54 protein-coding genes and 1 pseudogene are annotated in these 53,138 nt (G+C 57.5%); 27 read left to right on the top strand and 28 right to left on the bottom strand.

The window, feature by feature from the left end:
• Window positions 1-279: 279 nt before the first annotated feature.
• The 12 genes from ACW9UQ_RS09400 to ACW9UQ_RS09345 form a co-directional block, all read right to left on the bottom strand.
• Window positions 280-936 (bottom strand): SDR family NAD(P)-dependent oxidoreductase, encoded by a 657-nt coding sequence (locus ACW9UQ_RS09400; protein ID WP_458930763.1) that lies wholly within the window; start codon window positions 934-936, stop codon window positions 280-282.
• Window positions 937-1,506, bottom strand: a complete 570-nt coding sequence (locus tag ACW9UQ_RS09395) for a DUF2199 domain-containing protein (RefSeq protein ID WP_458930762.1) — start codon at window positions 1,504-1,506, stop codon at window positions 937-939.
• A gap of 224 nt (window positions 1,507-1,730) precedes the next feature.
• Window positions 1,731-3,194: an amidophosphoribosyltransferase gene (gene purF / locus ACW9UQ_RS09390; protein ID WP_458930761.1), complete on the bottom strand. Its 1,464-nt coding sequence runs from the start codon at window positions 3,192-3,194 to the stop codon at window positions 1,731-1,733.
• A gap of 74 nt (window positions 3,195-3,268) precedes the next feature.
• Entirely contained in the window at window positions 3,269-3,898 is a 630-nt protein-coding gene (locus ACW9UQ_RS09385; RefSeq protein WP_458930760.1) for a CvpA family protein, read from the bottom strand.
• Window positions 3,899-3,920: 22 nt separating this feature from the next.
• The gene (radA, locus tag ACW9UQ_RS09380; protein WP_458930759.1) at window positions 3,921-5,294 is read right to left on the bottom strand and encodes a DNA repair protein RadA; all 1,374 of its coding nucleotides are present in this window, start codon (window positions 5,292-5,294) and stop codon (window positions 3,921-3,923) included.
• Window positions 5,295-5,305: 11 nt separating this feature from the next.
• Window positions 5,306-5,614, bottom strand: a complete 309-nt coding sequence (locus tag ACW9UQ_RS09375; protein ID WP_458930758.1) for a hypothetical protein — start codon at window positions 5,612-5,614, stop codon at window positions 5,306-5,308.
• A complete protein-coding gene (locus ACW9UQ_RS09370; protein ID WP_458930764.1) occupies window positions 5,615-6,055 on the bottom strand; it encodes a paraquat-inducible protein A in 441 nt (146 codons plus the stop codon).
• 69 nt (window positions 6,056-6,124) lie between these two features.
• Complete coding sequence (locus ACW9UQ_RS09365; protein WP_458930757.1) at window positions 6,125-6,739, bottom strand: hypothetical protein; 615 nt, start codon at window positions 6,737-6,739, stop codon at window positions 6,125-6,127.
• On the bottom strand, window positions 6,736-7,485 hold the full coding sequence (locus ACW9UQ_RS09360) for an ABC transporter ATP-binding protein (protein WP_458930756.1): 750 nt from the start codon (window positions 7,483-7,485) through the stop codon (window positions 6,736-6,738). Before ACW9UQ_RS09360 ends, ACW9UQ_RS09365 begins: the two co-directional genes overlap by 4 nt.
• Window positions 7,482-8,300, bottom strand: a complete 819-nt coding sequence (locus tag ACW9UQ_RS09355; RefSeq protein WP_458930755.1) for an MlaE family ABC transporter permease — start codon at window positions 8,298-8,300, stop codon at window positions 7,482-7,484. Before ACW9UQ_RS09355 ends, ACW9UQ_RS09360 begins: the two co-directional genes overlap by 4 nt.
• Window positions 8,300-9,337 carry an alanine racemase gene (gene alr, locus ACW9UQ_RS09350; RefSeq protein ID WP_458930754.1) on the bottom strand — a complete coding sequence of 346 codons (1,038 nt, stop codon included), beginning with the start codon at window positions 9,335-9,337 and terminating at the stop codon, window positions 8,300-8,302. Before alr ends, ACW9UQ_RS09355 begins: the two co-directional genes overlap by 1 nt.
• A gap of 63 nt (window positions 9,338-9,400) precedes the next feature.
• Window positions 9,401-10,051, bottom strand: a complete 651-nt coding sequence (locus tag ACW9UQ_RS09345; RefSeq protein ID WP_458930753.1) for an alpha/beta hydrolase — start codon at window positions 10,049-10,051, stop codon at window positions 9,401-9,403.
• 148 nt (window positions 10,052-10,199) lie between these two features.
• Here ACW9UQ_RS09345 and ACW9UQ_RS09340 point away from each other — a divergent pair, with 148 nt between their 5' ends.
• The 14 genes and pseudogenes from ACW9UQ_RS09340 to ACW9UQ_RS09275 all read left to right on the top strand — a co-directional run bounded on the left by ACW9UQ_RS09340 (window position 10,200) and on the right by ACW9UQ_RS09275 (window position 21,197).
• Window positions 10,200-10,658 (top strand): Rrf2 family transcriptional regulator, encoded by a 459-nt coding sequence (locus tag ACW9UQ_RS09340; protein WP_458930752.1) that lies wholly within the window; start codon window positions 10,200-10,202, stop codon window positions 10,656-10,658.
• A gap of 81 nt (window positions 10,659-10,739) precedes the next feature.
• Window positions 10,740-12,032, top strand: coding sequence for a cysteine desulfurase family protein (locus ACW9UQ_RS09335; RefSeq protein ID WP_458930751.1), 1,293 nt, complete (start codon window positions 10,740-10,742; stop codon window positions 12,030-12,032).
• An 8-nt stretch (window positions 12,033-12,040) separates the two neighbouring features.
• Window positions 12,041-13,564 (top strand): Fe-S cluster assembly protein SufB, encoded by a 1,524-nt coding sequence (sufB, locus tag ACW9UQ_RS09330; protein ID WP_458930750.1) that lies wholly within the window; start codon window positions 12,041-12,043, stop codon window positions 13,562-13,564.
• Between the two features lie 26 nt (window positions 13,565-13,590).
• Window positions 13,591-14,013, top strand: a complete 423-nt coding sequence (locus tag ACW9UQ_RS09325; protein ID WP_458930749.1) for a hypothetical protein — start codon at window positions 13,591-13,593, stop codon at window positions 14,011-14,013.
• A gap of 276 nt (window positions 14,014-14,289) precedes the next feature.
• Window positions 14,290-14,475 (top strand): hypothetical protein, encoded by a 186-nt coding sequence (locus ACW9UQ_RS09320; RefSeq protein ID WP_458930748.1) that lies wholly within the window; start codon window positions 14,290-14,292, stop codon window positions 14,473-14,475.
• Window positions 14,472-14,990, top strand: a complete 519-nt coding sequence (locus ACW9UQ_RS09315; protein ID WP_458930747.1) for a hypothetical protein — start codon at window positions 14,472-14,474, stop codon at window positions 14,988-14,990. Before ACW9UQ_RS09320 ends, ACW9UQ_RS09315 begins: the two co-directional genes overlap by 4 nt.
• Window positions 14,987-15,436, top strand: a complete 450-nt coding sequence (locus ACW9UQ_RS09310) for a cupin domain-containing protein (protein ID WP_458930746.1) — start codon at window positions 14,987-14,989, stop codon at window positions 15,434-15,436. Before ACW9UQ_RS09315 ends, ACW9UQ_RS09310 begins: the two co-directional genes overlap by 4 nt.
• A 54-nt stretch (window positions 15,437-15,490) precedes the next feature.
• A pseudogene (locus tag ACW9UQ_RS09305) lies at window positions 15,491-15,810 on the top strand (heavy metal-binding domain-containing protein).
• A gap of 90 nt (window positions 15,811-15,900) precedes the next feature.
• Entirely contained in the window at window positions 15,901-16,656 is a 756-nt protein-coding gene (sufC, locus tag ACW9UQ_RS09300) for a Fe-S cluster assembly ATPase SufC (protein ID WP_458930745.1), read from the top strand.
• Window positions 16,656-17,945 (top strand): Fe-S cluster assembly protein SufD, encoded by a 1,290-nt coding sequence (gene sufD, locus ACW9UQ_RS09295; RefSeq protein ID WP_458930744.1) that lies wholly within the window; start codon window positions 16,656-16,658, stop codon window positions 17,943-17,945. The genes sufC and sufD overlap by 1 nt, the downstream gene beginning before the upstream one ends.
• A gap of 2 nt (window positions 17,946-17,947) precedes the next feature.
• Window positions 17,948-18,445, top strand: coding sequence for a hypothetical protein (locus tag ACW9UQ_RS09290; RefSeq protein WP_458930743.1), 498 nt, complete (start codon window positions 17,948-17,950; stop codon window positions 18,443-18,445).
• A 158-nt stretch (window positions 18,446-18,603) separates the two neighbouring features.
• A complete protein-coding gene (locus ACW9UQ_RS09285; protein ID WP_458930742.1) occupies window positions 18,604-19,395 on the top strand; it encodes a hypothetical protein in 792 nt (263 codons plus the stop codon).
• Complete coding sequence (locus tag ACW9UQ_RS09280) at window positions 19,396-19,977, top strand: YIP1 family protein (protein ID WP_458930741.1); 582 nt, start codon at window positions 19,396-19,398, stop codon at window positions 19,975-19,977. It begins immediately after the preceding gene.
• Window positions 19,974-21,197 carry a cysteine desulfurase gene (locus tag ACW9UQ_RS09275; RefSeq protein ID WP_458930740.1) on the top strand — a complete coding sequence of 408 codons (1,224 nt, stop codon included), beginning with the start codon at window positions 19,974-19,976 and terminating at the stop codon, window positions 21,195-21,197. The genes ACW9UQ_RS09280 and ACW9UQ_RS09275 overlap by 4 nt, the downstream gene beginning before the upstream one ends.
• Before the next feature lie 32 nt (window positions 21,198-21,229).
• On the opposite strand, the gene ACW9UQ_RS09270 is transcribed toward ACW9UQ_RS09275, so the two are convergent.
• Entirely contained in the window at window positions 21,230-23,686 is a 2,457-nt protein-coding gene (locus ACW9UQ_RS09270; RefSeq protein WP_458930739.1) for a penicillin acylase family protein, read from the bottom strand.
• An 80-nt stretch (window positions 23,687-23,766) separates the two neighbouring features.
• On the opposite strand from ACW9UQ_RS09270, the gene ACW9UQ_RS09265 reads away from it, so the two are divergent.
• The 5 genes from ACW9UQ_RS09265 to ACW9UQ_RS09245 all read left to right on the top strand — a co-directional run bounded on the left by ACW9UQ_RS09265 (window position 23,767) and on the right by ACW9UQ_RS09245 (window position 26,901).
• Window positions 23,767-24,636 carry an NAD(P)-dependent oxidoreductase gene (locus ACW9UQ_RS09265; RefSeq protein ID WP_458930738.1) on the top strand — a complete coding sequence of 290 codons (870 nt, stop codon included), beginning with the start codon at window positions 23,767-23,769 and terminating at the stop codon, window positions 24,634-24,636.
• 6 nt (window positions 24,637-24,642) lie between these two features.
• Window positions 24,643-25,080 carry a hypothetical protein gene (locus ACW9UQ_RS09260; RefSeq protein WP_458930737.1) on the top strand — a complete coding sequence of 146 codons (438 nt, stop codon included), beginning with the start codon at window positions 24,643-24,645 and terminating at the stop codon, window positions 25,078-25,080.
• A gap of 130 nt (window positions 25,081-25,210) precedes the next feature.
• Entirely contained in the window at window positions 25,211-25,588 is a 378-nt protein-coding gene (locus ACW9UQ_RS09255) for a hypothetical protein (RefSeq protein ID WP_458930736.1), read from the top strand.
• Window positions 25,589-25,591: 3 nt separating this feature from the next.
• Window positions 25,592-25,921, top strand: a complete 330-nt coding sequence (locus tag ACW9UQ_RS09250) for an OB-fold-containig protein (RefSeq protein ID WP_458930735.1) — start codon at window positions 25,592-25,594, stop codon at window positions 25,919-25,921.
• 29 nt (window positions 25,922-25,950) lie between these two features.
• On the top strand, window positions 25,951-26,901 hold the full coding sequence (locus tag ACW9UQ_RS09245; RefSeq protein ID WP_458930734.1) for a flotillin family protein: 951 nt from the start codon (window positions 25,951-25,953) through the stop codon (window positions 26,899-26,901).
• 385 nt (window positions 26,902-27,286) lie between these two features.
• Here the strand turns inward: ACW9UQ_RS09245 and ACW9UQ_RS09240 are convergent, their stop codons facing one another.
• The 8 genes from ACW9UQ_RS09240 to ACW9UQ_RS09205 form a co-directional block, all read right to left on the bottom strand.
• Window positions 27,287-28,003 (bottom strand): DUF1868 domain-containing protein, encoded by a 717-nt coding sequence (locus ACW9UQ_RS09240; RefSeq protein WP_458930733.1) that lies wholly within the window; start codon window positions 28,001-28,003, stop codon window positions 27,287-27,289.
• A gap of 50 nt (window positions 28,004-28,053) precedes the next feature.
• Complete coding sequence (locus tag ACW9UQ_RS09235) at window positions 28,054-28,923, bottom strand: endonuclease/exonuclease/phosphatase family protein (protein ID WP_458930732.1); 870 nt, start codon at window positions 28,921-28,923, stop codon at window positions 28,054-28,056.
• Window positions 28,923-30,023, bottom strand: coding sequence for an ABC transporter ATP-binding protein (locus ACW9UQ_RS09230; RefSeq protein ID WP_458930731.1), 1,101 nt, complete (start codon window positions 30,021-30,023; stop codon window positions 28,923-28,925). Before ACW9UQ_RS09230 ends, ACW9UQ_RS09235 begins: the two co-directional genes overlap by 1 nt.
• Window positions 30,024-30,036: 13 nt before the next feature.
• Window positions 30,037-30,963, bottom strand: coding sequence for an ABC transporter permease subunit (locus ACW9UQ_RS09225; protein ID WP_458930730.1), 927 nt, complete (start codon window positions 30,961-30,963; stop codon window positions 30,037-30,039).
• 9 nt (window positions 30,964-30,972) lie between these two features.
• The gene (locus tag ACW9UQ_RS09220; RefSeq protein ID WP_458930729.1) at window positions 30,973-31,854 is read right to left on the bottom strand and encodes a carbohydrate ABC transporter permease; all 882 of its coding nucleotides are present in this window, start codon (window positions 31,852-31,854) and stop codon (window positions 30,973-30,975) included.
• Between the two features lie 68 nt (window positions 31,855-31,922).
• Complete coding sequence (locus ACW9UQ_RS09215) at window positions 31,923-33,254, bottom strand: extracellular solute-binding protein (protein WP_458930728.1); 1,332 nt, start codon at window positions 33,252-33,254, stop codon at window positions 31,923-31,925.
• Window positions 33,255-33,550: 296 nt separating this feature from the next.
• Window positions 33,551-34,348, bottom strand: coding sequence for a metallophosphoesterase (locus ACW9UQ_RS09210; protein WP_458930727.1), 798 nt, complete (start codon window positions 34,346-34,348; stop codon window positions 33,551-33,553).
• A gap of 155 nt (window positions 34,349-34,503) precedes the next feature.
• Window positions 34,504-35,637 carry an NAD(P)/FAD-dependent oxidoreductase gene (locus tag ACW9UQ_RS09205; RefSeq protein ID WP_458930726.1) on the bottom strand — a complete coding sequence of 378 codons (1,134 nt, stop codon included), beginning with the start codon at window positions 35,635-35,637 and terminating at the stop codon, window positions 34,504-34,506.
• 424 nt (window positions 35,638-36,061) lie between these two features.
• On the opposite strand from ACW9UQ_RS09205, the gene ACW9UQ_RS09200 reads away from it, so the two are divergent.
• On the top strand, window positions 36,062-36,325 hold the full coding sequence (locus ACW9UQ_RS09200) for a hypothetical protein (protein ID WP_458930725.1): 264 nt from the start codon (window positions 36,062-36,064) through the stop codon (window positions 36,323-36,325).
• 5 nt (window positions 36,326-36,330) lie between these two features.
• Here the strand turns inward: ACW9UQ_RS09200 and ACW9UQ_RS09195 are convergent, their stop codons facing one another.
• From ACW9UQ_RS09195 to ACW9UQ_RS09180, 4 genes are all read right to left on the bottom strand, one after another.
• Window positions 36,331-37,662 carry a sensor histidine kinase gene (locus tag ACW9UQ_RS09195; protein ID WP_458930724.1) on the bottom strand — a complete coding sequence of 444 codons (1,332 nt, stop codon included), beginning with the start codon at window positions 37,660-37,662 and terminating at the stop codon, window positions 36,331-36,333.
• A complete protein-coding gene (locus tag ACW9UQ_RS09190) occupies window positions 37,659-38,318 on the bottom strand; it encodes a response regulator (protein ID WP_458930723.1) in 660 nt (219 codons plus the stop codon). The genes ACW9UQ_RS09195 and ACW9UQ_RS09190 overlap by 4 nt, the downstream gene beginning before the upstream one ends.
• Window positions 38,319-38,416: 98 nt before the next feature.
• Complete coding sequence (locus ACW9UQ_RS09185; RefSeq protein WP_458930722.1) at window positions 38,417-39,019, bottom strand: PepSY domain-containing protein; 603 nt, start codon at window positions 39,017-39,019, stop codon at window positions 38,417-38,419.
• 388 nt (window positions 39,020-39,407) lie between these two features.
• Complete coding sequence (locus ACW9UQ_RS09180) at window positions 39,408-40,925, bottom strand: hypothetical protein (RefSeq protein WP_458930721.1); 1,518 nt, start codon at window positions 40,923-40,925, stop codon at window positions 39,408-39,410.
• Between the two features lie 139 nt (window positions 40,926-41,064).
• Here ACW9UQ_RS09180 and guaB point away from each other — a divergent pair, with 139 nt between their 5' ends.
• From guaB to ACW9UQ_RS09165, 3 genes are all read left to right on the top strand, one after another.
• Window positions 41,065-42,516, top strand: coding sequence for an IMP dehydrogenase (guaB, locus tag ACW9UQ_RS09175; protein WP_458930720.1), 1,452 nt, complete (start codon window positions 41,065-41,067; stop codon window positions 42,514-42,516).
• 61 nt (window positions 42,517-42,577) lie between these two features.
• Window positions 42,578-43,765: an RsmB/NOP family class I SAM-dependent RNA methyltransferase gene (locus ACW9UQ_RS09170; protein WP_458930719.1), complete on the top strand. Its 1,188-nt coding sequence runs from the start codon at window positions 42,578-42,580 to the stop codon at window positions 43,763-43,765.
• A gap of 93 nt (window positions 43,766-43,858) precedes the next feature.
• Window positions 43,859-46,159 carry a hybrid sensor histidine kinase/response regulator gene (locus ACW9UQ_RS09165; RefSeq protein WP_458930718.1) on the top strand — a complete coding sequence of 767 codons (2,301 nt, stop codon included), beginning with the start codon at window positions 43,859-43,861 and terminating at the stop codon, window positions 46,157-46,159.
• Window positions 46,160-46,231: 72 nt separating this feature from the next.
• Here the strand turns inward: ACW9UQ_RS09165 and ACW9UQ_RS09160 are convergent, their stop codons facing one another.
• Complete coding sequence (locus tag ACW9UQ_RS09160) at window positions 46,232-46,843, bottom strand: hypothetical protein (protein WP_458930717.1); 612 nt, start codon at window positions 46,841-46,843, stop codon at window positions 46,232-46,234.
• A gap of 205 nt (window positions 46,844-47,048) precedes the next feature.
• Between ACW9UQ_RS09160 and recA the strand changes: the two genes are divergently transcribed.
• A complete protein-coding gene (gene recA, locus ACW9UQ_RS09155) occupies window positions 47,049-48,116 on the top strand; it encodes a recombinase RecA (RefSeq protein WP_458930716.1) in 1,068 nt (355 codons plus the stop codon).
• Window positions 48,117-48,176: 60 nt separating this feature from the next.
• On the opposite strand, the gene ACW9UQ_RS09150 is transcribed toward recA, so the two are convergent.
• A complete protein-coding gene (locus tag ACW9UQ_RS09150; RefSeq protein WP_458930715.1) occupies window positions 48,177-48,548 on the bottom strand; it encodes a hypothetical protein in 372 nt (123 codons plus the stop codon).
• 161 nt (window positions 48,549-48,709) lie between these two features.
• Here ACW9UQ_RS09150 and alaS point away from each other — a divergent pair, with 161 nt between their 5' ends.
• The 3 genes from alaS to ACW9UQ_RS09135 are packed head-to-tail and all read left to right on the top strand — an operon-like array spanning window position 48,710 to window position 51,948.
• Entirely contained in the window at window positions 48,710-51,364 is a 2,655-nt protein-coding gene (alaS, locus tag ACW9UQ_RS09145; protein WP_458930714.1) for an alanine--tRNA ligase, read from the top strand.
• Window positions 51,365-51,649, top strand: a complete 285-nt coding sequence (locus ACW9UQ_RS09140) for a DUF1330 domain-containing protein (protein WP_458930713.1) — start codon at window positions 51,365-51,367, stop codon at window positions 51,647-51,649.
• Window positions 51,650-51,660: 11 nt separating this feature from the next.
• On the top strand, window positions 51,661-51,948 hold the full coding sequence (locus ACW9UQ_RS09135) for a DUF1330 domain-containing protein (protein ID WP_458930712.1): 288 nt from the start codon (window positions 51,661-51,663) through the stop codon (window positions 51,946-51,948).
• A 37-nt stretch (window positions 51,949-51,985) separates the two neighbouring features.
• Here the strand turns inward: ACW9UQ_RS09135 and ACW9UQ_RS09130 are convergent, their stop codons facing one another.
• Complete coding sequence (locus ACW9UQ_RS09130; RefSeq protein ID WP_458930711.1) at window positions 51,986-52,777, bottom strand: hypothetical protein; 792 nt, start codon at window positions 52,775-52,777, stop codon at window positions 51,986-51,988.
• Window positions 52,778-53,138: the final 361 nt, after the last annotated feature.

Here is a 53,138-nt window from a genome sequence, read left to right as displayed (position 1 = left end):
TTTATCCCGAAACGCTTTAATCACGGTCAGGTTCGAAACCCGCACATTCCCGCGCTGAACCGGTAAGTAGGGGCAGATCAGCGCGTAGTGGCTTTCTGTTATCTCATTCATAACATATACTTTGTACAAAACAGCACTATGCAATAGTGTTAACAGGCCCTAGGCAGCACGACGGCACCAATCGCAGTTCCGAGCATACCCAAAGCGTTGGCTGCTCCCGAAAGGACCGCGAACCGTGAGGGCGCGAACCAGTGGTTTACGACGTATAGCCCGCTGACCTTACAGGTCAATCTCTGCCAACAACCGCTCTGCCTCATCGGCGCAGGGCGTCAGGTTGTCTCGATTCTCGGCGGGGTGAAAGCGGCCCCGCAATGCCGTCGGCATCGGCTGCGGCGTGAAGAACTGCACCTTCGGACCAATATTGGCCCCCTCAACCTGCCAACTGCGCGAAGCGGCCTCTGCCGCGGCTTTGGTCATGCCATAGATGGTGTGAAACGGCCGACCGGCGGTGTCGGGATCGGTCAGCATCACAGCGGTTCCGGTTTCCGAGGCACGCAACAGCGGGTCTGTCATGGCAATCAGACGCTGCGTGGCGCGTGCATTGACGGCCCAGGCGCGGTCCAGCTCTTTCTCAGCCACATGACCGGCGGGCATCAGAGGTTCGGCATGAGCAGCACAATGCACCATCAAATCCAACCGCCCCCAACGGTCATAGATCGCGCGGCACATCCGCGCCAACCCACCATCATCGGTGATATCCAGCGGAACCAATGTGGTTGACCCGCCCGCCGCCTCGACCACGTCAGCCATTTCTTCCAGCCCGCCAGTGGTGCGCGCCAGCCCAATCACATGCCAGCCGCGTGTACCCAATGCCGTTGCAACAGCATAGCCAAGCCCACGCGAGGCCCCGGTGACAAGGGCGATACGGTCAGTCATTCATGGCTCTCCAAGATGGGGGCGGATATCCTTGCCAGCGGCAGCGTAGATATCCAGAAGGGTTTCAAAATCAATGCCATTGTCCTGCGCTGGCGCAATCGGATGGCCGGATTCTTCGTGAACTGTCAGGCTGGGACGCTGCCCCAACGGGCCAGGGATCAGATCGCAGGGCAGGGCGCTCTCTACCTCCCAGCCGGGGATCGGGTTGGCCAGCCAGGCAAAGCAGCCGTCGAAATCCGTATCACCGTCAAAATGCGCCAAATAGGCATCATAGTCGGTCAGTCCCAGCTGTGCCCAGACGCCATAGGCAAATACCTGATCCGTACCCTGTACCGGCAGGCGTAGCGAACACCGGACATAGCGCGCCTCACCAATGGAGCAGAGATTTGCGCCCAGACGATCCTCGCCCACGGCGACGGCATTCTGGGTCTTTCGTGCGTCATGCGGCCAAGTGGCGGGATGATTGAACGAAATGTCGATCAAGCCCGAGAAATTGGTACCGCAGCACTCACACTGATAATCTGGATCCATCAGCCGTTGCCAGCGCTGGTCGTCCTGAATGTCGGTCATACTGTGTCTCTGGGCTATTCTCTGTGCAGGTTCCGGTACATAAGCCCTCAGCGCTCAGATGTCAGCACCCACTGTCGCGCCTTCGCGGATTTCACTGACCTTTCATCAGCCGCAACAAAAAGGCTATGTGGTCTTTATTTTGTGGTGATACAGCTTCTGGACAGGTTCAGGCAGAAAGTGGCGTGATAGCGCAGCAATCAACGGGCATGACCACCAGATAAGGATCAAGCAGACTTCCTTACGCGAAATCCCCGGTCGACCATATCCTTGGGTTCGATCGGATAATCGCCGGTGAATACGGCGTCATAATAGGCCGGGTTGTCAGGGTCTCGGCCCTCAGGGATGCCGACTGCACGGTAAAGCCCGTCGATGGAAACAAATTTCAGCGATGCAACACCAAGAAAGGCGCGCATCTCTTCTTCTGTCATTTTTGCAGCCAGCAATTCGTCGCGGGTTGGCATATCCACGCCAAAGAAACAGGGCCAAAGGGTCGGGGGGCTGGCGACGCGGAAGTGGACTTCCTTCGCGCCGGCCTCCAGCACCATATCCTTGATCTTGCGCGCCGTGGTGCCACGCACGACGCTGTCGTCGATCAGGATAACGCGTTTGCCGCGCATCAGGGCGCGATTGACGTTCAGCTTCAGCCGCACGCCCATATTGCGGATCTGCTCGGTCGGTTCGATGAAGGTACGGCCAACATACTGGTTGCGCACAATCCCCATTTCAAACGGGATGCCGGAGGCTTGTGAATAGCCAATGGCCGCGGGTGTCCCGGAATCGGGGACAGGGCAGACCATATCTGCCTCGACCGGGGCTTCTTTGGCGAGTTCGGCACCGATTTGACGGCGCACTTCATAGACCGACTTGCCACCGATCACCGAATCCGGGCGGCTGAAATAGACATATTCGAAGATACAGGGCTGCGGGCGTTTGGGTTCGAACGGGCGGAAACTTGCGATCCCGTCCTCGTTTATGACCACCATTTCGCCGGGTTCGATCTCACGCACGAAATCAGCACCGATGATATCCAGCGCGCAGGTTTCCGAGGACAGAACATGTGCATCGCCCAGTTTACCCAGGACAAGCGGCCGAATGCCCAGTGGATCGCGCACGCCGATCAACTTGGAGCGGGTCATGGCGACGATGGAAAACGCGCCCTCAACCTGGCGCAAAGCCTCTTTCATCCGATCTGGGATCGTCCGCCCCATAGAGCGGGCCATCAGATGGACAATGCACTCGCTGTCAGAATTTGACTGAAAGATCGCGCCACGTTCAATCAGTTCGCGCCGCAACATCAGCGCGTTTGTCAGATTGCCATTATGCGCAATGGCCGCGCCGCCCATGGCGAATTCGCCAAAGAAAGGCTGCACATCACGGATAGCCGTATGCCCCTTTGACCCGGAGGTAGAATAGCGCACATGCCCAATGGACAATGCACCGGGCAGGGTTTTCATCAATGATTGCGAGGTGAAGTTGTCGCGCACATAGCCAAAGCGGCGGGCAGATTGAAATCCGGCCTCTTGATCATAAGAGACGATGCCACCGGCCTCTTGCCCGCGATGCTGCAGGGCATGCAGACCCAGCGCGACGAAATTGGCAGCATCTGATGCGCCGATCACACCAAATACGCCGCATTCCTCCCGTAGTTTATCATCGTCGAACGGAGGGCAAAGGGCGGGTTCTGTCATGGGGCGACTCGCATATACGACACAGGCCCCTGTTATAGGGGCCTGTGCGGGATGTGTCACGTGTATGTGACGGATTAGTTGTCGGTACTGCTGGTCGGATCAGTCGCAGGTACGTCGGGTGTCTCAGCTTCTGCCGCTGCACCTTCGCATTGGCCGATCAGACGCTCGTAGCGCTCCGAGATCCAGCCAGAGGCATCCTCGGGCAGTTTCTCCGAAATCCGCTGCTTGGCATCATTGAACACCGCAACGGTTTTGCTGTCTTCGACCATCGGAATGCCCTGGCCACCGGCGATCAGCCGGTCATAGACGATCAGGGCGACAATGATCAGCAGCGCACCGCGCGCCAGACCAAACAGAAAGCCCAGACCCTGATCCAGCGGCCCAAGTGCCGAGTTCTGGATCGCGCCCGAGATCAAAGGTGTAAAGATCGACACCACAATCAATGCGCCGACAAAGACAAGGCCGAAAGCGGCAATCATCGACAGGTCGCACGCATCGCCAACAAGATCAGCGACAAACGGTATCTCGCGGATCAGTGGTTCGACGTCCGGCGCAAAAATAAAGGCTGCAATAGCGGCAGCAACCCAGCCGATAATCGAAAGCACCTCGCGTATGAAGCCGCGCGAATACGCAAGCAGCGCCGAGACCGCCAGTATAAACAGCGATCCGCCGTCGATGATCGTAAATCCTTCGAACCCTTCCATGGAAGCTCCCCTATCCGCGTTTTCAGGTCTCTATCGCACCAAATGCGTCGTGAATAAAGCCATTTAAGTCGGTCGCTGTGACCATCTGCATCGGGATTTCCCCTAATGTTTTCATAGCCTGTGGCGCGAAGGCCGCAGAAAACCCTAATTTATGGGCTTCGCGCAGGCGTGTTTCGGCCTGACTGACCGGGCGCAGCGCGCCGGAAAGCGAGATTTCGCCGAAAACCACGGTGTCGGCAGCCAGCGGATGATCCTGCCGGGACGAGATCAGGGCGGCTGCAACCGCCAGATCGGCCGCCGGTTCGCTGACTTTCAGGCCACCCGCGACATTCAGGTAAACATCACAACCCGAGAATGAGACGCCGCACCGCGCCTCAAGCACCGCCAGCACCATGGCCAGACGCGCCCCATCCCAGCCCACAACCGTGCGCCGCGGCGTGGCCAGTGGGGATTGCGCGACCAGTGCCTGAAACTCCGTCAGCAGGGGGCGGGTGCCCTCGATCCCTGCAAAAACGACAGAGCCGGGGGCTGGGTTTTCGCGATCTGACAGGAACAAAGCTGAGGGGTTGGCGACCTCCTGTAAACCAGCGCCGGTCATTTCGAATACGCCGATCTCATCGGCAGGACCAAAGCGGTTTTTGACGGCGCGCAGAATACGGAACTGGTGGCCGCGCTCGCCCTCAAAATACAGCACGGTGTCGACCATATGTTCTACAACGCGGGGGCCTGCGATCTGACCTTCCTTGGTGACATGACCAACCAGAATGACCGAAACGCCGCGCTTTTTGGCAAAGCTGACCAGTTCATGTGCGCAGGCCCGGACCTGCGACACTGATCCTGGTGCGCTGTCGACCTTGTCCGACCACATGGTCTGGATGGAATCGATGATGGCCAGCGCCGGGCGTTCTTTTTCCAGCGTGGTCAGGATGTTGCGCAGGTTGGTTTCAGCGGCCAGCAGCAACGGCGATTGACGCAAGTCCAGCCGGTCGGCGCGCATGCGGACCTGACTGGCCGCTTCTTCGCCCGTGATATAGATCGCCGGTGCGCCCCGTCCGGCATAGGCCGCGGCGGCCTGTAACAGCAATGTCGACTTGCCGATCCCCGGATCACCGCCCACCAGAATTGCGGATGCAGGGACCAGACCACCGCCCAGCACACGGTCCAGCTCTGCCATCCCGCTATCGGTACGAACCAGCGGCGCATCGTCCTGATCCAGCGAGCTAAGCGCCATGGGCGTGCCCTTGGCTGCGCCCAAGGCGGATTTGCCCGGCCCGGTGCTAAGGGCGGCCTCTTCCTCAATGGTGTTCCATTCGCCGCACTGATCGCAGCGGCCCGCCCATTTCCGGTAAACCGCACCGCAGGCGTTGCAGACATATTGCTGGGTTGCTTTAGCCATAGGATGCAGGCCTACCCGGCAAAAGGCACGCCTGCAACCAGAGCGCCCCCGAATATGATTTGAAAGACGGGCAGAATGCGGTTCCAGCCATCCTCCAGCGCCATCACCGCCAGTCCTGCGATGATCAGCGCCACGCCAACCACCATCGCGGCACCCGGCGACACCGCGCTGAGCGTTGCCATACCAAGCACCGTTAGCGCCAGAGCGACAAGATGCGCCCAGCGTAGCCGTCCCTTTTGCAGATAGACCTGCGCGCCAGAAAACAGCGTCGCGGCAAAAACCGACGCGCCAACCATGATGCCCAGCAGAAGCCCCGGCATTTATTTGCGGGTGAAGTGGGTGATCAGAACAGAGCTGACCACGCAAGCCGTGAAGAAATAAAGCCCCCAGGCGGTTTCCACCCGGCCCACGCCGACGCCTTTGACGATCACGATATAAAGCGCGATCAAAAAGACATCGGCCATGGCGATCTTGGACAGGAAATTCAGCACCGGAATTGCGCGCGGTTTAAGCATGTTGAATTGCAGGCCAGCCAGCCAAAGGGTTTTCATGATTGGGGCCACCATCGCAAAAAACGCAACCAGCATGGCCAGCATGAAATCGGTTTCCCACAGCGTCTGAACGCCGGTGATGATCGAGATTTCGTCCTTCAGGTCGAAATAGGGCAGCAGTCCGGATTTCGCCAACGGCATGAACCACGACATCGGAAACAGCATCAAAAGCAACAAATTGGCGATTTTCAGAAACAAAGGCACGACCATTCGTGTTGAAAGCAGGCGATTGGCTATGTAGTGGCCCGCTTTGCCGGATGCAACAACCCGCAAAAGGGATCAGCAGTCATCCAATTTGGATTTTGCCCAGCCCCAGGACCGCTTGATCCAGCCCTGATCGGTATCGGTATCTGGGGGCGGGCAGTCTGATACAGTCTGGACCACTAGTGTCTCTGCCGGTAGGCTGGCCTGCTCGAAACTAAGCAGTAGTGCGGTGATCACAGTCAGAAAGATCACCGCCAGCACCGCATAAGCATGCCACTTTGGCACGCTTCGGTTCTGCACGCGCTCAGTTGTGGTTCGCCGTGCAGAGGCTTCCATAACCACCTGCGGCAGAGCAAAAAGAACAATGCCGATGACGCCCATGGCCAGTGCAAGATACCACGGCATTCCAACAAGAAACGGCAGCATACCCGGGGCAAACACCACCTCAACGAACGTGCCCGCAAGCAGAACAAGGGCAACCGCCCCCAGAAAGTAAAAGATCGGTCCGGCGAGAGTATCCGCGATGGCCTGAAACGGTGCAAAGATCAGCGCCACAATCGGAATCAGGATTTCCACCAGACCTGTCAAAAGGCCAACGATCAGGCCCGCCAACATCTCAAAAATTGGCGCAAATATTGCCGCAAGCAGCGCACCGATTGCCTCAAAGATGCCATCCAGAAGGACATTCATCGGACCGCCTTGATCGGTCCGTCGGCTGAACCTGCGATGAATTGTTGCAGATAAGGATCGCCGGAACTGTCCATCTGGCCAACCGGCCCGGTCCATTGCACAACACCCTGGTGGATCATCGCCACCTTGTCAGCGATGGCACGGACCGAGGTCATATCATGGGTGATGGTCATGGCCGTGGCACCAAGTTCGACGACAATTTCGCGGATCAGCTCATTGATCACGCCGGACATGATCGGGTCGAGGCCTGTGGTCGGCTCGTCGAAAAAGATAATATCGGGTTCGGCGGCAATGGCGCGGGCCAGACCGACACGCTTTTGCATGCCGCCTGACAGCTCAGCCGGGTAAAGGTCGGCGGTTTCAGGTTGCAGGCCAACACGGCGCAGCTTTTCGATGGCGATGTCGCGTGCTTCTGCCTTGGGGCGTTTGCGTTTGCCGCGCAGCAGGCGAAAGGCAACATTTTGCCAGACGCTCAGGCTGTCGAACAGCGCGCCGCCCTGAAACAACATGCCGAAATGCTCCAGAAACTCGTCGCGGTTATTGCCTTCAGTGCCCGCAACCGTGATCGATCCGCTATCTGGTTGGATTAGTCCCAGAACGCATTTCAGCAAGACGGATTTGCCGGTGCCAGAGCCACCTATAATCACCATGCTTTCGCCCTTGGCGATATCCAGGCTGACGCCCTGCAGGACCTTTTTCGGACCAAACGCCTTGGCGACCGTTTCGATATTGATCTTGCTGCTCATCGGGAGAAAAACACCTCCGTCAGCAGGTAGTTGAAGGCCAGGATCAGCACCGACGCGGTGACGACGGCATTGGTTGTGGCCCGCCCGACGCCCTGTGCGCCGCGACCGGAGTTATAGCCGTGATAGCATCCCATCATCGCCACGATAAAGCCGAACACCGCAGCTTTGGTCAGACCAGAGGCAACGTCGATCAGCTTCAGAAAATCCCAGGTGTTGTGCAGATAGGCCGCCGCATCCAGGCTTAGGCGTTGGGTGCCAACCAGAAAGCCGCCCATGATGCCGATGATATCACCGATCAGCACCAGCAGTGGCAGACAGATTGTGGCCGCCAGCAGGCGCGGCACCACCAGGAACTTCATCGGGTTGGTCGACAGTGTTGTCAGCGCGTCAATCTGCTCCGTCACTCGCATTGTACCAAGTTCCGCCGCGATCGAGGCCGACACACGTCCCGCCACCATCAGCCCGCCCAGCACCGGCCCCAATTCGCGCACCATGCCGATGGCGACAATGGATGGAACCACCGAAATGGCGTTAAAGCGCGAGCCGCCTTCGTAGATTTGCAATGCAAGGGCCGCGCCGGTGAACAAGGTCGTCAGGCCGACGACGGGCAGCGAATAATAGCCGATACGCAGCATCTGTTGCAGCAGTTCTGCGGGGTAAAAGGGCGGGCGCAGCATGTGGGACACTGCGGCACCAACAAAAATCGCCAGCCGCCCGATGGCCGCGCACAACTCCATCGTGCTGCGACCAATCGCAGCCAGAAAGTTCAGAACCAGTGTCAGAGGCACCATACTGCTCGTCTTATCTGTGGTCATCAGCCGCCCTTGTAGACCCGTTCGTAGCGCGCGCCAAGGCTGGTCAGAATTTCATACCCAATGGTGCCGGCTTTCGTCGCAAGATCGTCGATGGCTTGATGTGGACCAAGCAGGGTCAGCGCATCCGGAGTGCCGGGCAGGTGGGTGATGTCGACCGTGATCAGATCCATCGAAATACGCCCGACCACGGGGCAGGGGGTATCATCAGCATAAAGCACGGTTCCATTGCCGAGGGCGCGTAAGATACCATCGGCATAGCCTGCAGCCACCGTCGCGATCCGCGCCGGGGTTCTTGCGACCCAATCCGCGCCATATCCAACGGTCTCGCCCACAGCGACGCGGCGGCTTTGGATCACCGGCAGGTCAAGGGTCACCACGGGGCGCGCGTCCTTAAACGGAAGGCCGCCATAAAGACCGATCCCGGGGCGGGTGAGATTTTGGTGATAGTCCGGGCCAAGCAGGATACCGCCAGTTGCAGCCAGGGATAGCGGGACATCAGCGAAATCAGATGTCATAGCGGCAAAATTGGCGTGTTGTGCTGCGTTTTGCGGATGACCCGGCATGTCGGCGCAGGCCAAATGGCTGATGATCAACTCAGGCTGGGCGGTCATCTGCGCGCAGAGTTGGGGGAAATCCTGAGGCTCTATGCCAAGCCGGTTCATGCCGGTATCAAGCTGCAAGCCAAAGGGCGTCTCGGGGCATTCGGAGCGATGGCGCAGGCACTGCTCTGGACTGTTTAGCAGTGGGATCAGTTTTGCGTCGCGGCAAAGTGCTGTATCCCAGGCCATAAGGCCTGAGAAGACAAATATCCTGGCGTCGGTCAGGATTTTGCGTAAAGCCGCACCTTCTTCCGCAATGGCCACGAAGAAACTACGCGCACCAGCTGACCAGAGAGCCTCAGCAACTTTCTCAAGTCCGAGCCCGTAGGCATTTGCTTTGAAAACAGCGGCGGTTTCCACGTCACCTGCGCTTATGGTATCAAGCGCCGCCCAATTGGCCGCGATTGCATCAAGGTCAATGGTAAGGACTGCACGCATGTCTAAGTCGCGAAGGTCACGGCCGTCAGGTAGGGTGGGTTGAAACCCACCCTACACGCGATCTCAGCGCGATGGATCGGCAAGTCGACCACGGACGTAGTTTTCGACATTGCCGATCATTTCATCCATTCCGGGATCAAAGAAATGACCTGCACCTTCGATCAACTGGTGCGTGATTGTAATGCCCTTTTGTTGCTTAAGCTTGTCCGCAAGATTGGCAATCTCGGTGGGCGGAACTACGCGATCACCTGTCCCGTTAATGATCAGACCAGATGACGGGCAAGGTGCCAAAAAGGTGAAATCATACATATTGGCCGGGGGCGATACCGAGATGAATCCCTGTATCTCTGGCCGCCGCATCAAAAGCTGCATGCCGATCCAGGCACCAAAGGAAAAGCCGGCAACCCAGCACCCTTTGGCGTTCGGGTTCAGGGCCTGAAGGTAATCCAGGGCAGAGGCCGCATCGGACAACTCACCGATGCCCTGATCATATTCACCCTGGCTGCGCCCGACACCGCGGAAATTGAACCGCAAAACGGTAAAGCCCAGATTGTGGAACGCATAATGCAGATTATAGACGACCTTATTGTTCATCGTCCCGCCAAACTGCGGATGCGGGTGTAGAATAATCGCAATAGGCGCGTCTTTTTCCTTTTGTGGGTGGTAGCGGCCCTCCAGACGCCCTTCCGGGCCTGGGAAAATCACCTCGGGCATGTTCTGCCTTCTCCTTAATGGCACCGCGATTGCTTGACGGAATCGGCCGGTCAACCTAGAAACGTTCTAAATTCCGGAACATTGCCGGAAGGTACCGGGACAGGTAAGGCTTGTGACGGTTTGCGTCAACAGGCAGGGGCTATCTGGAATGAAACTCAGCACCAAAGGTCGTTATGCGATGATCGCGCTGGCAGATCTTGCTCGCGCAGGTGAAGGCGCGCTGACTTCACTATCGGCAATTTCAGAGCGGCAGGATATCTCGCTGGCCTATCTGGAGCAGCTGTTTGTGAAGCTGCGCCGGGCAGAGATTGTCGAAAGTGTGCGCGGCCCTGGCGGCGGCTACCGGCTGGCCCGACCAGCGGAGCGTATTCGCGTGTCGGAAATTCTACAGGCCGTGGATGAGACGATGGATGCGTTGTCACGCGGGGCAGGTGCATCGGGCGCCACATCGGGGACCGATGCGCAGCAACTGACAGATAAGCTGTGGGAGCAGTTGTCAGCACATGTCTATGTGCTGTTGCATCAAACCCGGCTGTCTGACGTGGTCAGCGACCAAATGGCCCCATGTCCGGCGGTTCCTGCCTTTGTGGAGCTGGTGGATGAATAACAGAAGTCGTCATTGGTGGGTTTTACCCACCCTACACCATGCCCGTAGGGTGGGTAAAACCCACCCTTGCCGGAGGATGCCGTGAGCCGGGTCTATCTTGACTGGAACGCGACAGCCCCGCTGCGGCCCGAGGCGCGTGCAGCGATGATTGCGGCGATGGATGTGGTTGGAAATCCCTCGAGCGTGCATGCGGAGGGGCGCGCGGCTAAAGGATTGGTCGAAACGGCCCGGGCGCAGGTGGCGGAATTTGTGGGGTGCGCACCGTCCGAGGTGGTTTTTACGTCAGGGGCAACAGAGGCGAACCAGTTTGTAACCAAAAATGAAGGTTTCTTTCAGTCTTCGGGGATGGAGCATGAAAGCATCGAATTCTGGGCGAAGGTTGCCAAGGACGAGGAAAACTTCGATTGGATCAATTCTGACGGCGCCAGCCCCATTGGCGCAGAGCATTTTTCACATCGTTGCAATTATCGGGTTGAGTTTACTGCAGAGCAGATGATTGAGTCCCACAAGTTCTTTAACTCGGGACAAGAACCTGGTTTTGTTCTGAAAACTCTTATGAAATTGTCTGAAAAAAAGAAGCCGGACCAGATAGGTTCTTGGTGGCATAACAGTTACCCAAATGAACTTCGGTACTATGCGATCGTATCCTGCATTGCGGCTTGTGGTGAAACTGGTGTGGTCAATCATCCTGCAGTGACATTTTCAACGATCAATCGTCTAAAGGGGTTGGCGATTCATACTGATTCCACGCAGATGCTTGGCCGGTTGGCTTTCGATTTCCGCGACTATGACATCGATTTGACGTCTGCGTCATCTCATAAGTTAGGTGGGCCGAAAGGGTCTGGCTTGTTGGTTTTGAAAGATGGCATTCATCTTGGTGATGTTGGCTTGCTGGCCGGTGGCGGCCAAGAAATGGGCCGCCGGTCGGGCACCGAAAACGTTATCGGAATCGCGGGCTTTGGTGCTGCCGCTGCGGCTGCCCAACGTGATTTGGCAGACGGCGTTTGGGACCGGGTGGCTGAATTGCGTGACCGGATGGAGGAGGTTCTCTTGAATGAGGCCCTGGACATCCTCATCTTTGGTAAGGATGTGGCGCGCCTGCCCAATACCTCTTGCTTTGCCATTCCCGGCTGGAAGGGCGAGACGCAGGTGATGCAGATGGATCTGGCGGGCTATGCCATCAGTGCCGGGTCTGCCTGTTCCTCGGGCAAGGTTAAGGAAAGCCGGGTGTTGCGCGCCATGGGTTTTGACAGCGAGACGGCGTCAAGCGCCATTCGCGTCTCGCTTGGGCCGACAACGACAGAAGATGAAATTATGGGCTTTGCCCGCACATGGATCGAGCATTACCGCCGCTTCAAGCAGCGCGCGGCCTGAAACAAGGGATGAATAAGGTGAGTGACGTACAGGTCAAAGAAGGTGTGGATCAGGAAACCGTGGATGCGGTCCGCTCGGTCGGGGAGCGCTATAAGTATGGCTGGGCCACCGATGTGGAAATGGAATATGCACCTAAGGGCCTGAACGAAGATATCGTCCGTCTGATCTCGGAAAAGAACGATGAACCCCAGTGGATGACGGAATGGCGTCTGGCGGCATTCGCACGCTGGAAACAGATGGAAGAGCCCACCTGGGCGATGGTGGATTACCCTGAGATCGACTTTCAGGACCAGTATTACTACGCCAAGCCCGCCAGTATGAAGGAAAAGCCGAAATCGCTGGATGAGGTCGATCCGGAACTGCTGGCCACATACGAAAAGCTTGGCATCCCATTGAAAGAACAGATGATTTTGGCGGGCGTCGAAGGGGCCGATGCGGCCCCGGCCGAGGGGCGCAAGGTTGCGGTTGATGCGGTTTTCGACAGTGTCAGCGTGGGGACGACTTTTAAGGAAGAGCTGGCCAAAGCGGGCGTGATCTTCTGTTCGATATCCGAGGCGATCAAGGACCACCCTGAGTTGGTGAAAAAGTACCTAGGCTCTGTCGTGCCTCAATCGGACAATTTCTATGCCACGCTGAACTCCGCCGTATTCTCGGATGGCTCGTTTGTCTATGTACCCGAAGGGGTGCGCTGCCCGATGGAGCTGTCGACCTATTTCCGCATCAATGCGGAAAACACGGGCCAGTTCGAACGCACGCTGATCATTGCCGATAAGGGCGCTTATGTCAGCTATCTGGAAGGCTGCACCGCGCCGATGCGCGATGAAAACCAGTTGCATGCGGCGGTGGTCGAGATCGTGATCCTTGACGATGCGGAGGTAAAATATTCAACCGTCCAGAATTGGTATCCGGGCGATGAAAACGGCAAGGGCGGCATCTATAACTTTGTCACCAAACGCGCCGATTGCCGGGGGGACCGGGCCAAGGTGATGTGGACGCAGGTCGAAACCGGCTCTGCCGTGACGTGGAAATATCCAAGCTGCATTCTGCGTGGGGATGAATCCCAGGGCGAATTCTATTCGATCGCCATCGCCAACAACATGCAGCAGGCCGATACGGGCACAAAGATGGTGCATCTGGGCAAGAACACCAAAAGTCGGATTGTGTCCAAAGGGATCAGTGCCGGGAAGGCGCAAAACACCTATCGCGGCCTGGTCTCTATGCATTCCAAGGCCAAGCAATCGCGTAACTATACCCAATGCGACAGCCTGCTGATTGGCGACAAATGCGGGGCGCATACGGTGCCTTATATTGAGTGCAAGAATAACTCGTCCCGGGTGGAGCATGAGGCGACCACCTCCAAGGTTGATGACGACCAGTTGTTCTATTGCCGCCAGCGCGGCATGGATGAGGAAGAGGCCGTCGCGCTGGTGGTCAACGGCTTTTGCAAGGAAGTGTTGCAGGAACTGCCGATGGAATTTGCGATGGAGGCGCAGAAACTGGTCGCCATCTCGCTGGAGGGAAGCGTTGGTTAATGGGGCAGGAGGAGTTTCGAGCCCGTTTGGCCAATATTGGGCTGCAGGCCGAGCCGCGCTCTGATCAAGATCGAAGGCGGCCTCAATCGAATACGGGTAGTCTAGGTAGCATTCTGTTTGGTGTCGTATGGGGCGCGGTGCTTGTTTTTGCAGCTATGTATGCGAACGAAAACTACGATGCGTTGACGCGCAATGCCCAAGACGATCTGGCCCCCACACCGATATTTTGGATTTTGGCGGGCACCGTCGCGTTGAGCGTCTTGGCCGTTTTTGTGATGTTGATGGCTGGCATTATCAAGTTTTTAACGGGTAGATCATCTTCCGGACGATGGTTTGTTCTTTTGGGTCTATTGATCGGCGTGGCCCTTGGCACACATGCAAATCGACTGACAGAGTTTACCGGTCGTTCTGCATCTGATCGATCCCTTCAAAGGCCAAGCAGTGAATGAAGCATCTAGCAACTTTGTTCGCCATATGACCCGCATATTGTGGGAAACATGGCAATGATTGACGTTGCGATGGAAGATTTGCCACGCATCAAAAGGCGGGTTCTATCCAAAACTAAAAAGGGGATAGCGCGGGGGATGTGGTCGCCTATTTTTGGTGGCGCGTCGGCTATGGTGGATCGAACGGGGTATGCGCCCAATCAATATCATACAGCTTTGTCCAACAAGCTTGGCATAACGCGCCATCACTATGAGCGCCAGGCCAGTTTATGGGGCAGGGTGGCCAATAAGATCACATGGGCTGATCCGTACTATATTGACGTGTCTGGCGCTGCGCTGATGCAATTTCATACAGCGGCCTATGGCACCTGCCCTGATGGGCTGAAACCGGGAGAGATCTATCTGCTGTGCCGGGATGTGGCCGAGGATATACTGGAACGACTTGAACCCGGAGAGGATATTTGAGCGCTTTGGAGCAGAATGCAGAAACCGGCGGCCCTGATCTGGATGTGGCTAAACAGGGTGCGGATACGGATCTTGCAGAACTGTTGGCACGATCTCGTCTGTTGACCCGGTTTTTGTTCGGCGTTTTGTTCGGCGGTCTGGTTTTTGTGGGTACCCTGTTTCTTGCGCATCGTGCGGTGTTGCAGGACAGTTGGCTGTCCGCGCAGCATGAAGGGCTGTTGCTGGCCCAGCTGCTGGTTCTGGCACTTGCTGTGTCACTGGTGCTGATGATGGCTGCCTTGCCCGCGAACCGATCCAAGTTGGCGGTGCGCCATCTGGCAGCGTTTCTTACAGGTGCATTGATTACAGCCAGCCTGGTATTTGCTGTGGCGTTAACATCTGGTCTGGTCTTCGATGATTGGTTCACAGAGCCTGAGGGGCCAGCCTGGTGGGAGATTTGGGCTGACAGCGAACCGGCACCGCCCGAGCCGAAGACAGGTGACGAAACGGCGGCCTGGTGGGAGATATGGAAATGACCAAACCTGTCGTGAATATCCATGAAGCTGAAACTACGACTGTCAATCCGGATGGCAGCGCGCGGTTCGGTGCGACAATTGCGCGTCTGGGCGATGCGATCGGTTCAAAACAGCTCGGCTGCGCCTATATGCAGGTGGAACCGGGCAAGCGCGCTTATCCGTTTCACTGCCATCACGGCAATGAGGAGATGATGATCATTCTGGAAGGTGAGGGCAGCTATCGCTTTGGCGACCAGACTTATCCGATCAAGTCCGGCGATATCTGTGCCGCGCCCGCAGGTGGTCCTGAAACTGCCATCAGATCATCAATACCGGCCAGACAGTGTTGCGATATATCTGCTTGTCGACAAAGAACGATCCGGATATTTGCGAGTATCCGGACAGCGGCAAGTTCGCGGCCTTTGCCATTGGCGAGGGACGAGGTTTCCGCAACGCGAAACTTATGACGATCAACCGGACCGAAAACGGTCTCGACTATTTCGACGGCGAGGAGATGTAAGATGATTGTCACCACGACACCATCGGTCGAAGGACATCGGATATCAGCCTATCACGGCGTTGTGGTGGGCGGGCGATCCTGGGCGCCAATGTGTTCCGCGATATCTTTGCCGGGATCACGGATATTATCGGCGGTCGCTCGGGGGCTTATGAACAATCGCTGGGCGAGGCCCGGGAAACCGCCCTGCGCGAACTGCAGGAGCGTGCGGCGTCGGTCGGTGCCAATGCGGTTGTCGGCGTGGAACTCGATTATGAAGTAATAAACAACATGTTGATGGTTTCGGCGTCCGGCACGGCGGTAACCCTGGGGTCATCATCCTGACGCAAGCCATGGGCGCGACATTCATCCGGCGTGAACAAGATACGCTGATCAATCGGACAAAACGCGGCACGGGGCCGCAAGAGGGAAAATATGCTGAAAATCAACAACCTGCACGTCAAACTTGAGGAAGAGGATAAAGTCATCCTCAAAGGTGTCGACCTGAAAGTCGAGGCTGGCAAAGTACACGCGATCATGGGGCCGAACGGGTCCGGTAAGTCGACGCTCAGCTATGTGTTGTCTGGGCGTGATGGCTATGAGGTGACCGACGGTTCCGCGACCTTGCAGGGCGAGGATATTCTGGAACTGGAACCCGAAGAGCGCGCGGCGATAGGCCTGTTCCTGGCCTTTCAGTATCCGGTGGAAATCCCCGGCGTTGGCAACATGACCTTTCTGCGCACCGCCCTGAACGGCCAGCGCAAAGCGCGCGGGCAGGAAGAGCTCAACGCGGCCGACTTCCTGAAAATGGTGCGCGAGAAAGCTGCCAAGCTGAAGATTGATGCGGATATGCTGAAGCGCCCGGTCAATGTTGGCTTTTCTGGCGGTGAAAAGAAGCGCAACGAAATCCTGCAGATGTCTGTTCTTGAACCGAAAATGTGCATCATGGACGAAACCGATAGTGGTCTGGATGTGGATGCGATGCGGCTGGTGGCCGATGGCGTCAATGCGCTGCGCAACGAAGGCCGTGCCTTTCTTGTGATCACGCATTACCAGCGCCTGCTGGATCACATCAAACCGGATGTGGTGCATATCATGGCCGATGGCCGGATCATCAAGACCGGCGGACCCGAGCTTGCGCTTGAGGTGGAAAAGAACGGGTATGCCGATATTCTGAACGAGGTGGCCTGATGGCGCTGACGGAAACCAAACTGGCGCTGGCTGAAACCCTTTTGTCCCGCCACAAGGCCCCGACCGGCAAGGCTGACTGGGTGAAGGCGGCGCGTCAGGCGGCGGCCGCGCGCCTGCGTGAGATGGGCGGCCCGGCGCGGCGCGATGAATACTGGAAATACACCGATCCGAGCTTGCTGAGCGGCGAAACCCACAGTGCTGATCCCGGCTCTAGGGGGAAACCAACGCTGTTTGACGGTGTTGATCGGCTGCATCTGGTCTTTGTCGACGGTCGTTTTGATGCCGAACAGTCCAGCGATCTGTCACAAGAAGGTCTGACCATCGAACCGCTTTCGGTCGCGGCCTCGCAGGATATTCACTGGTCCCGCGATCTGTATGGTAAGCTGGAAGAGGCGGGCCAGTCACCCGTGCCGCGCCCGCTGGCAGCCCTGAACACGGCGGTCGCCGATGAGGGAATGTTAATCCGCGTTACCGGTCAGGTTGCCCGCCCCATCGCAATTCATGCCATCCATAGCGCCGATAGCGCGGATGCCGCGATCCACCACACCATTCGCCTTGAGTCAGGCGCAGGTCTGACGTTGCTGGAGGATGGACCGATAGCGGCCCGGTTCAATACGGTGATGGAAGTTGATATCGCCGATGGTGCAAGTTTCAATCATATCCGCACTCAGGGCTGGGATCATGACCGGGTTGCGGCCACGCATGTCTTTGCACGTCTGGGGGCCGAAAGCAGCTTCAAGTCATTTACCCTGACGATGAACGGCGTGATGACCCGCAATGAATGCGTGATTGAACTGACCGGTGACGACGCCATCGCACATGTCGCCGGAGCGTCCTTAGGGCAGGGCACGTTTCATCATGACGACACGGTCTTTATCACCCATGACGCGGTGAACTGCGAAAGCCGTCAGGTATTCAAAAAAGTTCTCGGCGACGGCGCAACGGGTGTGTTTCAGGGCAAGATTCTGGTCCGTGAAGGGGCGCAGAAAACCGATGGCTATCAGATATCGCAGGGGCTTTTGCGTGATGATGACAGCCAGTTCCTGGCCAAGCCCGAGCTCGAGATCTATGCCGACGATGTCGCTTGCTCGCACGGGTCCACCGTTGGTTCCGTTGATGAAGAGTCGCTGTTCTATCTGTGTTCGCGCGGCGTGCCGCGCCGGGACGCTGAGGATATGCTGGTGCTGGCCTTTCTCGATGAAGCCATTCAGGAGATCGAGGATGACACCTTGGCCGATCTGATCCGTGGACAGTTGCAGGACTGGCTGGCAGAGAAGCGTCAAAGCTAACCATGCTGGTGACCGACGCGTTTCGCGCCTGGGGCGGGTTTGGGGCCTCGATGCGGCATCAGATTGCCCTGCAGCCGAAAGAGGCGCGTATTCTGGCCTATGGTCTTATTGCCTGTGTCGTCGGGTTCCTTGCCTCGGTGCCCGATGCGCTGGAACAGGCCAGCGGCCTGACGGAAGAGGACGCCATACCCGCCGTGCTGATTGGCAGGTTATTCGGCGCTTTGTTCTTTGCGCCGCTGTTTTTCTATGCCGTCGCGGCAATCTCTGGTTGGATTGCGCGATTGGCGGGGTTGGACGTCTCATATTATCACATGAGGCTCGCGTTATTCTGGAGCCTTCTGGTCGCAACACCCGTTCTGGTGGTGGTTCGTTTGGCAGGTTTGTTTGCCGAGGGCGCGCATGGCGATTTTAGGATGGCGGTATATATAATTGGTTTTGCAGTATTTTGTATCGTTTGGGGTTGCATGATTTCAGCAGCTTCGTCGCAAAAACAACGATAGCAGAGTTTTTGCATATGTCTGTCGGTCTGCGCTAGGATCGCCCCATTAATTCTGCTAACCCAACATAAGTGAGCAAGAAACGCACCAAACGGTCACATTTGTGTCTTATTTTTTGACCACCTAGAGTGCGTGAGGAACAGAAAAGCAGGACGTTACGAATGAGCGATACGGGTGGTCCCGACGAGCAGGCGTTCGACGGTGAAGAAGAAGACGATTTCAAGATTGTCCCGGGTCCGCTGACAGCGGCAGGCAGTGCTGTCGCCGAGCAGTTGATGCAGGGCGGTGATGTGCCGGAATATCACAGCCGTCTTGATGAAATGACCATGGAGGAGACTGAGACCACAGGCACCAGCCTTGGCCGTCGGATCATCAATTCCTGGAAGGATATGCGTGGCCATACCCGCGGGCTGATCAACGAAAACCTGGATGAGCACCGGCTGCTGTTTTATGTGCTGTTGTCGGACATTATCTTTTTCGTATCCTTTACCATTCGCGCACTGGTCTCACCCTTTGGCTATGAGACGGCTCAGGTCGGGCTGCTTGCCTTCAAAATTCTTGTTGCGGTTCTGCTGCTGCGCACGATCTTCATGTATGTCCTGTCCCTTGTTCTGCAGCTTGGGTCCAAGGCTGTGGGCGGCAAGGGCACGTGGAAGGAAACCCGGGTTGGGGTTTTCTGGGGCGCGTTGGTTGCGGCACCCTTTGAAATTCTCCTTGCCGCTTTGGGTGGTATGATCAGCAACTACGGCGCTGGCATCCCATGGCTGCTAAGCATTGAGATGGAGATGGCCATCCTTTTAGGCGGGTTTGTACCACTGTTCTGGTTCATCAGCCTCGGCTTGGCCGAAGCGCAGAAATTCAAGTCGCATCTTCCTTCCTTCGGCATCCTTATGGCCGTTGGTGCTATCGGAGCGATTTCTTTGGCGCTGTTCGGATTGCCTGGCTCGCACTAAATGCTTGATCTTCTAAGGCGCCTTTTTCTCGAAGCGCTGACATTGCCCCATATCGCGGCCCGGCGGCTGATCGGTCTTGATCTGCCGCTATCGGCTTTTGTCATGGTGGTGGTTCTGTCGGTCTCGGCTTACAGCGCAATCTTTGGCGCACTGATGCTTATGGCAGGGCCGGCTCCTGAGGGGGCGTTTGTCCTGTCGCCCGTTTCTGTCGGGCTCTTCAACTTGGTTGCCAATCTTCTGATGATCGTGCTGACCTTCGGTATTGGCCGGATGTTTGGCGGCACAGGCAGTTTTGAGATGACGGTTCAGGTCATGTCCGGCTTTATCGCCGTATCTGCAGTGTTGCAGGTCGGTGCTTTGCTGATCTCGGCCATCAGCGTTCCCCTGGGTCTGAGCGCAACTTTGTTGATTTTAATTTGGAGTTTCTGGGCAGCGACCCATTTTATTGCAGAGCTGCACGGATTTGAGGATCGGCTTAAGGTCTTTGGCGGTATGCTAATGTCGCTGTTCGGCTTGAGCATGATCGCAAGTATTGTGTTGCTATCGCTTGGAATACAGGTTGAAGGGCTGCAACAACAGTGACCTATGATGTTGAAACTGTGCGCCGGGATTTTCCAATCCTGTCGCGCGAAGTGAATGGCAAGCCGCTGGTTTATCTGGACAATGGGGCATCGGCACAAAAGCCGCAGGCTGTGATTGATGCGGTGGTGCGGGCCTATGGCGATGAATATGCCAATGTGCATCGCGGTTTGCATACATTGTCGAATATCGCGACAGAAAACTACGAGGCGGTCCGTGAAAAGTTGCGGGCGTTCCTGAACGCACCGCGCGTGGAAGAGGTGCTTTATACAACCGGCTCGACCATGGCGTTTAACCTGATCTCTTATGGTTGGGCGGCTCCGAACCTGCAGGCTGGGGATGAAATTCTGCTAAGCGTGATGGAGCATCATGCCAATATCGTACCCTGGCATTTCCTGCGTGAGCGTCAGGGCGTGGTGTTGAAATGGGTTGATGTCGATGAAACCGGCGCGCTTGATCCGCAAGCGGTGATCGATGCTATTACGCCGAAAACCAAGCTGATCTCCCTGACGCATGTCTCTAACGTGCTCGGGACAGTGGTTGATATTCGGGCGATTGCAGCGGCTGCACGGGCGCGCGGGATCCCGGTGGCGGTCGATGGGTCGCAAGGTGCTGTGCATATGCCCGTGGATGTGCAGGATCTGGGTGTGGATTTCTACGCCATCACCGGGCACAAGCTTTATGGGCCCTCAGCCTCGGGGGCTGTCTATATCTCGACGGACCGGATGGCAGAGATGGCGCCGTTTATGGGCGGTGGCGATATGATCCGTACGGTTGCCAAGGATACGGTCACCTATAATGATCCCCCCCATAAATTCGAGGCGGGCACCCCCGGCATTGTTCAGATGATCGGTCTGGGCGCAGCGCTCGACTATATGACGGACCTTGGAATGGATGCGATTGCGGCGCATGAGGCGTCTTTGCGCGATTATGCTGTGGAGCGTCTGGGTGCGATCAACTGGCTGCATCTGCAGGGGACGACGGCGGACAAAGCCGCGATATTTTCCTTTACCATTGACGGGATGGGGCATCCGCATGACATATCTACCGTGTTGGATCAGAAGGGAATTGCCGTGCGCGCCGGGCATCATTGCGCCCAGCCCCTGATGGAGCATTTGGGGGTGAGTGCAACCTGCCGTGCCTCATTCGGGCTCTACAATACTCGGGATGAGGTGGACCAGCTGGTGGAAGCGCTGGAGCTGTGCCACGAATTGTTTAGCTGAGGGCCGCCGGGTAGGGTGGGTTTAAACCCACCCTACTGCACTGCCGTCGGGCTTAGTTTGGTGATGCCGACTGCACCGCCACGCGCAACCTCCGGGTCCAGAGCCATCGGGATATACTCTCCGCGCCGCCACAGCGTTGACAGATCGTCATAGTGACGCGACAGGAAGTGCCCGCTTTGACCGGTTGCGATCATCACTTGTGATCCCTCGAGATCAGAAAAGTCTACGACAGCGCGATAACCGCTGCCATGCACGTTCAGAAATGGATTGTCACCTTTATCGATGGTTTGCCCACGCATAAGCGTAAAGCTACCACCCGCCGTTTCCTGCCGGATATTGACCAGCCAACTGAGCGCGTCGACACGTCCCAGTGAGGTATGCCGGTGCAGCGCCTGATGTGCCTGTCCCCAGCGCCAGTTTTCGATCCGGGATCCGTAGCGTTCTGTAAGGTCCAAGAGAGCAGCATCTAAGGACAGGCGCGCCAAATCCTTGCAGGTTTCCTTTGCCTCGGATTGTTTGATGTCGCACCAGATGGCAGCCCCGTCGACATCCCGAAAGACCCGTTCAATGAAGTGTGGTCTGACCCGGCCCAACCGTTCTGTCAGCGGTCCGACCTCATCCCTGACAAGCCGTCTTTGCAGCTCTGCCACCCAGGCGGCATAGACCAGTGGTTCAAAGGAGTGTTCTGACATTTCACCATTCCAAGCGGCCAGTGCTTCTAAAGCGGTCTGTCTGCGTCTCTCTGCTGTGTTGGAGGCTGCAGGCTCTCCCTGTAGCCACAGGTTGCGCGCGATCAGCGACAGGATGGAGCGGGCCGCTGGCGAGACTATGTCGGTCTGAAAGTTGACAAATCCGTCGAGCGTATGGAACTCCTGCCCATTGAGCAGTCGTTCCGCACGCTGGATCCGGTGCGTATCGCCGACATCATGGCTCCAGTGATAGGGGTAAGGGGCGTCGGTGATGCGGTTATTGGTGTTGACCACAATGCCGCCTGCCGGATCGGTGCTGGTTGGATTGGTGTCATACGGCGCAATCCCTTCCCAATCATTGGTAGCAACCCAGCCAGCGACTGGCATGCGCCCCTGAGATGCGTTTGACGCGCCGCGTAGCGGCTGGTGTCCCAGTGCTTGCAGCGCCACGCCGTCGGCATCGGCAAGTGTCAGGTTTTGCGACGGGGCCACCACAAGCCGGCCGAAATCAATCGCTTCCGCACGTGTTTGGGCGCGTTGCATTTTCAACATGGCTTCGATCGTGTGATCATCCCCGGTCAGTGCGGTCCAGCGCAGGGCGGCGACATGTCCCTCGGGTGTGATACGCGCGGCCCCGAAATGCGGTGCCGGGATCACAGGGCCATGGCGGGTCCGACGCAGTGTCAGTGTTTTGGGATTTTGCCCTTTGACGTTAATAATCGTATCCTGCGTTTCAAAGGGTTTGGGGCCGTCCGGGGTTTCGTACTGCGTCGGATCGTCCGCAAGCTTCTCGATATAGATGTCCTGATCATCCAGATAGGAGGTCGTCAGCCCCCAGGCCAGTTGATTGCTGCGCCCGACCAAAATCGCAGGAAGGCCGGGTATCGTGCCACCTATGGAACCGCCGTTCTCAAACTCCAGCCGGGCCAACATCCAGATCGAGGGTGCGGTCAGTTCCAGATGCGGGTCGTTGGCAAAGAGGGGGGCATTGCCCGCAGTTCGAAATGCCGCCGCAGCCCAGGCGTTGGAGGCACCTGCCGTGCCGGGGGATGCTACAGGATACAGCGGATGGGATATCTCGGCAAAGGCCGGACCAGTCTTCGGAAGCCCAGCGAAGTCGCGCAGGTCCAGAACCGCAGGCACATCTTCAGGGAACAGATCGGCCATCCGCTCGGGCGGCAGACGTAGCGCCAGTTCGGCGCGGAGCACCTCGCGGCTTGCCATATCGGTCAGCTGCAGCGCCATCAGCTTTTGGATCGCAATACTGTCCGCTGGTGTCCAGGGCGCGATGGAGGTGGGGAATAGAAAGAACTCAGGTGCGCCGCGGCCCAAAGCCTCATCCCGCACAATTTGCAGATAGGCGTTAACCCCGGCGGCGTAAGCTTCAAGTTCTGCGGTCACCTCGGGCGTTTGCTGTGTCGCCGCCTCTACAGCCAGATCGTAAAGGCCAAGCGCCCGCATCAGAACGTCGATCTGATAGGTCTCTTCCCCGAACAGTTCGGACAGGCGTCCCTGCGCAGTGCGCCGCATCAGCGTCATCTGCCACAGCCGATCTTGAGCATGGGCAAACCCAAGCCCATAGAGAACATCCCGGTCGTTTTCGGCAAATACATACGGCACCGCATAGCTGTCGCGGACGATTTCAACCGGTGCAGAAAGCCCGGCCAGCTGATATGTGCGATCATAGTCCGGCAGAGAGCGACTGGCGAAGTAATAGACCATGCCCGCAGCAAATAGCGTCAGCACGAACACCACGCCCAATCCCCGTACAAGCCATTTGAATGCCCGAAATGTTGTCACCTGTTTCCTCCCGCCGGTTGACCCATGAACGATAGCAGGCCAAGACGGCAGAGACAATTCATCGGAGGTAGGGGGATAGGATGGCAAAAGTAGCGTTTATCGGGCTGGGTGTGATGGGATACCCCATGGCGGGGCATCTTCAGGCCAAGGGACATCAGGTCTGCGTCTATAATCGCACAGCCGCCAAAGCAGAGGCTTGGGTGGCCGAACATGGCGGCACCCATGCGCCGACCCCCGCCGAGGCAGCGCACGGTGCAGAGGTGGTGTTTTGCTGCGTCGGGAACGATGACGATCTGCGCGCAGTAACCATCGGACCGGATGGGGTATTTGCAGCTGTTGCAAAGGGCGCGGCCTTCGTCGATCACACCACCGCTTCGGCAGAAGTTGCACGAGAGCTGTATGCCGCTGCGGGGCAGGCGGGGTTCGACTTTATAGATGCGCCTGTATCCGGCGGGCAGGCCGGGGCGGAAAACGGTGTTTTGACGGTGATGTGCGGCGGTGACGCCGCCCCGTTTGATCGCGCCAAACCTCTGATTGACTGTTTCGCCCGTGCCTGCCGCCTGATGGGGCCAGCGGGGTCTGGTCAGCTGACCAAGATGGTCAACCAGATTTGCATTGCGGGTCTGTTGCAGGGCCTGTCCGAGGGATTGAATTTCTGCGCCCGCGCCGGATTGGACGGTGAGGCGGTTCTTGATGTGATCTCCAAGGGGGCTGCGGGATCCTGGCAAATGGAAAACCGCGGCACAACCATGCTGGCTGACAAGTTTGACTTTGGCTTTGCCGTTGACTGGATGCGCAAGGATCTGGGTATCGTTCTGGACGAGGCCAACCGCAACGGTGCCCAACTGCCAGCCACGGCGCAGATTGATCAGTTCTACAAAGAGGTGCAGGCCATGGGCGGCGGGCGTTGGGATACGTCCAGCCTGATGCGCCGTTTAACGCGGGATTGAGCCGAGATGACGATTGAAATCACGCTGAAACCCGACGACTGGCACCTTAAACACGTTGGGCGTCTGAAGACTGGCAATGGTTTCTGGGTCGATGTGCAGCTGGCGATCGTGGATGGTGAGCCGCATGATTTCATCTGCACTTATGTCTTCGACGAAAAGGGCGAACTGATCCGCCATGAAATCACCGCTTTGGGATCGCGTGGAAGCCGTGTCTCGGTGCGCGATACAGTGACACGGCATCTGGAGCGGCTGGGGAGCTGGTCGCCGGAAACAATCCGCGTCCTGCCATTCTCGGTTGAAGACCACAGACAGACCTTCGGTCTGGTGGTTCGGGCCGACGAACCGGGCGAAGAGGCCAGCGATCACGGACCTTTCGTGGATGCCATGCCTGGAAGCACGCTGATGTTCTATCCACCTTTTGAAGACGGATTCTATGATACATAGGTGCGGCAAAACTACAAAAACTAACCCGGTCAGGTAAGATTCGAGTACGGTTTCTCACGGAATACCATTGCGTACTTTTGAATACTGAGATCCTTAGCCATGTAAATATCCATAGCAATAGGGAGGGTGAATGTACGAATTCATATTTTCGAATAATATGTTTCCATTTACGCTGTCTTTGGCTCTTGTTTTTGGGCTTCTGTTGCTAGAGGTCATCGCGCTTCTACTTGGCGGGTCGCTGATTTCATCGGATACAGACGCGCCTGATCTTGATATCGCCGATCTGGACATAGAAATTGACATTGCTGATATGTCCGTAGAGCCAGAGCTGGACATAGATAAAACCGCGCCGGGACAACCGGGGCTAAGCGATGGGGCGGCATCCGCCGCGTCTGGCTGGTTTGGTCTTGGGAAGGTGCCCTTTGTTATCTGGCTGGCGACGCTGCTGACCGGGGTTGGCCTGTCCGGGTTTATCCTGCAAAGCGGCATGCGGGCGGTGTTTGACTAAACCATGCCAGCACTGCTGGCCATGCCACTGGCCTTGGCCCCGACGCTTTGGGCCGTGGAACTGGTCTCCAACACGCTGGCCCGCCTGGTTCCAAAGACTGAAACAACCGCCATGTCCCGCCGTCATATGGGCAGCCAGCATGGTGTGATTACTCAGGGCAATGCCCGTCGGGGCCAGCCCGCTGAATGCCGTATCCGCGATCGGCACGGCAATCTGCACTACCTGCGCGTTGAACCATTGGAAGACGATGTAACCCTGTCTGAGGGCAGCGAAGTCTACGTGATCCGACGCCGCGACGGTTCTTTCCGGGCTGTTGAGATTACCATCGATTGAAACTGAACTGAAATTAGGGGGAAACCTGAATGACCGAGATAGCCTTTATCGTCTGCGTTGTCCTGGCGCTTGTCATCTTCATCGGACTGGTGCTGGCGCGCCTGTACCACCGATCCACGCGCGAGGTCAGCCTGGTCAAGACTGGCTCTGGCGGCAAAAAAGTCATCATGGATGGCGGCACGGTTGCCATTCCGCTGCTGCATGAGATCACGCTGGTTAACATGAAAACCCTGCGGCTGGAGGTGCGCCGCAACGGAGAGGCAGCGTTGATTACCGCCGACCGCATGCGTGTCGATGTGGGCGTGGAATTCTACGTCTCTGTCAATGCGACGGAGGATGGGATTGCACGGGCCGCCCAGACCCTCGGCGACAAGACTTTCGAAGTCGAAGCGCTGCGCGAGATGATTGAGGGTAAGCTTGTCGACGGTCTGCGTGCGGTTGCGGCGCGCATGACCATGGATGGGCTGCATGAGAACCGCTCGGACTTTGTTCAACAGGTGCAGAATGCCGTGTCCGAGGATCTGTTGAAAAACGGGTTGGAGTTGAAATCCGTCTCGCTGACCGCACTGGACCAGACGCCGTTTGAGCATCTGGACGAGAACAACACCTTTAACGCTGTCGGGATGCGCAAGCTGGCGGAAGTGATCGCGAAATCCAAGAAAGAGCGCGCCGAGATTGATGCCGAGGCCGAGGTGTCGGTGCGCCGCTCTGCGATGGAAGCTGAACGGCTGGAATACCAGATCGACAAGGACGAGCGCGCCGCACAAATCGCGCAGAAGCAGGAGATTGAGACCCTGCGCGCCGCCCAGCAAGCCGAGATTGCCCGTCGCCAGCAAGAGGCAGAGCGTGAAGCCGTGCGCATCAAACTGGCTGCCGAAGCCGACCGCCAGGCTGCCGAAGACCGGGCCGAAGCCCGTCGCGAGGAAGCTAAAGCGTTTCGGGATAAACCTAAGACACAAGCTTATCCCGAAACGCAGTGATAAGCCGATAGGGTGTACGCGTTTCGATTTTATGCGATGTCTCAAGGTAAACTCGAAACGCTTTAAACCCCAAATAACTAGATTTGGGCAGAGCTGTTTCGAGCGTCAATCGGAGCAAAGGATGTGCGTCATCGCAAGGTCATTGCCTGAGGGATCAGCCTGTGTCTGCTATACACCTTTTATCGCATTTCCAGTAGAAGGTGTAGTCGGACTGTAACAATAGGTTTGTTCAGCAAAGCAGATTTTTACTAAGCAAAGTACTTGATGAGAGTTTGGCCCAATCCGCTGCATATATATTTTAGATACATAGCTAACGGCTCAAATGCCCGAATGTGTGCGTTACACAATTATCAATGGGTATTTAGCATTAAACCGGCTTAATTTATTAAGTATTAAGATAACAAATCCGCTCGAAATGGTGCATTGTGTCAAAGCGGCAGAATTCCGGCGTGCCGAGGTTTATCTGTCCAGCGGTCTTGGTAAACTTGGCGGCGATGTCTTCCGACAGATCAAGCACGGCATTGGCTTCGGTTGGATCGAGCCAACGCAGCAGATATCCCAGAGTGATATGGAAGCGATAGGTGTCGTGGTCAGGGCGGATAAGGTTGGTGGCGGTCTGAAACTGGTCTCGGGTGTGACGTAGCCGTGTTTCGGCTTCGGGTGTGGCGCCGGTCAGGCTGACGCTGAACCCGGCGAAGATGCCTTCGGGCCGGACCTGAAGAGGGGCTGGCAGGTTGATATCCTGCAGGCGTTCGGCAAAGTCGGTTGTGACAGTGTCGATCGGTGCGTCCAGCGGCAGATGTGTGGGCCATCTTTCGGGGGTGCGGGTATAGTCGATCACACCTTCAAAGACGGTCATGTGAAAGCTCTCTGCCGGTAGAAACGTGAATGCATCGGCATGCGGGCCGGTCTTAAGGTGTTGCTGGGCTGTCACCAGACCGGCAAACGCCTCGGACCGCTGGTCGATATGGCAGATGATGGTATTGCCGGGGCAGGGCAGCGGGGTGCCCTCTGGGGTGAACTTGCGGCCCACGGCCTCAGGCTGCGCACCGCCTGTCAGCGCGCCGGTGAGATAGCGAAAGGCAAGGTCACGGTCTATCATGGGGTTTTCTGGGCTCGCCTTATCGCAGGTTGCGGTTACGTCCGGGCTGTTCATTCCACATCAAGCGTAACGAATATGGGCTGATGATCTGAGCCGACAGCGTCAGTCCCAATCTCCATGCTTTGCACTTTGTCCGCCAGATCGGTGGTGACAAAGCAATGGTCGATGCGGCGCGGCGGACGGCTTTCGCGGGGAATGGTGTCGCCCTCGTCCTCCGGATGCCCGGCCAGGGTCCAGGCATCGGCTAGCCCATGCACCCGCAAGGTGCGCCCATGCCAGTCCGAGACATCGCCGACAACGCGGGTATATTCCGGGCTGTTGGGTTGAAAATTCATGTCGCCCATGACGATGGCGGTCATCGGCTGTGGCGGCATTGGCCGGTCGCACCAGTCGGGGTCTTTCACATCGCCGCCAGCGCTGGCGCCGCGCTCATGGCCTCGCAGCAGTATATCGCACATATACTCCACCTGCGCGCGGCGTGTATCGGTTGAGACATGATCCAGATGCGCGGAGCAAAAGCGCAGCGGGCCGGATGGCGCGTCGATGACACATTCAACGAGCGTGCGTTGCAGGTGGAAAATGCTGTGCAAGGCAATCTTGGGCAGGGTGTGGTTGATCGAAGACAGGATCGGCCAGCGCGACAGCACCATATTGCCGAACTGGCGACGGCGATGCACCGGCTTGCCATCGACAAGCTCGGACGCGTCCAGATCAATGCCCGGACCATAGACCCAGTGCATATGCGGCAGCCTTGCAGCGATCTCCTCAGCCTGATTGACCATGCCGGAGCGGGCGACGAAGGTTTCAACCTCCTGCAGGGCGATCAGATCAGAGTCGCCGAGTTCAGCAACGATACGGTCAAGGTCGTAACACTCGTCTTTGCCCTTGCCATATTGGATGTTGTAGCTGGCCAGTTGCATCAGGCGGTCTCCAATACCGGTTGCGCGACATTCTGTTCGATGCGCTTGCCGCTTTCGGCGTCGAACAGATGCACGGCGCTTGCAGGAACTGACACGCCAACGGGGGTGCCTTCGCTTAGGCGTGACTTGGTTTCGGACAGGACGGACAGGGGAATATCCTCTGCCATCAGATGGTGCAGCCCGCTGGAGCCGAGTTCCTCGTAAAAGTCGAAATGCGCCCGCAGCGTTGCATGCTCTGGGTCAGTCAGTGACAATGCCTCGGGCCTCAGTCCGATTTGTACCAGCCGCCCGTCAAGCCCTGCAGCACTGGTCAGGGGAATGTGCGAGCCATCGCCCAGAACCACCGCACCCGCCTCTGCCGAGACTTGGCCGGACAGGAAGTTCATCGCGGGGGAGCCGATGAACCCGGCCACATAGGTCGTTGCGGGCTGGTTATAGACCTCCTCCGGGGTGCCGACCTGATCAATGGTCCCGTTATTCATGATCACCATGCGGTCGGCCAGTGTCATGCCCTCATGCTGGTCATGGGTCACAAAGACCGAGGTTGTCCCGATGCGCTTGTGGATGCGGCGGATCTCGTGGCGCATCTGCACGCGCAGCTTGGCGTCCAGGTTGGACAGGGGTTCGTCGAACAGAAACACCTTGGGTTCGCGGATGATGGCGCGGGCCATGGCGACGCGCTGGCGTTGCCCGCCGGACAATTGGCCGGGCTTGCGGTCCACAAAGCTGTCGAGCCCGACGGATTTGGCGACCTCGGCAATGCGCGCCTCTCGCTCTGCTTTATTGACGCCTGCCACCTTCAGCGCATAGCCGATATTGCCGCCAACGGTCATATGCGGATAAAGGGCGTAGTTCTGGAACACCATGGCGCAGCCGCGCTCTCGGGGTTCAAGGTCATTGACCACTTTGCTTTCGATGGCAATTTCGCCGCTGGTGACCTCCTCCAGCCCGGCAATCATACGAAGAAGCGTGGACTTGCCGCAGCCAGAGGGGCCAAGGATGACGATGAATTCACCATTCTCAATCTTAAGGTCGACGCCATGAATGACCTCGTCCTTGCCGTAGGATTTGCGCACATCGCGGATGGAAATATCGGCCATGGTCCCGGGCCCCTTACTTTTCGGTGTTGATCAGGCCGCGCACAAACCAGCGCTGCATGATGATGACAACGGCGATGGGGGGCAGCATCACGATCAGTGTGCCTGCCATGGCCCAGTGCCAATTGGGAATATCGCCGCCGGTGGTGTTCATGTTGGGAACCAGCCGCGATAGTTCGACAGCCGCCACGCCGTAATTCGGATCGGTGACGATCAGGAGCGGCCAGAGATATTGGTTCCACCCAACGACGAACATGATCGTGGCCAGCGCGGCCATATTGGTGCGCGACAGCGGGATCAGAATATCCCACAGGAACCGCAAAGGACCCGCACCATCCATCTTGGCCGCTTCGACCAGTTCATCAGGGACGGTCAGGAAAAACTGGCGGTACAAAAAGGTCCCCGTTGCGGTTGCCACAAGCGGCATAATCAGACCGGTATAGGAGTTCAGAAGGTTCCATTCCAAGGCCACCTCGATTCCGGAAAGCGCATTGATCAGCCAGGAAATACCGGTCACGTCCAGGATGGTCTGAAACGGCGACAGGGCGTTGGCGGCGACCGCATAGGTGGGCACGATACGAACCTCTAGCGGCAACATTAGGGTGATAAAGACCAGCCAGAAGATCGGCATGCGCAGGCGATGGTCAAAGAAGACGATGCCAAAGGCCGTCAGCGCCGCGATAACGATCTTGCCTACCACGACCCCGGTAGCAAGGATCAGCGTGTTGGTGAATTTGGTCGAAAAGTCAGCCTCTTGCCAAGCAGCTTTGATGTTTACCAGTAACTGGTCGCCAGGCAGCAGTTTGGCCGGAATGGCCATGACATCGGGCAGGGTCTGACTGGCCGCAACGATGACCAAATAGATCGGGACGATCATCACCACCAACCCGGAAAACAGGATCGCATGGGTAATGAAGTTCAGCCATGGGGTGCGTTCTATCATTGCCTTACCTCAGGTGTAATGCACGCGCCGCTCGATATAGCGGAACTGGATGAAGGTCAGGGCAACGACCAGTAGCATCAGGATGATGGACTGCGCGGCTGCACCGGAATAGTCGAGGCCGCGGAAGCCGTCCTCGTAAATCTTGTAGACCATCAGGTCGGTGGCGCGGGCCGGTCCGCCGGATGTCATTGTGTCCACAATGCCGAAGCTGTCGGTGAAGCTGTCGGTGATGTTGATCACCAGCAGGAAAAAGAAGGTGGGCGTCAGAAGTGGCAACTGGATATCCATCATGCGCCGCATTGGCCGCGCGCCATCCATTGCGGCAGCCTCGGTCAGGCCGCGCGGGATCGCCTGCAGGCCCGCAAGAAAGAAGATGAAGCTGTAGGAGACCTGTTTCCAGGCCCCGGCGACGACGACCATGGCCATCGCGTGATCGCCATTCATCACCGGGTTCCAGAAATCCGGAAACGCATAGTTCAGATAGCTTGCGACACCGGCAGACGGGTTGAAGATAAAGCGAAAGGCCAGACCAACGGCAGGGGCCGCAATGGCGTAAGGCCAGATCAGGCCGATGCGGTAAAACTTGTAACCGCGAAGCTGCCGGTCTGCGAAGAGCGCAAGGATCAGCGCCATTCCCATGGCAAGTGCGGTGGTAAGCACCGCGTAGATCACCGAGACGCGAACAGAATTCCAATAAAGGCTGTCGGTCAGCAGGAACTGAAAGTTCTCGAACCCGACCCATTCATTGCCTCCGCCCCAGGGTTGTTCCAGCGTGAACGCCCAGTAAAGCGCCTGGCTGGTGGGCCAATAGAAGAAGACGAAGATGATCAGCAATTGCGGTGCAACCACCAGCGCTGCGATCCAGTTGTTTTTGAAATACGCGCGTCTCATTGTCCCGCTATCCACTGCCAAAACCGATCCCCCGCCGGGCTGATCCCGGCGGGGGCTGGTGTGGTGCCTTAAGGCAGTTCTTTGCCGCGATAGGTGCGGGCAAACTTGTTCAGGATGGCGTTGGACCGCTCCGCCGCCGTATCCAGCGCTTCCTGCATGGTCTTTTCACCCTGCAAGGCGGCCTGAACTTCGTTGGCCCATTCCTTACGGGCCTGGATGAAACCACCAAGACGGATACCGCGGGTCAGCGGGCCAGGCTCGGTATAGGTCAGTGATTTCAGCGCCAACTCACGACCCTTGTAAGGGGCTTTGTCGTAGAAGCCTTCTTCCATCAGCTGGTTAAAGCCGGTCTTGGTCACTGGAATATAACCGGTGTTGGAGGACCAGAATTTCTCGGACTCAGGTGTCGCCAGGAACTTCAGATATTCTGCCGCACCGCGATATTCGTCATCCGACTTGCCGGACAGAACCCACAGCGATGCACCGCCAACAACGGTGTTCTTGCGCTCGGTTCCTTCGTAGACGGGGATCATTGTGACATCCCAGCCGAACTTGCCATCGACCAGATTGGTCACAGCCTGATGCGACGCGATGGAACCGAAGTAATGCGAGCATTCACCCTGCGCAAAGCTGTCGCGGGAGTTCAGGCCGCCCTGTGTCGTGCGGATCTCAAGCAGACCTTCGTCCATCCACCGCTTGATGTTCTCCATGTGCTTCACATGCAGGGTGGTGTTGTAGACGTATTCGCTGTCCAAACCGTCATAGCCGTTGTTGTTGGTCGCAATCGGCACGCCATGCGCCATGGAGAACTGCTCCAGGTCGATCCAGGTCGACGGGGCATAGGCATAGGCACAATCCTGACCGGCAGCTTTAAGCGCCTTCAGGTTTTCCTCGAACTGCTCCCAGGTTTCAGGCCCGGTGTCCAGTCCAGCGGCCTTGTAATGCTCTTTGTTCCAGTAAAGCATCGGCGTTGAAGAGTTGAACGGCATCGAGAACATCTCGCCCTTGGACGAGGCATAGTAGTTGGCGATGCCCGGGAAATAGTCGTCCCAGTCGATCTCGATATCGAAATCGCTCATCATCTGGTGAACCGGGTAGAACTCCCCCGACATCATCAGGTCGGCGGTGCCGGCATCATAGGCTTGAACAACGGTCGGGTGCTGCTTGGCACGAAAAGCGGCGATGGTGTTCTGAACCGCATTGGCATAGCCGTCCTGGCCGATGCAGACGATTTCATATTTGTCCTGGCTCTGGTTGAAGCGGTCGCAGGTCTGCTGCACCACATCGCCCAGCTGACCTGACAGGCCGTACCAGTACTCGAACTTAATCTTGTCCTCGGCATATGCAGCCGAGGCGCACAGCGCGGCAGCCGCCGCGGCGCTCAGATAAACAGATTTCATCATTGATCCCCTTTGATCGGTGGAATGCCCAGATGGCATGCCGATCAGCGTGGTGGTAAAGCTTGGAGCCTTTGGAACTGTTGTATGAGATTTTGGAAAAATTTTTGTGTCGAATGTTCGACAGCGCGTTTCTAACTGTCTGAAAACAATATTTCTTCAACCTTTGGGGGCAATTTTGGCCCGGTCGCACCACCGAACCGCAATTGCTCTGCTGACATAAAAAAGGCGCGAACAAAGCGCATCGCTTCAGTTCGCGCCATCCCGATCAGAGCCGGTGCACTTGTGCGCTGGTGACACTAACCAAGCACCGGGTTCGCGTCCAGGTAGTTATCGAAATGCACCAGCGTCTGTGCATCATCCCCAAGAACCACGGCCATTTGCGCAGGACCCCAAAGCCGATCTATCTTGCGCGCAGCATCCAAAGGTACGGTAACATTGTAATGGCCGCCGGACAGCGTGGTGAAGGGCACCCCATGCCACATCCCGGTCGACGTGTAATGCACATGCCCCGCAATCACCTGCCGAATGTCATCATGCGTTTTCAGCACCTCAAGAAATGCGTCTGGGTCGGCCAGACGTATGCGATCAACCATTGTGTGCAGCGGATTGGCGTGGTGGTGCAGGACTACGACCACCGGCCCGGTATGTTCAGCCAGCCGAGCGCGCAGCCAGTCCAACTGCTGCTGTGACAGGGCGCCACCATGGGTATGTTCTTCTGATTCAACGACACTATCCAGCAAGATGACGCGGTAGCCCTTGGTGTCGATCACCTTGTCGATGCACCCTGTCGCCACGTCCTGCATCGCCTGACCAAAGACCGACAAGAAGATATCCCGCTTGTCATGATTGCCGATGGTGATGTGGCAGGGGATCGAAAGCCGCTCGATCAGGCTTTGCAATCGCCGGTAAGGCGACACAGCACCTTCGTATCCAAGATCAGCCAGGTCACCAGCCAGAACACAGAAATCCGCATCGGCGTGATGGGCGTTGATCCAGTCAATCCCGGCTTCCAGTCGCGCAAAGGTGTCTAACCCATGCGAGGTTTGCCCCTCTTCCACCAAGTGCAAATCGCTGAGTACGAGAAATTTCAACATCGCCTGACCTCCAAGTCTTTGTCGAACTATGGGTCAGACCGCCGTTCCGAGGGCTATGATCTGATGAATTTCGCATAAAGTTTTTTTGAAGGGGTAGGGGTGGGACCCTAGATGCCGCATTCTTCGCGCGGGCGGTTCGCGCATCAGGTGTCTGCCTAAGCTTCGAAAACCGCCTCTAATGCCGGATCGCTCTGGCCAAAAGCCGCCTCTGCCGCAAGCCGCCCCAGTTCGTCCGAGCTTTTGGCCGCAGCGCCACAGCCGCCAATCGCAAGTGTCAGACGATCGCTTTGACGGTCAATATAGGGCAGGCCGGTCTTGGTGAAGGTAACGGCGCAGGGCGCATGGTGGGTGGCCGCGATGGAAAGGCCCGGGATCAGGTCTTCGACGGTTTGATGGTGGTGCGCTGCGACATCTGCATTGCCGCCGCTGCGAAACCAGTCGCTGATGTCATCGCCACTGCTTAACAGGGTGTCGCTCGGATCGCCGCCCAGCTTCAGAAAGGTGCGGCCATCGGGATAGCGGATCGGCGGAAGCATGTAGGGATCACGTCCGTCAGGCAGTCGCCAGATGGATGAGGGCATCCCTGAAAGGCGCGCGGCTTCTGGCGGATCAATCTCAAGAAAGGTGATGGTCCGGGCATATACTTGCAAAGCCAGCGGTTCCGGCAACAGCGTGTTGCCATAGGCTCCGGTCGCGACAATCACATGATCCGCTGCGATGTCACCCATCGCGGTGCGCACGCCTGTATCGGTTAGCGCCTCGGCCACCGCATCCACAATCCTGGCACCATGACGCCTAGCTGCCTCCGTCTGGGCGGCGACAAGGCGACGGGGACTGACATGACCAGCCTGTGTCGCCTCGTGAAACCCGACACTGCCTGGGTCAAAGCGAAAGTAGGGAAAGCGTTGCGACAATTCAGTCGGGTCCAGTCGGGTCGCATCGACGTGTTTATTGATCTCAGCCACCCCGGCTATATAGGGGCAATCCTCCGACGCTATGATCAGCGCGCCACATTCGGTGAAAAAGTGGATGCCGCTTTCGGCCTCAATTTGTGCATAGCGCTGGATTGCAGCCTCACCGACCTTGCTCCAGAACGGATGAGCATCCAATCGACGTGTGATCCGTCCCTCGTCATAATGGCTGGCAAAGACGCCGGTGTGTTGCCGGAAATTATGCGGCTCAGACGGGCCGATCAGGATGGTTTCATGGCCTGCTTTGGCCAGGTGCCGTGCGGCGGCGCTGCCGATCAGACCGCGCCCGATGACGGCAATTGTGGCGGATTTTGACATGGAAGAATCGCTTTTCAGTCATAACAAACGGTGTGTTTCGGGGTGACCTTATGTGTAAAAGACCCTTTGGAAACACTGACTGTTGGGAACTGTATTTTCAAGCTTGGGACAAGAAAAATTGCTCAAGAAGTGTGTGTGGTCATTATTTTGCAATTTTAGGTTGTATTTGTGCGCTTGCACCTAAACCTTTAACTGGTTCCATATAATAAGAATTTACCAGGTTAGGACGCCTGGTTTGATTAATGGCAGGCGATCTACCGACAGAAGCACTAAATCTATAGTGGTATTAGCCTTCCTGTAACCTTTTTGACAAATTTACCAACTCACTTAAAGAAGCATCCTTAGTAACATTTGTGTTCATTTTGCATTCATGTATTCTATGGCAAAAGGGTGGCAGACACGACGACGGTAGGGAGTGCGTAGAGTGTTTTCCGGTTTCATGGATTTTTCTTCACTTGCCTTGGTGATCTTTATTCTCGCGTCCGCAGCTGGGGCGTTGGGAATGACTCGCGCTGCGGTGGTGGGGTTCGCCTTCACCTTTGTTGCAACCGCCGTCAGCGTTTTTGCCGATAAGCCTGCAGGAACAAACATGGCCGGCTTTGACGGTGAGATTGATCCATCCTCGATCACCTTTGCCAGCGCGGCAGAGCTTTCCCCTGAAGTTGTGTTCGCAGAAACCGAAGACTAAGTCTCTCAGATTTTTCCACCGGGCAGCGTGACGACAACGCGCAGCCCGGTCAGGTCTTCAGCCTTTGCTAGTTTTACTTCGCCGCCATAGGCTGCGGCCAGGTCTGATACGATAGATAGTCCCAGCCCAGTACCTGGCACGGATGTGTCCAATCTCTTACCCTCTGATAGCACATCATTATAGTTCTCAGGGGGGATGCCTGGGCCGTCATCCTCTACCAGTATCTCGACTTCGCCAGCGCGCGACGATCTGGCGGTGATCCGGATCAGCGAGTCCGCCCATTTTATTGCATTCTCGGTCAGGTTTCCAAGCGCCTCCTCAAAATCCTGACGGTCCATGCGAATATGCAGGCTGTCATCAACCCGGGACGATAGAATAATCTCCTCGCGTTCCGCGATCGGACCCACAGCCCGCAGGATCCGCTCTACCGAATACGCGATGTGGCTGGTTGGGGTGACCTGTCCCGAAGATGTCGAAGATCGGATGCGCGCCAGTGATCGTGTGATCTGGGCGTCGATGCGCGCCAAAGCCTCTTGGGCTCTTGCAACATCGGTGCCTTTCGCATCCAGGCTGTCAATCTCATTGCGCAGGATCGCCGAGGGGGTGTTCAGTGCATGGGCCAAATCAGCGGCCTGACGGCGAGCGCGGTCAACGATTGAAGTGTTGCGATCCAGCAGATCATTCAATTGATCGACCAGCGGGGCGACTTCGGCTGGATAATCGCCAGACCGCATACGATCGCCTTTCTCCCAACTGTCGGAGACATCCCTTTGCAGTCGGGCCAACGGTCGCAGTCCATAATTGACCAAGCTGCCCGCAATCAGCGCGGCGAGCCCCGTCAGAACAGCAAAGGCGATCAACATACGCGACTTGATCACCGCCCGATCCGTAAGCAACGGAGAAAGCGTCTCAGCCACTGTCAGATGCCAGTTGGGGCCGTTCTCAAAAACCACGTTCCGGCTGAGGGCGCGCAAGCGGTCTGTTCCTGCGAAGTCTACCTCCCAAGCGCTATCTGCCTTCGGCGGATCCAGCGTTGCATCGAACAAGGAGCGGGAGGTTACAATCTGCCCGTCAGGCGTTTTGATCTGCCAGTAATGGCCTGAATAGGGCCGGGCATAGGCCGGATGGGTCAGCAGGGTTTCAAGCTGAGACGGGTCACCTTGCGCCCGTTCCACGGCATTGGTCAGATGCAGAAGAAAATCGTTCAGATCATCATCGAAATGCCGAACCGCCTGCGCATCGACAAAGCGCAACACGATCAGCCCGCCCAGTGCAATCACTGCTGCTGCCCAGAGAACACCGCCTAGAATGACCTGGCGGCGCAATGAACCGCTCATGGCGTATCAACCCGATAGCCCCGACCGCGTTCCGTTTTGATGACATCTGGTCCCAGTTTCTTGCGCAGCCGGTTGATAAAGACGGCGATGGTGTTGGAATCCCGGTCGCCATCATAGCCATAGATATGTTCTGATAATTCGGTGCGCGAGATCATCCGCCCGGCATTGTGGACAAGGTAGGAAATCACCATCACCTCCTGTGCTGTCAGGGTGACTGCGGTTCCGTTGATGGTTGCACGCCCGGTGCGGGTGTCAAAGCTGAAATCGTCTGAGGTGAAAACCGGATTGCTTTGCCCGGTTTTACGCCGCAACAGGGCGCGCAGCCGGGCGCTGAGTTCTTCCATATGAAACGGCTTGGCCAGATAGTCATCTGCGCCCGCATCCAGGCCATCGACCCGATCAGACCAGCTTCCGCGTGCGGTCAGGATAAGGACGGGTGCATCCATGCCTTTCTGGCGCCACGTTTTAAGAACCGTCAGCCCATCTATCTTAGGCAGGCCGAGATCCAGGATAATCGCATCATAGGGTTCTGTTTCCCCTAGAAATTCAGCCTCTTCGCCGTCACCTGCGATGTCGACGGCACGGCCTTCGGCTTTTAATGCGCTGGAAATCTGATCTTGTAGGGTTGGTTCGTCTTCGACCAGAAGAACTCTCATGTGCTGCAATTCCCGAATATGAAGTCATCGCCTTTTGCGCCGCGCGCGGTCAGCATAGGAGAATTGTCCGCGGGTTCAAAAATAGATTTGATCAGAGCCTATTTGCGGCCGCCACCGTTTCCACCGCCATTGCCATTTCCACCGGAATTGCCGCCCCCGTTTCCGCCGCCATTGCCATTTCCACCAGAATTATCGCCACCATTACCATTCCCACTGCCGTTCCCGCCGGCATTGCCGCCGCCGTTCCCGTTACCACCGGAATTACCACTGCCATTACCGCCGCCATTTCCATTGCTGTTGGAATTGCCCTTGCCCGAACCGTTTCTGTTGCGGGGAACGTGGTTTGGGCCTCCGGATTTGCGCGATTGCGTGGCGGCAGCGCGGACCGCCTTGGCGGCATCTGAACTGGCCGAAACAAGGTTGCCAGTGCGTGCATCCACCACCACGCTGACCACCTTGCCATCATTACGCATCATCAGAACCTGATAATAAACGCCGCGTGCGGCGAAAGCGCGAACATCAAGCGCTTTGCCGGATACGACACGATTTGCCGAGGCCATTGCTGTGCTGACTTTGATCAGCTGACCTGCCTGAACCGCGTTGCGTAGATCAGTATGGTTCAGCTCGCGCAGTCCCTGCGCCGGAACTGATCCGGCGGTCAGCAGCCCGAGGGCGAATGTATAAAGAATGACTTTACGCATGGCCCGAAAGCTATGCGGGGCGTGGTGAACGTAGCATGAACGACATGTTACGCGTCCGTTCAACTTACTTGAGCCATTGTTCTCAGGACGAATCAATTGGAGGGCGCTGAAGACTTTTTCGGTAACCGCTCAAAGGGAAGTTTCTGATCGCTGCAGTGTTTTGGCGCGTATTGCCAAAAACTGTTGATCTGACGGCGCTGAAAGCCGGTCACACCTGAGCTTGATGCCCAATTCCCGGCCCTTCGTAGTTTACGTATTGAGTAATTGTTTTCCCATTGCGCCAATCCTATGCAACCAGGATGCGCACAATCCGCCCGGTCGTTCCCCCCGACGGCCGGGCGGATGCTTTTTGTATCATCGACATATCAGCCAGTCCAGATTGTGAAGGTCAGTTCCATTCCAGCTTGACCCGTGCCGGAAGCGTTTGGGTTAGCTGCTCCACCGCTGCACGAATAGGTGGAAGCGACTTCTGGCTGGTCGCAAACACGGAAACCGTCGCGCGCCCTGCGGTCACAGCTGAACTGGTCATCCGCGCCACACGGGTCCAGTCATCAGGAACTGTGCGGAACACATCCTCATAGACCATCACCAGCCCGATATCATGGCGCGTGATCAAGTCAGACAATTGCGCCGGCGTCAGCACATAGGTGTCAGCCCGCATCCTGCGGACCTCTTCTGAAGCCAAACCCCACAGGTCAAGCACGGTGTTGTCATTATGATAGGCGACCCAACCGATATCGTGCACAGCGACGTCACCGTCATAAAGGCGCGCGGCAAGCTCATGCATCTGTACATGCTGGTCAAAGATGTTCTGACTGCCCGGCGGTGTTTTCCAAGTCGCTTTTGCGTAGGGTTTGGCGACAAAAACCAGTCCAACGGCCAGCACCATTGCAATAAGCGGACGGCCAAGCACCGAACGACAAAGCCATAGTAGGCCAATCAGTCCAATGGCGAGGGCATAGACCTCATACCGCGCAAACGCCCCGATATGGCCCGCCACTGCATGCCCCAGAAGGCAGGCCACAGCTGTCGCCATAACCGGCAAATCCGACCGCCGCCGCCCGAACGCGGACCACGCCAAGGGGAGGATCGAGGCGAGGATCAGCAGCATTGTGCCCTGCATTGAGCGCAAGGTGCTGTCCAGCCCCTGAATGATCCGGTCTGCCAGACCCGAGCCTGCGCTTGCTGCAACCGCATCCGGCATGGCAACCTTCACCATGACGGAGGAGGGAAGGATCGGCAGTCCCATGGCGTGCATCGTCAGCCCATAGATCACCAATGCTGCTACAATCCCCGCAACCTGCAGCAAGGCTGCACGGCGGTGACCCAGAAAAACCTCCACCAGAATGATCATGCCAGCCAGGCCGATACCTTCAAACCGGATCAGCGGCAACAGGATCACGATCAGGGTCAGCCCCATGCCGGGCGCGCTGCCTTGCGTCATTCGGATCAGCCCCAGCATCGCCAGCATTGAGAGCATGACATGAAGGCTGTGCTCGATCCCGGTCATCGGAAGGGCGAAGGCGCTGATGACAAAAAGGGCAAGGATCGCGATCACCCAGCGCCATGCATTATCCGGCACAACCGTTTCCAGCAGTTGCCCAAGGGCGATAACGCTGATCCCGGCGGCCGGTGCGGTGATCAGGATAGGGCCAATCTCGCCCAACCCGATTGCCTGGGTCAGTGCGACAAGAAACGGAAACAGTACTGAGGAGGAGGCCGAGGACGGCTCGCCCAGATTGATGCCATAGGTCCCGCGCAGGATATTCTCAGCCGTGGCAAGATGTATGTAGGGATCATCCAACGGAAAAATCAGCCGCCCGCCGGTCATCCAAAGGATCGCCCCGGTCAGCGCGATGAACCCTGCCAGCCAGACAGAGAATAGTCCTGTGGTAAAGCGTCCCATCCCGTCTTTCCGCTACGTTTTGTTCTGCAGATCAGAAACCGGCCCTCATGGCAACCGCAGAACGGCGTTAACCCTTCCCTTTTGCGCATGGCCATGAAATAGAGAGGCGCCAATACCCGAGTCCGGCAAGGAGTATGCAATGGAGATTCGTGAGGCGCTGACTTTCGACGATGTTCTGCTTGTGCCCGCTGCGTCCGAGGTTCTGCCCGCAACGGCGGATACACGCACATGGTTGACCAAGAGCATTTCCATGAACATCCCCCTGGTCAGTTCGGCCATGGATACGGTGACCGAGGATAAGATGGCCATCGCCATGGCTCAGGTCGGCGGTATCGGGGTGCTGCACCGAAACCTGACCGAGCAGGAACAGGCCGATCATGTGCGTCGGGTGAAACGCTTTGAAAGCGGTGTGGTCTACAATCCGATCACCCTGACCCCGGATCAGACCCTTGCCGATGCCAAACGATTGCAGGAGCAATACAAGATCACCGGCTTTCCAGTGGTTCAGGACGGCCGTGTTGTCGGTATCGTCACCAACCGCGATATGCGCTTTGCCACGGACGAGGCGACACCGGTGCGGGTCATGATGACCTCGGACAATCTTGCGATGCTGCGCGAACCTGCGGATCTGTCCGAGGCACGCTCTCTCATGGCGGCGCGGCGGATCGAGAAGCTTTTGGTGGTGGATGAAAACGGCGCTTTGACCGGTTTGCTGACGATCAAGGATATCGAACAGGCGGTGCTGAACCCCCAGGCCTGCAAGGATGAACTGGGCCGTTTGCGCGTGGCGGCCGCCTCCACCGTTGGGGATGCAGGTTTTGCCCGGTCAGAGGCTTTGGTTGATGCAGGCGTGGATGTGATCGTTATCGACACCGCGCATGGTCATTCTGCATCCGTGGGCGAGGCGGTGCGCCGGATCAAAGCGACCTCCAATGATGTGCAGGTGATCGCTGGCAATGTCGCAACAGCCGAGGCAACGCGCGCGCTGATTGATGCGGGCGCGGATGCGGTCAAGGTCGGGATCGGCCCCGGCTCCATCTGTACCACCCGGATTGTTGCGGGCGTTGGTGTCCCGCAACTGACCGCCATTGCCGATTGCGCGGCAGAGGCCGCAAAGGACGGATATCCGGTCATTGCCGATGGCGGCATCAAGTTTTCCGGCGATTTTGCAAAGGCGATTGCGGCGGGCGCGGCCTCGGCCATGGTTGGGTCGATGTTGGCAGGCACAGATGAGGCCCCGGGTGAGGTGATCCTGTATCAAGGGCGCAGCTTCAAGGCGTATCGCGGCATGGGCTCGGTTGGTGCTATGGCGCGGGGGTCAGCTGATCGGTATTTCCAGAAAGAGATCAGCAATGAAAAGCTTGTTCCGGAAGGGATCGAAGGACAGGTTCCCTATAAGGGCAATGCGTCCGCCGTGCTGCACCAGCTGGTCGGCGGGCTGCGTGCCGCAATGGGATATACCGGATCAGCTACAATTGATGACATGCACAAGAAGGCCAGTTTCGTAAAGATCACGGGTGCGGGACTAAAAGAAAGCCATGTGCATGACGTGCAGATCACCCGCGAAAGCCCGAATTACCGCATCGGATAATGGGTATGCGGCGTGACAATCTAAGGACACCACAGGGATGGTGTGACATGGGACAGTATCGGTGACCCCCTCCGCCCGACTGGCAGCAGCGATTGGCTTGCTGGATAGCATCGTTGCTGGCGACCCGGCTGAGCGAGCGCTGACCCGCTGGGCCCGGGGTGCGCGCTATGCCGGGTCAAAGGATCGGGCGGCGGTGCGCGACATTGTCTTTGATGTATTGCGGCGACGTCGGTCTTATTTGTGGCTGTCCGGGCAGACGGACGAAAGCGGGCGCGCGCTGGTTATCGGCCATTGTCTGGCGACCGGTCATGATCTGGCCGAGGCATTTGATGGATCGGGCCATGGACCTGCGGTGCTGTCTTCGGCAGAGCAGACAACCCTGCGGCCTGAGCTTTCACAGGCCTCGCGGGCTGTGGCGCTGGATTATCCTGATTTTCTGGATGTCGAACTGCACCGTTCCCTGGGCGACAATCTGCAAAGCAGCATGGCTGCCTTGCGCAACCGGGCGACCGTTGATCTGCGTGCCAATCTGCTGAAGTCCGATCCGCAGGCGGCTCAGGCGGCGCTGGCCCGGGAGGATATTCTGACGGAATGTGTCGCGCCGCTGCAAACGGCTTTGCGTGTTACGACCAATGAACGCCGTGTTGCGGGCAGTTCCGCTTATCGCGACGGGCTGGTGGATTTGCAGGATGCCGCCAGTCAGGATGTCGCTCTGTTGGCGGGTGCGGCGCCTGACATGACTGTGCTGGATTATTGTGCTGGCGGTGGCGGCAAGACACTGGCCATGGCCGCAACCATGCAGGGCCGGGGGCGACTGGTGGCTCATGATGTCCGTCCGCAGCGGATGAAGGATATCCCCAGCCGGACCAAACGCGCGAGCGCGCGGATTGAGCTTATGCAGACCGATGCGCTTGCAGCACTTAAGCAAAGCTGCGATCTGGTGCTGGTCGACGCCCCATGTTCCGGCACAGGTGCATGGCGTCGCAATCCGGATGCAAAATGGCGCCTGACCGAGGCACGCCTGCGCACGCTGTGCCAGTTGCAGGGCGAAATTCTTGATCAGGCGCGACAGTATGTGCGGCCGGGCGGGCGGCTGGTTTATGCGACCTGCTCCATCCTGCGTTGCGAGAATGCAGATGTCGCCGAGGCGTTTGCGCACCGCCATCCAACCCTGACCATGCGCCGTCAGAAGGAATTGCAGATCGCTGACGCCGGGGATGGCTTCTACTTTGTGGAGTTTTCTGTTTAATAGATCACGTAAAGCGTGTATTCGTTGTGGTTCAGGGCATATTAACCCTTTGACCGCAGGGTGCCCTAGCTTGCACCGAGTATACGGAGTCTCATGTTTGCCAAAGGTGACTTGCGCCTGAGACAGGGCGTCTGGGTTGGATTTGCGGCGGCGTCCATTGGCGGTCTTGCTGCAGTGTTAAGCCTGACATTTTCGGGAACTTCCGGTGGATGGAGCCTTGGGGCCGTGCTGATCGGCTTTGGTGTTGCAGTGTTTGTCTGGCTGGTCTTTCAAGCCCTTCAACTGACCGCCCGTATCCGCGCGTTTCGCGATCTTTTTGACGAGTCGCCACATCCCGCGTTTCTTATCAACCTCAACGGCTCTGTGATCGGGCGCAATATTACCGCTTGGCGGATGTGCGGCGATGCGGTGACGCTTGAGACCTGTCTTCACAACACGCTGATCAACTCTGCTGAGGTGATTTACCAATTGGGGCGCGATGCGCGGCAGCAGCACCACGCGCAGACGGATGTTATCTGGGGTGGGGCACCCGCGATGCTGGATGCGCGCAATGTGTCCAGCAATTTGCAGATATGGCAGATATTGCCGCCGCGCAGTGCCCCGACAGCGGTGACCGATATCGTCTCGGAAATGGCGCGGCTGCTGGTTGATAAGGCCGGACGCATTCTGTCGATGAACGACGCCGCCCGCGCGATTGTTCCGGCGACCGCGCTGACGTTGAACGATGTGATCGAAAATGGCCCGCTGCGCCCCAATGGGGTGCATAAAATCGTCGGGCGTAAAAATCAGCCCTACAGGATTTCCCAATACGAAGCGCAGCAGGGCCAGACGCATGTACTGCTGCTGCCGTGTGGCAATACCGATATCAGCGATGCTTTGCCCGATCATCTGCTGGAGGATTTGCCGGTTTCGCTGGCGCGTCTCGAAAAGGACGGAACGCTGAACTATATCAATGCGGCGGCCCGCGCGCTGCTGGGAACGGATGCGCGTGTTGGGGCAAATCTCTGCGATCTGGTCGAAGGTCTGGGCCGTCCGCTTAGGGATCGGCTGCGGGAAACTGCCGCGGGGCGGTCTTTGGGCCGGTCAGAAGTGGCGCGCTGCACCCGTGACGGATCGGATGTGTTCCTGCAGGTCACGATGACCCGGATGGTCTCGGACGGGGATGCGAAGGTGTTGGCGGTGTTAAGCGATGCGACAGAGCTGAAGACGCTGGAGGCACAGTTCGTCCAAAGCCAGAAGATGCAGGCCGTCGGGCAGTTGGCTGGCGGGATCGCGCATGATTTTAACAACCTTCTGACCGCAATCACCGGGCATTGTGATCTGTTGCTGTTGCGGCGTCAGGCGGGCGATGGGGATCATGCCGACCTGACGCAGATCCGTCAGAACGCCAACCGCGCTGCGGGGTTGGTGCGCCAGTTGCTGGCGTTCTCGCGCAAGCAGACTCTGCAGCCGCATGTCCTGCATCTGTTCGACACAATCGCTGAATTGGCCCATCTTCTGGACCGGCTGTTGGGTGAAAAGGTCACCCTCAACGTCACCAACCGCGAGGATATCTGGCCGGTCCGTGTCGATGAACGGCAATTGGAACAGGTTGTCGTTAATCTAGTGGTCAACGCCCGCGACGCCATGCCCGATGGCGGTGAGGTTAATCTGCAAACCCGCAATCTGGAACTTGACCACGACTTTGAACGTGATCGCGCCACGATCCCTGCAGGCCGTTACTCGATGATTGAGGTTCAGGACACGGGCAACGGTATCCCGCGCGACAAGATCAACAAGATTTTTGAGCCGTTCTACACAACCAAACGGGTCGGGGAGGGCACCGGCCTGGGCCTGTCCACCGCCTATGGCATTGTCAAACAAACCGGCGGATTCATCTTTGTCGACAGCGAGGTGGGGGCGGGCACCACCTTTACCATCTATCTTCCGGTACATGAGGCCGAGGATGGCACGGTCGTCGCCGCAGAAACAGAGCGTAAGGTCGAGGAGGACAAGGGTTATCATGACCTGACCGGCCGCGGCACCATTCTGCTGGTGGAGGATGAGGCGCCGGTCCGGTCCTTTGCCGTTCGCGCCCTGCAAATGCGCGGCTATTCCGTGCTTGAGGCCGATAGCGGTGAGGCGGCGCTGGCTTTGCTGGAAGACAAGGATACCCATGTTGATCTGTTCGTGTCGGACGTGGTGATGCCGGGTATGAACGGCCCCAGCTGGGTCCGTCAGGCCATCGTCACCCGGCCCGATGTCTCAACCATTTTCATGTCCGGCTATGCCGAGGATGCGTTCGCTGATGGCAATGCTCAGATCCCTAATTCCAGCTTTCTGGCAAAACCGTTCTCCCTGACAGACCTGACGGCCCGGGTGCGTAAGCATATGGACCAGCACGCCAATCTATGAACACAACGCGCGTGCAGCATGGGTGCTGCGGTCTATCCCATCAGCCAAAGCGAGAAGCTGTTGTAGGACGAGCTACCCGGTTGCCTCGTGTCCCGCTGTTCCCCCATGCCAAATCTCGAAATCCTGCGGCTGCGTCGTTTCCAGCCGCCAAACCGTTGAGGGCGCAATCGCGGCCTCGCGGCTGGGGGAGACGTTGTAGCGCTCCACGAACAGGGTGTAGCCGAGACGCGCTTCCCAGAATGCGCGCAGGCGGTGGATTTCTTCATATCGAAACATGTGATCGACCAGCATGTCGCCTTCATCCGAAGTAAGAAACTTCGCCTGCGACCAGAAATCCGAGAATGCCGGTTCCCCATCCAGATACAGATGCACGAACTTATCGAAACTCACCTCGCCGGTATAGCCGTCGCTATTGGCAAAGCGCGGGCCACTGCGATAGCGCCACCAGCTTTCCAGCCAGCTTAGCGGATAGCGGATCACCGCCGTGGTCTCGATTCCCTTGATCCCCACAGTATTGAGATAGGGCACGATCACCTCGTGATAGCGGCGTGCCGTCATGTGCGACACCGTGGCGGACCCGGAAAAGATGATATGCGCCTCGTGCTTTAGCGCATTCTCAAACGCGGTAGAGCCGCATTTGGTCATCGCCAGATAAGCAAGCTTTGCCTCAAGATTGATGATCATGGGGTGTGTGACACCCTTTCTGTTCGCTTTTCGCCAATACTAGCGTTGGTTTTACCCTTCTTTAAAGCAAACTGCTCTAGGCTGGCACAGTTAATATTTTAGTTGCAATGTTCTGTTTTTGATCGCATGTTATGAAGAGAACAAGAGCAGAACATAGCAATGATTGCCGACCAAGGCGAGTTGTGAAATAAACAGGAGCACACCAATGGCAGCCCCCCTTCTGGATTTGAGCGAAAGACGCGGTATGGACAAAGAAAAGGCGCTGGAATCAGCCCTCAGCCAGATTGAGCGGAGCTTCGGCAAAGGCTCGATCATGCGGCTGGGTCAGGACAACCCGGTGCAGGATATCGAGGCGACCTCGACCGGCTCGATCGGTCTGGATATCTCGCTGGGGATCGGTGGCCTTCCCAAGGGCCGTATCATCGAGGTCTATGGCCCCGAAAGCTCGGGCAAGACCACGCTGGCGCTGCATGTGATCGCCGAAGAACAGAAAAAGGGCGGCATCTGCGCCTTTGTTGATGCGGAACACGCGCTGGACCCGACCTACGCGAAGAAGCTGGGCGTCAATCTGGATGACCTGCTGATCTCGCAGCCCGATGCGGGGGAACAGGCGCTGGAGATTACCGAGACGCTGGTGCGTTCCGGTGCTGTGTCGGTCGTTGTTGTCGACTCGGTCGCCGCACTGACGCCGAAATCCGAACTTGAAGGTGATATGGGCGACCATCAGGTCGGCGCACAGGCCCGTTTGATGAGCCAGGCCATGCGTAAGCTGACCGGCGCGATCAGCCGGTCAAACTGCATGGTGATCTTTATCAACCAGATCCGCATGAAGATCGGCGTGATGTTCGGTAGCCCCGAAACGACATCAGGCGGTAATGCGCTGAAATTCTACGCCTCAGTCCGGATGGATATCCGGCGCATCGGCTCCATCAAGGACCGGGATGAGGTTGTCGGCAACACCACCCGCGTCAAGATCGTCAAAAACAAGGTCGCCCCGCCGTTCAAGCAGGTGGAATTCGACATCATGTATGGCGAGGGGATTTCCAAGACCGGCGAACTGATCGATCTGGGCGTCAAAGCCGGTGTCGTTGAGAAGTCAGGGTCATGGTATTCGTTTGGCGATGAAAGGATCGGGCAGGGGCGAGAGAATGCCAAGACCTTCCTAAAGGATAACCCCGACACAGCGCTGATCATCGAGGATAAGATCAGAGCAGCCCACGGGCTGGATTTTGATCTGGCGGCCGGCGATGACGACGCGGTTCTGGACGACTAAAACGACCGACAGTTGATAAAGACAGCCGCAGCATCCCGCTGCGGCCGTTTTTGTTTCGACCTAAAGTTTCAAGACCCAGATCGTACAGCCACCACCTGCGCCGTAACAGGTGGGCTCAAAAAATGGTGAGTCTTTTCCGGGCATAACCAAGGCCATGTGAATTGGAACGCTGATGGCGGTTGTGCTGCGCGGTTTGCGGAACTCCTTACGAGCCAGTCTCTCAAGAGACTTCATATCGACCTTGCAAGATTTGCCCACACCACGCGGCGGTTGAATGCGGTTCACCTGCGCGATCTCTCCATTGCCAAGGCTTATCCGGTAGGCGGCGGGGTTGGCAGAAAGCTTTTCCTTAGTCAGAAATCTGTCTGCTGCTGCAGGTCCTGCCAGAATGATCCCGACAATGGTTGCAAATATGGTGACGGTGCGCTTCATGTTTCTTCCTTCTCGGTTCGGGCGCTTGCGGTCCTTCGCTGCGTTTGCATCCTTGGGTCGTGACAGGCGCAAGAAGCGTTCAAACAAACTCCTTAATAGACACTCCATGCGCTTACCGCTAAACGGAACTGATCTGAATTTTGCATCCGGACCGCACGCTTATGGCCAGCCTCAACGACATTCGCTCCACCTTTCGGGACTACTTCGCCAAGAACGGCCACGCGGTGGTCGACAGCTCGCCGCTTGTCCCCCGCAATGACCCGACATTGATGTTTACCAATTCGGGCATGGTGCAGTTCAAGAACGTGTTTACCGGGCTTGAACAGCGCGACTACGCCCGTGCGGTGACAGCGCAAAAATGTGTGCGGGCAGGTGGCAAGCATAACGATCTGGATAATGTCGGCTATACTGCGCGGCATATGACGTTTTTCGAGATGCTGGGGAATTTCAGCTTTGGCGATTACTTCAAGGACAACGCCATTCCCTATGCCTGGGAGCTGGTGACCAAAGAATTCGGCCTGGCGAAGGACAAGCTTTATGTGACTGTCTATCACACGGATGATCAGGCCGCCGAGATATGGAAAAAGGTCGGCGTTGCCGAGGATCATATCATCCGCATCGCCACCGACGATAATTTCTGGTCGATGGGGCCGACGGGCCCCTGTGGGCCGTGTTCGGAGATTTTTTATGATCACGGACCAGAGGTTTGGGGTGGCCCGCCAGGCAGCCCGGAAGAGGATGGCGACCGGTTCATTGAAATCTGGAACCTCGTTTTCATGCAGAATGAGCGGTTCGAAGATGGGCGGGAAGAGGACCTGCCCAAACCCTCCATCGATACCGGCATGGGGATCGAGCGGATGGGCGCGACCCTGATGGGCACCCATGACAGCTATGCCACCGATGTGATGCGAGAGCTGATTGAGGCGTCTGCCACAGCTACCGGCGTGGACCCGTTTGGACCTCAGAACGTGCATCACCGGGTGATCGCAGATCATCTACGCTCGACCTCGTTCCTGATTGCCGAAGGAGTGCTGCCCTCGAACGAAGGGCGGGGTTATGTGCTGCGCCGGATCATGCGCCGGGCGATGCGTCACGCACATCTGCTGGGGGCAGGGGATCCCACGATGTACAAGCTGGTGCCGACGCTGGTGCGCCAGATGGGGCAGGCTTATCCGGAGCTGTCGTGCGGGCAGGCCCTGATCGAGGAAACCCTGCTGGCGGAAGAGAAACGCTTTCAATCAACACTGGATCGCGGGCTGCGGCTGCTGTCGGATGAGGTTGAGAAGCTTTCCGATGGCAGCGACCTGCCAGGCAATGTGGCCTTCCGCTTGTATGACACATACGGCTTCCCGCTCGACCTGACGCAGGACGCGCTGCGCGAACAGGGACGCGGCGTGGATGTGGCCGGGTTCGACGCGGCGATGGCTGAACAGAAGGCTAAGGCGCGGGCGGCCTGGGCTGGCTCGGGCGAGACGGCGGATGAAAGTCTGTGGTTTGATATCGCGCAGGAGCAGGGGACGACCGAGTTTCTGGGCTATGATACTGAAACCGCCGAAGGCCAGATCGTAGCGATTGTCCGCGACGGTGCTGTGCAGGATCAGGCCAAAGATGGTGATGTGGTCGAGGTGATCCTGAACCAGACCCCGTTTTATGCCGAAAGCGGCGGGCAGGTCGGTGATACCGGCCTGTTGATCAGCGATACCGGCAAGGCCGAGATCACCGATTGCCGCAAAAAGGCCGGGCTGTTCGTACATTATGCGCGTGTCACTGAGGGCCATGTTGCGTCAGGCGATGCCGCCCGGCTGGATGTGGACCCCGCTCGTCGCACCGCGATCCGTACCAATCACTCGGCCACACATCTGTTGCACGAGGCCTTGCGCCGTGCGCTTGGCGATCATGTCGCGCAGCGCGGCTCGCTGAACGCGCCGGACCGTCTGCGCTTTGATTTTTCCCATACAAAGCCGATGATCCCTGCGGAACTCGCTGCGGTTGAAGCCGAGGTAAACGCCTATATCCGTCAGAACACGCCAGTTGATACCCGCATCATGACCCCGGATGAGGCGCAGAAGATCGGTGCCCGCGCCCTGTTTGGCGAGAAATACGGCGATGAGGTTCGGGTGGTGTCGATGGGCACGGCCAGTGGTTCGGGTATTGGCGTCAACGGCGATACCTATTCAATGGAACTCTGCGGTGGCACCCATGTGAAGCGGACCGGCGATATTGGCCTTTGTAAACTGGTCTCGGAAAGCGCGTCCTCTGCCGGGGTGCGCCGGATCGAGGCACTGACCGGATCGGGCGCGCTGGCCTTTGTTGAGGGGCAGGCGGATGCGGTGACCGCAGCCTCGGGCCTGCTGAAAGCCAAGGCCGAGGAACTGCCAGACCGCATCAAGGCGCTGATGGACGAGCGCAAATCGCTGCAGGCCGAGGTTGCTGACCTGCGCCGCCAACTGGCGATGTCCGGCGGGGCCAGTGAAGGGCCGGGGACGGAGGATATCGGCGGCGTGACCTTCCTTGGTCAGGTTTTGAAAGGCGTGTCCGGCAAGGACCTCCGCGGGCTGATTGACGAGCACAAGACCAATATCGGCTCTGGCATCGTTGTGCTGATCGCCGATGCTGACGGCAAGGCGGCGGTTGCCGCTGGGGTGACTGATGATCTGACGGACCGGTTCTCGGCCGTTGATCTGGTGCGCGCTGCAGCCGAGGCCATGGGCGGAAAGGGCGGCGGTGGCCGTCCTGATATGGCGCAGGGCGGCGGGGCTGATGCGTCAAAAGCCGAACAGGCCGTAGCCGCAGCGAAACGGGTGGTGGAGGGATAGATGGCCGCTTACATGATTGCCCGGATCGCGGTAACCGACCCGGACGAATACGCGATATATGCCAGCCAGACGGTCGCGCTTGCCGAAAAATTCGGCGGCACATTCCTTGTGAAGGGTGGCCCGATGACGCAGATCGAAGGCTCTGGACCGGACCGCTATGTCGTGGTTGAGTTCAAGGATCGCACGGCGGCTGAGGCTTGGTACAATTCCGATGAATATCAGGCCATTCTGCCGATTGCCCTTAACAACTCCACCCGCGACCTCGTCATCGTTGACGGGGTCTGAAAGGACAGATCATGCCCGCATTCTGGATTGCCCATGTCGATGTGACCGACGAGGAAAAATACGGCGACTACGTCAAAGTCGCCTCCACCGCCATTCCAGCCCATGGCGGTGAGTTTATTGCCCGTGGTGGTCGCTATCAGCAGATGGAAGGCAAGGATCACCCGCGCAATGTTGTGGCCCGCTTTCCCAGCTTTGAGGCGGCTCTGGCGTGTTACAACTCGCCCAAGTATCAGGCCGTTGTCGGGATTGCGAAAGACGCATCAGACCGGTCCATCGTGATCGTGGAATACGACGACTGATTTTGCCTATATGGGACTGACGGGCGTTTGGAGGAAACTATCGACCGTCCTCATCCACCATTTCGTCAATTTCATCCGCCGTCGGTTCCGGGCGGCGATGACGGAAGTATTCCTTCAGCAGCGACCACCGCATACTGAAACTGTTTTTCTGGGCGTGCAACTGCGCCACTGTCAGCCGCCGTTGCTTGACGACGGCTTTCGCCACCTTGTAATCAAAGCGTCGCTTACGCCGCAGATAGCTTTCGGGCAGACGGCGTTTGATCAGATCCCAAATCTTATAGAGCTGCATGAAGGCAAAGGCCCGGAACAGCAGCTTTTGGGCCGTCTTCCACAGCATCGTCCAGAGCGAACCCGATGCGGCAAGGATCCAGATTGGCAATTGAACAGAGACGATGATCAACCAGACGCTCATTGTGGTCATGGTCAGTACCAACATTGCGACCAGCACAGCAAGGGCCGAGACGATCTGCACGGATTTCGGCCAGCTTTTATAGGCCGTCATCATAGCCTCTTTGCGTCGCCGAAACCCGTCCAGAAAGCGCTGCAGAAATTCTGATATGCGCCGCTGCATTGTTGCGCCGACGATCAGCGGCAGAATGGATTTCAGGAACCAGCGCTTGACCAGCTCCACCTGCGCAAAATTCACCCCCTGCGCCTTCAGCCATACAATGATGCTTTTGAAGGTGACGGCCCCAGTCTTGGCAATCACAACCTTTAGCTGCGTCAGGATCAGCCCAAGCGCAGCCAGCACCTCGGCCCCGAAGGCATAGGACAGCGCTACGGAGACAGCGATCAGGGCAATCAGAACGGCAAGGGCGCGAAGAAACACTTAAGCTCTCGGGTCGGCGGGTTTGGGCTGTCTATGCTACGATTACAAGGCAGACAATGCCACCGGTCAACTTTGGTTCCGGTGCAGGGCAGGCGCAAAATATCATTTGTTTACGAAAAGTGGGGGATCGTGCCGATCTGTAGATCGGCTACTGGATTAACCAGTGTTGGTCACAGGTGCGATAAATGAACCAAATACCTAGGGCCTGTTAACACTATTGTCTATCGCTGAAATGTTCTAACTATATGTTATGAATGAGATAACAGAAAGCCACTACGCGCTGATCTGCCCCTACTTACCGGTTCAGCGCGGGAATGTGCGGGTTTCGAACCTGACCGTGATTAAAGCGTTTCGGGATAAA

The sequence above is a fragment of the Halovulum sp. GXIMD14793 genome, assembly GCF_054457435.1.
The sequence above is the reverse complement of the archived record's forward strand: the minus strand, read 5'-3'. Positions and strand labels throughout refer to the sequence as shown.

What these genes read in the sequence shown, in the direction of transcription:
- ACW9UQ_RS09400 (WP_458930763.1), bottom strand. Translation starts at nt 936, where the DNA reads ATGACTGACCGTATCGCCCTTGTCACCGGGGCCTCGCGTGGGCTTGGC.
- ACW9UQ_RS09395 (WP_458930762.1), bottom strand. Translation starts at nt 1,506, where the DNA reads ATGACCGACATTCAGGACGACCAGCGCTGGCAACGGCTGATGGATCCA.
- purF (WP_458930761.1), bottom strand. Translation starts at nt 3,194, where the DNA reads ATGACAGAACCCGCCCTTTGCCCTCCGTTCGACGATGATAAACTACGG.
- ACW9UQ_RS09385 (WP_458930760.1), bottom strand. Translation starts at nt 3,898, where the DNA reads ATGGAAGGGTTCGAAGGATTTACGATCATCGACGGCGGATCGCTGTTT.
- radA (WP_458930759.1), bottom strand. Translation starts at nt 5,294, where the DNA reads ATGGCTAAAGCAACCCAGCAATATGTCTGCAACGCCTGCGGTGCGGTT.
- ACW9UQ_RS09375 (WP_458930758.1), bottom strand. Translation starts at nt 5,614, where the DNA reads ATGCCGGGGCTTCTGCTGGGCATCATGGTTGGCGCGTCGGTTTTTGCC.
- ACW9UQ_RS09370 (WP_458930764.1), bottom strand. Translation starts at nt 6,055, where the DNA reads ATGGTCGTGCCTTTGTTTCTGAAAATCGCCAATTTGTTGCTTTTGATG.
- ACW9UQ_RS09365 (WP_458930757.1), bottom strand. Translation starts at nt 6,739, where the DNA reads ATGAATGTCCTTCTGGATGGCATCTTTGAGGCAATCGGTGCGCTGCTT.
- ACW9UQ_RS09360 (WP_458930756.1), bottom strand. Translation starts at nt 7,485, where the DNA reads ATGAGCAGCAAGATCAATATCGAAACGGTCGCCAAGGCGTTTGGTCCG.
- ACW9UQ_RS09355 (WP_458930755.1), bottom strand. Translation starts at nt 8,300, where the DNA reads ATGACCACAGATAAGACGAGCAGTATGGTGCCTCTGACACTGGTTCTG.
- alr (WP_458930754.1), bottom strand. Translation starts at nt 9,337, where the DNA reads ATGCGTGCAGTCCTTACCATTGACCTTGATGCAATCGCGGCCAATTGG.
- ACW9UQ_RS09345 (WP_458930753.1), bottom strand. Translation starts at nt 10,051, where the DNA reads ATGCCCGAGGTGATTTTCCCAGGCCCGGAAGGGCGTCTGGAGGGCCGC.
- ACW9UQ_RS09340 (WP_458930752.1), top strand. Translation starts at nt 10,200, where the DNA reads ATGAAACTCAGCACCAAAGGTCGTTATGCGATGATCGCGCTGGCAGAT.
- sufB (WP_458930750.1), top strand. Translation starts at nt 12,041, where the DNA reads ATGAATAAGGTGAGTGACGTACAGGTCAAAGAAGGTGTGGATCAGGAA.
- ACW9UQ_RS09310 (WP_458930746.1), top strand. Translation starts at nt 14,987, where the DNA reads ATGACCAAACCTGTCGTGAATATCCATGAAGCTGAAACTACGACTGTC.
- sufC (WP_458930745.1), top strand. Translation starts at nt 15,901, where the DNA reads ATGCTGAAAATCAACAACCTGCACGTCAAACTTGAGGAAGAGGATAAA.
- sufD (WP_458930744.1), top strand. Translation starts at nt 16,656, where the DNA reads ATGGCGCTGACGGAAACCAAACTGGCGCTGGCTGAAACCCTTTTGTCC.
- ACW9UQ_RS09290 (WP_458930743.1), top strand. Translation starts at nt 17,948, where the DNA reads ATGCTGGTGACCGACGCGTTTCGCGCCTGGGGCGGGTTTGGGGCCTCG.
- ACW9UQ_RS09285 (WP_458930742.1), top strand. Translation starts at nt 18,604, where the DNA reads ATGAGCGATACGGGTGGTCCCGACGAGCAGGCGTTCGACGGTGAAGAA.
- ACW9UQ_RS09280 (WP_458930741.1), top strand. Translation starts at nt 19,396, where the DNA reads ATGCTTGATCTTCTAAGGCGCCTTTTTCTCGAAGCGCTGACATTGCCC.
- ACW9UQ_RS09265 (WP_458930738.1), top strand. Translation starts at nt 23,767, where the DNA reads ATGGCAAAAGTAGCGTTTATCGGGCTGGGTGTGATGGGATACCCCATG.
- ACW9UQ_RS09260 (WP_458930737.1), top strand. Translation starts at nt 24,643, where the DNA reads ATGACGATTGAAATCACGCTGAAACCCGACGACTGGCACCTTAAACAC.
- ACW9UQ_RS09255 (WP_458930736.1), top strand. Translation starts at nt 25,211, where the DNA reads ATGTACGAATTCATATTTTCGAATAATATGTTTCCATTTACGCTGTCT.
- ACW9UQ_RS09250 (WP_458930735.1), top strand. Translation starts at nt 25,592, where the DNA reads ATGCCAGCACTGCTGGCCATGCCACTGGCCTTGGCCCCGACGCTTTGG.
- ACW9UQ_RS09245 (WP_458930734.1), top strand. Translation starts at nt 25,951, where the DNA reads ATGACCGAGATAGCCTTTATCGTCTGCGTTGTCCTGGCGCTTGTCATC.
- ACW9UQ_RS09240 (WP_458930733.1), bottom strand. Translation starts at nt 28,003, where the DNA reads ATGATAGACCGTGACCTTGCCTTTCGCTATCTCACCGGCGCGCTGACA.
- ACW9UQ_RS09235 (WP_458930732.1), bottom strand. Translation starts at nt 28,923, where the DNA reads ATGCAACTGGCCAGCTACAACATCCAATATGGCAAGGGCAAAGACGAG.
- ACW9UQ_RS09230 (WP_458930731.1), bottom strand. Translation starts at nt 30,023, where the DNA reads ATGGCCGATATTTCCATCCGCGATGTGCGCAAATCCTACGGCAAGGAC.
- ACW9UQ_RS09225 (WP_458930730.1), bottom strand. Translation starts at nt 30,963, where the DNA reads ATGATAGAACGCACCCCATGGCTGAACTTCATTACCCATGCGATCCTG.
- ACW9UQ_RS09220 (WP_458930729.1), bottom strand. Translation starts at nt 31,854, where the DNA reads ATGAGACGCGCGTATTTCAAAAACAACTGGATCGCAGCGCTGGTGGTT.
- ACW9UQ_RS09215 (WP_458930728.1), bottom strand. Translation starts at nt 33,254, where the DNA reads ATGAAATCTGTTTATCTGAGCGCCGCGGCGGCTGCCGCGCTGTGCGCC.
- ACW9UQ_RS09210 (WP_458930727.1), bottom strand. Translation starts at nt 34,348, where the DNA reads ATGTTGAAATTTCTCGTACTCAGCGATTTGCACTTGGTGGAAGAGGGG.
- ACW9UQ_RS09205 (WP_458930726.1), bottom strand. Translation starts at nt 35,637, where the DNA reads ATGTCAAAATCCGCCACAATTGCCGTCATCGGGCGCGGTCTGATCGGC.
- ACW9UQ_RS09195 (WP_458930724.1), bottom strand. Translation starts at nt 37,662, where the DNA reads ATGAGCGGTTCATTGCGCCGCCAGGTCATTCTAGGCGGTGTTCTCTGG.
- ACW9UQ_RS09190 (WP_458930723.1), bottom strand. Translation starts at nt 38,318, where the DNA reads ATGAGAGTTCTTCTGGTCGAAGACGAACCAACCCTACAAGATCAGATT.
- ACW9UQ_RS09185 (WP_458930722.1), bottom strand. Translation starts at nt 39,019, where the DNA reads ATGCGTAAAGTCATTCTTTATACATTCGCCCTCGGGCTGCTGACCGCC.
- ACW9UQ_RS09180 (WP_458930721.1), bottom strand. Translation starts at nt 40,925, where the DNA reads ATGGGACGCTTTACCACAGGACTATTCTCTGTCTGGCTGGCAGGGTTC.
- guaB (WP_458930720.1), top strand. Translation starts at nt 41,065, where the DNA reads ATGGAGATTCGTGAGGCGCTGACTTTCGACGATGTTCTGCTTGTGCCC.
- ACW9UQ_RS09165 (WP_458930718.1), top strand. Translation starts at nt 43,859, where the DNA reads ATGTTTGCCAAAGGTGACTTGCGCCTGAGACAGGGCGTCTGGGTTGGA.
- ACW9UQ_RS09160 (WP_458930717.1), bottom strand. Translation starts at nt 46,843, where the DNA reads ATGATCATCAATCTTGAGGCAAAGCTTGCTTATCTGGCGATGACCAAA.
- recA (WP_458930716.1), top strand. Translation starts at nt 47,049, where the DNA reads ATGGCAGCCCCCCTTCTGGATTTGAGCGAAAGACGCGGTATGGACAAA.
- ACW9UQ_RS09150 (WP_458930715.1), bottom strand. Translation starts at nt 48,548, where the DNA reads ATGAAGCGCACCGTCACCATATTTGCAACCATTGTCGGGATCATTCTG.
- alaS (WP_458930714.1), top strand. Translation starts at nt 48,710, where the DNA reads ATGGCCAGCCTCAACGACATTCGCTCCACCTTTCGGGACTACTTCGCC.
- ACW9UQ_RS09140 (WP_458930713.1), top strand. Translation starts at nt 51,365, where the DNA reads ATGGCCGCTTACATGATTGCCCGGATCGCGGTAACCGACCCGGACGAA.
- ACW9UQ_RS09135 (WP_458930712.1), top strand. Translation starts at nt 51,661, where the DNA reads ATGCCCGCATTCTGGATTGCCCATGTCGATGTGACCGACGAGGAAAAA.